General features: G+C 47.1%; 47 protein-coding genes, 4 pseudogenes and 1 CRISPR repeat array. Of the genes and pseudogenes, 12 read left to right on the top strand and 39 right to left on the bottom strand.

Going from position 1 to position 57,671, the window contains the following annotated elements; genetic code table 11:
* Nucleotides 1-360 precede the first annotated feature (360 nt).
* From HNP82_RS14245 to HNP82_RS14200, 11 genes and pseudogenes are all read right to left on the bottom strand, one after another.
* On the bottom strand, nt 361-558 hold the full coding sequence (locus tag HNP82_RS14245) for a helix-turn-helix domain-containing protein (protein ID WP_070087581.1): 198 nt from the start codon (nt 556-558) through the stop codon (nt 361-363).
* Nucleotides 551-973 carry an RNA polymerase sigma factor gene (locus HNP82_RS14240; RefSeq protein WP_070087582.1) on the bottom strand — a complete coding sequence of 141 codons (423 nt, stop codon included), beginning with the start codon at nt 971-973 and terminating at the stop codon, nt 551-553. Before HNP82_RS14240 ends, HNP82_RS14245 begins: the two co-directional genes overlap by 8 nt.
* Nucleotides 974-1,225: 252 nt before the next feature.
* Nucleotides 1,226-2,044 (bottom strand): TrmH family RNA methyltransferase, encoded by an 819-nt coding sequence (locus HNP82_RS14235; protein WP_070087583.1) that lies wholly within the window; start codon nt 2,042-2,044, stop codon nt 1,226-1,228.
* Between the two features lie 62 nt (nt 2,045-2,106).
* A pseudogene (locus HNP82_RS18690) lies at nt 2,107-2,420 on the bottom strand (sigma-70 family RNA polymerase sigma factor); the annotation flags it as partial.
* Nucleotides 2,421-2,623: 203 nt separating this feature from the next.
* Nucleotides 2,624-3,490, bottom strand: a complete 867-nt coding sequence (locus HNP82_RS14230) for an AraC family transcriptional regulator (RefSeq protein ID WP_070087584.1) — start codon at nt 3,488-3,490, stop codon at nt 2,624-2,626.
* Nucleotides 3,491-3,680: 190 nt separating this feature from the next.
* Complete coding sequence (gene tet, locus HNP82_RS14225) at nt 3,681-5,600, bottom strand: TetM/TetW/TetO/TetS family tetracycline resistance ribosomal protection protein (protein WP_070087585.1); 1,920 nt, start codon at nt 5,598-5,600, stop codon at nt 3,681-3,683.
* Between the two features lie 375 nt (nt 5,601-5,975).
* Nucleotides 5,976-6,116 (bottom strand): Maff2 family mobile element protein, encoded by a 141-nt coding sequence (locus tag HNP82_RS14220; protein WP_087272998.1) that lies wholly within the window; start codon nt 6,114-6,116, stop codon nt 5,976-5,978.
* A gap of 67 nt (nt 6,117-6,183) precedes the next feature.
* The gene (locus HNP82_RS14215) at nt 6,184-7,965 is read right to left on the bottom strand and encodes a VirD4-like conjugal transfer protein, CD1115 family (RefSeq protein ID WP_002604483.1); all 1,782 of its coding nucleotides are present in this window, start codon (nt 7,963-7,965) and stop codon (nt 6,184-6,186) included.
* On the bottom strand, nt 7,962-8,435 hold the full coding sequence (locus tag HNP82_RS14210; RefSeq protein ID WP_002604484.1) for a PcfB family protein: 474 nt from the start codon (nt 8,433-8,435) through the stop codon (nt 7,962-7,964). Before HNP82_RS14210 ends, HNP82_RS14215 begins: the two co-directional genes overlap by 4 nt.
* Nucleotides 8,436-8,471: 36 nt before the next feature.
* The gene (locus tag HNP82_RS14205) at nt 8,472-9,416 is read right to left on the bottom strand and encodes a DUF6017 domain-containing protein (RefSeq protein WP_002604485.1); all 945 of its coding nucleotides are present in this window, start codon (nt 9,414-9,416) and stop codon (nt 8,472-8,474) included.
* 128 nt (nt 9,417-9,544) lie between these two features.
* Nucleotides 9,545-9,763 carry a hypothetical protein gene (locus HNP82_RS14200; protein ID WP_002604486.1) on the bottom strand — a complete coding sequence of 73 codons (219 nt, stop codon included), beginning with the start codon at nt 9,761-9,763 and terminating at the stop codon, nt 9,545-9,547.
* A 213-nt stretch (nt 9,764-9,976) separates the two neighbouring features.
* Between HNP82_RS14200 and HNP82_RS14195 the strand changes: the two genes are divergently transcribed.
* Both HNP82_RS14195 and HNP82_RS18840 read left to right on the top strand, forming a co-directional pair.
* Nucleotides 9,977-10,438 carry a recombinase family protein gene (locus HNP82_RS14195; RefSeq protein WP_243164783.1) on the top strand — a complete coding sequence of 154 codons (462 nt, stop codon included), beginning with the start codon at nt 9,977-9,979 and terminating at the stop codon, nt 10,436-10,438.
* Nucleotides 10,419-10,553, top strand: coding sequence for a DUF4368 domain-containing protein (locus HNP82_RS18840; protein ID WP_408609664.1), 135 nt, complete (start codon nt 10,419-10,421; stop codon nt 10,551-10,553). Before HNP82_RS14195 ends, HNP82_RS18840 begins: the two co-directional genes overlap by 20 nt.
* Before the next feature lie 80 nt (nt 10,554-10,633).
* On the opposite strand, the gene HNP82_RS14190 is transcribed toward HNP82_RS18840, so the two are convergent.
* The 3 genes from HNP82_RS14190 to addB form a co-directional block, all read right to left on the bottom strand.
* Complete coding sequence (locus HNP82_RS14190) at nt 10,634-10,861, bottom strand: small, acid-soluble spore protein, alpha/beta type (RefSeq protein WP_330599627.1); 228 nt, start codon at nt 10,859-10,861, stop codon at nt 10,634-10,636.
* Between the two features lie 96 nt (nt 10,862-10,957).
* Complete coding sequence (gene addA / locus HNP82_RS14185) at nt 10,958-14,803, bottom strand: helicase-exonuclease AddAB subunit AddA (RefSeq protein ID WP_183775788.1); 3,846 nt, start codon at nt 14,801-14,803, stop codon at nt 10,958-10,960.
* Nucleotides 14,772-18,248: a helicase-exonuclease AddAB subunit AddB gene (gene addB, locus HNP82_RS14180; protein ID WP_207720631.1), complete on the bottom strand. Its 3,477-nt coding sequence runs from the start codon at nt 18,246-18,248 to the stop codon at nt 14,772-14,774. Before addB ends, addA begins: the two co-directional genes overlap by 32 nt.
* A gap of 73 nt (nt 18,249-18,321) precedes the next feature.
* On the opposite strand from addB, the gene HNP82_RS14175 reads away from it, so the two are divergent.
* Complete coding sequence (locus HNP82_RS14175; RefSeq protein ID WP_183775784.1) at nt 18,322-18,774, top strand: hypothetical protein; 453 nt, start codon at nt 18,322-18,324, stop codon at nt 18,772-18,774.
* A gap of 88 nt (nt 18,775-18,862) precedes the next feature.
* Here the strand turns inward: HNP82_RS14175 and HNP82_RS14170 are convergent, their stop codons facing one another.
* From HNP82_RS14170 to HNP82_RS14145, 6 genes are all read right to left on the bottom strand, one after another.
* Entirely contained in the window at nt 18,863-20,785 is a 1,923-nt protein-coding gene (locus tag HNP82_RS14170) for an NAD(+) synthase (protein ID WP_183775806.1), read from the bottom strand.
* Nucleotides 20,786-20,798: 13 nt separating this feature from the next.
* A complete protein-coding gene (gene dapB, locus HNP82_RS14165) occupies nt 20,799-21,560 on the bottom strand; it encodes a 4-hydroxy-tetrahydrodipicolinate reductase (protein ID WP_183775782.1) in 762 nt (253 codons plus the stop codon).
* Between the two features lie 79 nt (nt 21,561-21,639).
* Nucleotides 21,640-22,632, bottom strand: coding sequence for a hypothetical protein (locus HNP82_RS14160; RefSeq protein ID WP_183775780.1), 993 nt, complete (start codon nt 22,630-22,632; stop codon nt 21,640-21,642).
* Between the two features lie 342 nt (nt 22,633-22,974).
* Complete coding sequence (locus HNP82_RS14155) at nt 22,975-23,928, bottom strand: 4Fe-4S binding protein (RefSeq protein WP_183775778.1); 954 nt, start codon at nt 23,926-23,928, stop codon at nt 22,975-22,977.
* 14 nt (nt 23,929-23,942) lie between these two features.
* Complete coding sequence (locus tag HNP82_RS14150) at nt 23,943-25,577, bottom strand: FAD-dependent oxidoreductase (protein WP_183775776.1); 1,635 nt, start codon at nt 25,575-25,577, stop codon at nt 23,943-23,945.
* Between the two features lie 133 nt (nt 25,578-25,710).
* Nucleotides 25,711-26,379 (bottom strand): YigZ family protein, encoded by a 669-nt coding sequence (locus tag HNP82_RS14145; RefSeq protein ID WP_183775774.1) that lies wholly within the window; start codon nt 26,377-26,379, stop codon nt 25,711-25,713.
* 365 nt (nt 26,380-26,744) lie between these two features.
* Here HNP82_RS14145 and HNP82_RS14140 point away from each other — a divergent pair, with 365 nt between their 5' ends.
* Nucleotides 26,745-29,339: a transglycosylase domain-containing protein gene (locus tag HNP82_RS14140; protein ID WP_183775772.1), complete on the top strand. Its 2,595-nt coding sequence runs from the start codon at nt 26,745-26,747 to the stop codon at nt 29,337-29,339.
* A 135-nt stretch (nt 29,340-29,474) separates the two neighbouring features.
* On the opposite strand, the gene HNP82_RS14135 is transcribed toward HNP82_RS14140, so the two are convergent.
* The 4 genes from HNP82_RS14135 to HNP82_RS14120 form a co-directional block, all read right to left on the bottom strand.
* Nucleotides 29,475-29,831, bottom strand: a complete 357-nt coding sequence (locus tag HNP82_RS14135; protein WP_183775764.1) for a SpoVA/SpoVAEb family sporulation membrane protein — start codon at nt 29,829-29,831, stop codon at nt 29,475-29,477.
* Between the two features lie 126 nt (nt 29,832-29,957).
* Complete coding sequence (locus HNP82_RS14130) at nt 29,958-31,748, bottom strand: aminopeptidase P family protein (protein WP_183775762.1); 1,791 nt, start codon at nt 31,746-31,748, stop codon at nt 29,958-29,960.
* A 115-nt stretch (nt 31,749-31,863) separates the two neighbouring features.
* Entirely contained in the window at nt 31,864-32,538 is a 675-nt protein-coding gene (locus tag HNP82_RS14125; RefSeq protein WP_183775760.1) for a YczE/YyaS/YitT family protein, read from the bottom strand.
* 1 nt (nt 32,539) lies between these two features.
* Nucleotides 32,540-33,340, bottom strand: coding sequence for an AraC family transcriptional regulator (locus tag HNP82_RS14120; RefSeq protein WP_183775758.1), 801 nt, complete (start codon nt 33,338-33,340; stop codon nt 32,540-32,542).
* Between the two features lie 168 nt (nt 33,341-33,508).
* On the opposite strand from HNP82_RS14120, the gene HNP82_RS14115 reads away from it, so the two are divergent.
* The 5 genes from HNP82_RS14115 (at nt 33,509) to HNP82_RS14095 (ending at nt 42,486) form a co-directional block, all read left to right on the top strand.
* The gene (locus HNP82_RS14115) at nt 33,509-34,381 is read left to right on the top strand and encodes a sugar phosphate isomerase/epimerase family protein (protein ID WP_183775756.1); all 873 of its coding nucleotides are present in this window, start codon (nt 33,509-33,511) and stop codon (nt 34,379-34,381) included.
* A 12-nt stretch (nt 34,382-34,393) separates the two neighbouring features.
* Nucleotides 34,394-34,837 (top strand): C-glycoside deglycosidase beta subunit domain-containing protein, encoded by a 444-nt coding sequence (locus HNP82_RS14110; protein WP_183775754.1) that lies wholly within the window; start codon nt 34,394-34,396, stop codon nt 34,835-34,837.
* Nucleotides 34,838-35,506: 669 nt separating this feature from the next.
* Nucleotides 35,507-39,112 (top strand): AMP-binding protein, encoded by a 3,606-nt coding sequence (locus HNP82_RS14105; protein ID WP_183775752.1) that lies wholly within the window; start codon nt 35,507-35,509, stop codon nt 39,110-39,112.
* A 271-nt stretch (nt 39,113-39,383) separates the two neighbouring features.
* Nucleotides 39,384-39,878 (top strand): DUF2798 domain-containing protein, encoded by a 495-nt coding sequence (locus HNP82_RS14100; RefSeq protein WP_183775750.1) that lies wholly within the window; start codon nt 39,384-39,386, stop codon nt 39,876-39,878.
* A 130-nt stretch (nt 39,879-40,008) separates the two neighbouring features.
* Complete coding sequence (locus HNP82_RS14095; protein WP_183775748.1) at nt 40,009-42,486, top strand: excinuclease ABC subunit UvrA; 2,478 nt, start codon at nt 40,009-40,011, stop codon at nt 42,484-42,486.
* Between the two features lie 29 nt (nt 42,487-42,515).
* Here HNP82_RS14095 and HNP82_RS14090 read toward each other — a convergent pair whose 3' ends face one another.
* The 3 genes from HNP82_RS14090 to HNP82_RS14080 form a co-directional block, all read right to left on the bottom strand.
* Nucleotides 42,516-43,019, bottom strand: a complete 504-nt coding sequence (locus HNP82_RS14090) for an HD domain-containing protein (RefSeq protein WP_183775746.1) — start codon at nt 43,017-43,019, stop codon at nt 42,516-42,518.
* Between the two features lie 86 nt (nt 43,020-43,105).
* Nucleotides 43,106-43,636: a hypothetical protein gene (locus HNP82_RS14085; RefSeq protein ID WP_183775744.1), complete on the bottom strand. Its 531-nt coding sequence runs from the start codon at nt 43,634-43,636 to the stop codon at nt 43,106-43,108.
* Between the two features lie 65 nt (nt 43,637-43,701).
* Entirely contained in the window at nt 43,702-44,133 is a 432-nt protein-coding gene (locus tag HNP82_RS14080; protein WP_183775742.1) for a MarR family winged helix-turn-helix transcriptional regulator, read from the bottom strand.
* Between the two features lie 66 nt (nt 44,134-44,199).
* Here HNP82_RS14080 and HNP82_RS14075 point away from each other — a divergent pair, with 66 nt between their 5' ends.
* The gene (locus HNP82_RS14075) at nt 44,200-44,922 is read left to right on the top strand and encodes a MerR family DNA-binding protein (protein WP_330599630.1); all 723 of its coding nucleotides are present in this window, start codon (nt 44,200-44,202) and stop codon (nt 44,920-44,922) included.
* Nucleotides 44,923-45,065: 143 nt separating this feature from the next.
* Nucleotides 45,066-46,016: an aldo/keto reductase gene (locus tag HNP82_RS14070; RefSeq protein WP_243164782.1), complete on the top strand. Its 951-nt coding sequence runs from the start codon at nt 45,066-45,068 to the stop codon at nt 46,014-46,016.
* Between the two features lie 100 nt (nt 46,017-46,116).
* Here the strand turns inward: HNP82_RS14070 and mutM are convergent, their stop codons facing one another.
* The 10 genes and pseudogenes from mutM to HNP82_RS14025 form a co-directional block, all read right to left on the bottom strand.
* Nucleotides 46,117-46,944 (bottom strand): bifunctional DNA-formamidopyrimidine glycosylase/DNA-(apurinic or apyrimidinic site) lyase, encoded by an 828-nt coding sequence (gene mutM, locus HNP82_RS14065; protein WP_183775739.1) that lies wholly within the window; start codon nt 46,942-46,944, stop codon nt 46,117-46,119.
* 47 nt (nt 46,945-46,991) lie between these two features.
* Nucleotides 46,992-47,411 carry an arsenate reductase/protein-tyrosine-phosphatase family protein gene (locus HNP82_RS18900; RefSeq protein ID WP_330599628.1) on the bottom strand — a complete coding sequence of 140 codons (420 nt, stop codon included), beginning with the start codon at nt 47,409-47,411 and terminating at the stop codon, nt 46,992-46,994.
* A pseudogene (locus tag HNP82_RS18895) lies at nt 47,403-47,891 on the bottom strand (DUF5714 domain-containing protein); the annotation flags it as partial. The gene HNP82_RS18900 and the pseudogene HNP82_RS18895, both read right to left, overlap by 9 nt.
* A gap of 195 nt (nt 47,892-48,086) precedes the next feature.
* Nucleotides 48,087-48,311, bottom strand: a complete 225-nt coding sequence (locus tag HNP82_RS18890) for a GNAT family N-acetyltransferase (RefSeq protein ID WP_183775737.1) — start codon at nt 48,309-48,311, stop codon at nt 48,087-48,089.
* A 489-nt stretch (nt 48,312-48,800) separates the two neighbouring features.
* Nucleotides 48,801-48,995 (bottom strand): annotated as a pseudogene (locus tag HNP82_RS14050) (DUF3795 domain-containing protein); the annotation flags it as partial.
* A gap of 23 nt (nt 48,996-49,018) precedes the next feature.
* Nucleotides 49,019-49,426 carry an SRPBCC family protein gene (locus HNP82_RS14045; RefSeq protein ID WP_183775735.1) on the bottom strand — a complete coding sequence of 136 codons (408 nt, stop codon included), beginning with the start codon at nt 49,424-49,426 and terminating at the stop codon, nt 49,019-49,021.
* A gap of 18 nt (nt 49,427-49,444) precedes the next feature.
* A complete protein-coding gene (locus tag HNP82_RS14040) occupies nt 49,445-50,092 on the bottom strand; it encodes a flavin reductase family protein (RefSeq protein ID WP_183775733.1) in 648 nt (215 codons plus the stop codon).
* A gap of 278 nt (nt 50,093-50,370) precedes the next feature.
* Nucleotides 50,371-50,925: direct repeats of the CRISPR family, unit length 31 nt; unit sequence ATTTCAATCCACGCCCCCGCGAGGGGGCGAC.
* A 356-nt stretch (nt 50,926-51,281) separates the two neighbouring features.
* Nucleotides 51,282-51,449: a hypothetical protein gene (locus HNP82_RS14035; RefSeq protein ID WP_183775808.1), complete on the bottom strand. Its 168-nt coding sequence runs from the start codon at nt 51,447-51,449 to the stop codon at nt 51,282-51,284.
* A gap of 1 nt (nt 51,450) precedes the next feature.
* Nucleotides 51,451-52,860, bottom strand: coding sequence for an RNA-binding domain-containing protein (locus HNP82_RS14030; RefSeq protein WP_243164781.1), 1,410 nt, complete (start codon nt 52,858-52,860; stop codon nt 51,451-51,453).
* A gap of 110 nt (nt 52,861-52,970) precedes the next feature.
* On the bottom strand, nt 52,971-54,470 hold the full coding sequence (locus HNP82_RS14025; protein WP_456298371.1) for a recombinase family protein: 1,500 nt from the start codon (nt 54,468-54,470) through the stop codon (nt 52,971-52,973).
* Nucleotides 54,471-54,521: 51 nt separating this feature from the next.
* Here HNP82_RS14025 and HNP82_RS14020 point away from each other — a divergent pair.
* Nucleotides 54,522-54,914: pseudogene (locus tag HNP82_RS14020) on the top strand (IS66 family transposase); the annotation flags it as partial.
* Nucleotides 54,915-55,192: 278 nt separating this feature from the next.
* Here the strand turns inward: HNP82_RS14020 and HNP82_RS14015 are convergent.
* Both HNP82_RS14015 and HNP82_RS14010 read right to left on the bottom strand, forming a co-directional pair.
* Nucleotides 55,193-56,887, bottom strand: a complete 1,695-nt coding sequence (locus HNP82_RS14015) for a recombinase family protein (protein WP_183775727.1) — start codon at nt 56,885-56,887, stop codon at nt 55,193-55,195.
* On the bottom strand, nt 56,877-57,599 hold the full coding sequence (locus tag HNP82_RS14010) for a hypothetical protein (RefSeq protein WP_183775725.1): 723 nt from the start codon (nt 57,597-57,599) through the stop codon (nt 56,877-56,879). Before HNP82_RS14010 ends, HNP82_RS14015 begins: the two co-directional genes overlap by 11 nt.
* Nucleotides 57,600-57,671 lie beyond the last annotated feature (72 nt).

The following is a 57,671-nucleotide window of genomic DNA, read 5'->3' as shown; positions in this document are numbered from 1 at the left end:
GAGCGAACGGGGCGGGGCTTTCAGCCCGCTGTGCGCGGTCTTTTTTTTCTTTCGCCAAAGATACATTCAAAAGGCCGCCAGCTACCCGCTGTCCGGGGATTTTTCAAATTTTCTTTTGCCTTAGTAATCCGGGAAACAGGATTTTGGCAACCTACGGGGCAGAGAATTTTTCCTTTCACTCCCTACAACACTGCGTTTTGAAATTTGCCAAACGGAGCAGGCAGCTTTTTCTGGCTTCACCTACCTACTACGGGTGACTTTGCGATTTTGCCAAATGGACAACAAAAAAAGCAGCAAATCTTTTTCAGACTTACTGCTTTCACTGGCCGCTGGTGGGCGGCTGGTATTCAGTTTTGGGGCTTATCGGTCAAAGCGAAACTTGAATAGTGCGGAGATTAGCTGCTGCTTCACATATTCCTCAACCTCGGCGTTAACCTGACCGTGTACTTTGGAAAAGTAGCGGATATATCCGGCATAGTGGGAAAGGACGGTGTCGATTGCGTCCGGGTCGCCCTCATGGGCTTTGACGATTGTTTCATAGGGGAGAAGTTTACTCATGGTCTTTTCCCTCCATGAGCCGCCGTAGCCGCTGCAAGGCAAGCTGGATATGCCGCCCCGCTGTGCTGCGTGTCCGGCCAATATGTACGCCGATCACTCGCTGCGGCTGGCGCAGGAAATAGTAACGGAAAATCTCTTCCTGTGTCTGCTCCGGCAAGAGGGCAAGGGCGGCGGCAAGTTCCGCATGGTACAGAACGGCGGTCTGGCCGCAGGCGGTAAAAAGATATTCTTCAAGCTGCTCCGGTTCGGCAAGCTGGACAAACTTCTCATTCATCAGATAGTCAAGAGAAACTTCCCGTTCCCACCTCCGGCGCAGCTTTAAGATTATATCTATGGCTGCGTGACGAATGACAATCTTGCAAAAGGCATTGAATGTGTACTGGATATGCACTTTGTAGGCTTCATCTTCGGTCATGGAAATTCCCCCTCTCTGAATAATAGTGCGGGGCGGCAGCACTCCTTGCTGTCGCCCCTTGATTGCCTATCTGCAAAGGCGGGCGGGGCTGTCAACGGCGGCGCATATGCGCCGTTCATCTTGACTGTTGACTGGCTCGGCTGGCTTTGCCATTTGAGTGTAATTGCTTATTCTTTTTTTATTTGCAGACTTTTGAGGTAGAACGCCTGCTCCTCCCTTTTCTCTGGCTCACTCTCAAAAGGGTTATGCTGTCTAATTCATTCGTTGTCTTACTATTTCATACATCATTATAGATGCAGCACAACTGACATTGAAAGAACTGGCATAGGAATCTTCAGCCATAGGAATCGTACATAAAACATCACAATATTCCTTAAATGCCTTATTTAATCCCATGGTTTCATTTCCCATCATTAACATAACCGGGGTTTTCAAGTCCTCATGATAGATAGGCTTTTCGTGGTGGGCTGTTGTGCCTATGATCTTAAAGCCAGGGTATTTTATTCTAAGGCTTTCAACGAATTTATATAAATCCTCATTGTGAATGATTCGAATCACCGGAAGATTGAAAAAAGAACCCATCGCCGAAACAATTACATCAGGCTCATACAAATCAACCGCATGTCCAGTAATTATCAACATATCTACTCCCAACGCATCACATGAACGTATCATCGTACCTAAATTTCCTTTATTAGAGGGCCTGTCAAATAACACAATAAATGGATTGGAAGATAACGCAACATTTTCTAACCTGTCTTCCCTCATTTCAATAATAGCCAATAATTCAGAAGTTTCTTCTTTTCCACTTAATTCCTTTAGCAACTGTGCCGTAAGAGTATAATTGACTTCTGTTTTTACTGTTTCTATCATATGTTTTGCCCAGCCTGACAGATTATTCTTGTCATAAATAAAAGAAATAATCTTCCAGTTATTTTTAACCGCTTCATTTAAACTTCTTACGCCTTCAACAATAAATTGATTATATTTATATCTTTTATTTCGATTATGCTTCAATACTTCAAATCTCTGGTAATCATTATTTTTATTTAATATAGAAACAACTTTCATTTCAATACCTGCCTCATCATACTTTGGTTTTCGAATTTTTCACCCATTGTAAGCCCATTTTTGAAAAAATAAGGGAAAATGATTTCCCGGTTTTTCTGTGGCAGGGATAACAGGACGGCGGCAAGTTTTCCATTGGTGAGGATAACTGCCTGACCGCATATCGTTATAGGGTGTTCTTCATGGGGTGCTTCAAAATATTCGTCTGTTGTGCCTAAAGGGTAAAACTTTTCTTCTGTGAGGTATTCAAGGGATATTTCTTTTTGCCGCCGTCTGCTCCTGTCACGCCATGCGTTGATAGCCGCATAGTGTATGACGGTCTTGCAAAGCCATTGAACGTGTACATGATGTGTTCTTTGTATGCTTCTGTGCAAGGCATAGATGATTCCCCCTTTCTCCCACATAGGGCGTTGTATGGTTGACGGGTTTCATTTATAATATCAGAGGGCGGCAGCACCCCTTGCTGTCGCCCCTTGATTGCCTACCAGCAAAGGCGGGCGGGGCTGTCAACAGCGGCGCATATGCGCCGTTTATCTTGACTGCCCGCTGGCTCGGCTGGCTTTCCTATTTGAGTGTAATTGCTTATTCTTTTTTTGTTACTGGAATCCAAATTTCACTGTATGCGTAGTTGGGCTTTTTGTCGTCCATTTTTGTAAAAGAGAAAGAAAACGGCTCTGCCAGTTCATAATCTGCCGTCATAAACCATTCGGAGTAGATTCTTGCCATTGTATCCTGCAAAGTAAACGGGAAGATTCCTTCATTTGGAAAAACTGCCCACGTATGAGCTTTAACAGGAAATGTGTCCAGATTACTGCTAATGTCATTTTTAGTTGTTAAAACTCCAATTAAATGCGTTAATTCACCAGCTTCTTCAAGAAAGTTCGTATCTGATTCATAGGAAACATTTACAGTTTCATATGGCTCAATGTTTTGCAACCGGTGCATTTCTTCTTTCTGTTCCTGTGTTATGCTTTGTGCCAGTTCCAAAATAGCGTTGTTTACTCCCTCATATTGTAACGGCACTCGTTTACTTACACCTGCAAACGTAAAAGCAGGTTTTTCAACAATTTTATATTCCATTAAAGTTCCTCCCTTCATAGTTACAACAAATTGTAACTTTTGGCATGATTTACATTGTTTCAACTTTGCGACTTGTGACGGTAAGATACCGCTCCATTTTTTAAAGGCACGTGTAAATCCGTCTACGGATTGATACCCATATTGATAAGCGACATCTGTTACCTGCGCCCCCTGCAACAATTCTTTGTTAGCTTCTGAAAGTCGTCTGTTTTTTACATACTCATTCAGCGTCATATTGGTAAGCGCAAAAAATATTTTTCTAAAATGATAATCTGAAACATTTATATGCTCAGAAATCTTCTCAAGTAAAAACTCGTCCTCCAGGTGCGCTTCAATATAGTCCATCGCGTCATTCAATTTCTTTAACACATTGCCCCTCCTTCCGAATAAGAATATCACAATTTAGAAAGATATGCTCGACATTAGCATACAAAATTAGTCGGGTTATAAATAAAGGCCGTTTGCTCAATATAAGTTTACACAAAACCGACTTGAAAACAAAACTAACATAGACTCTCCTTATATTCAAAGATTTTTATCCGTGATAACGCACAAAATATTACGTTATTTTCTGAAACATATGCCGAACCTTATCTAAACGGCTGTTAGGACGGCGTGGCTGCAATACAGGCTCCCCGGAAATTTCTTGGTACCCTTTTAATTCGGTAAGGCAGACGCTTCTCCCATTTGTATAAAAATTTAAATCATTCCTATATTCGCCGATGCAGCGGGCGGGGATTTCTCCCGTAAAAATAACTTCATCATTTTTAAGCAAGGTTGATTCAATCACTGCACAATACTTCGGTGCGTCATTATAAGCCCGTGAAATATATTCCTGCGGTGCAAAAAGGGTAAAGGAAAGGTATGGTTCCAATAATTGTGTTCCTGCTCTTTTCAATGCCTGTTCTAACACGATAGGAGCAAGGGAACGAAAATCTGCGGGGGTACTAACTGGACTGTAATAAACTCCATAGTCAAAACAAATTTCACAATCTGTCACTTCCCAACCGTATAAGCCTTGCTCCATTCCATAACGCACCCCTTCCATAACGGCATTTTGAAAACTTTGGTTTAAATAGCCGAGAGATACTTTGCTTTTAAACCGGGTTCCACTTCCGGCAGGAAGTGGCGTTACAGTTAAGCCAATGGATGCCCAAAACGGATTCGGCGGCACTTCAATATGAATCGTGTAACTGGCTGTTTTTAATGGCCTTTCCAGATAAATGACCGTAGGTTCTTTCACATTTATGTTCACATGGTATCGCTCTACTAACAGAGAGCATACAACCTCTAACTGGACTTTTCCTAAAAAAGAAATGATGATTTCATGCGTTATCGTATCCACATAGTAATGCAACAGCGGATCTGTATCTGCAATTTCCGTCAGGGCATTCAGCAGGAGGTCTCTTTGTTCCTGATTTTGCGGCTCCACCGTCGTCCGAAGCAAAGGAATCGGATTTTTTTCCCATGCCTTGCGCGGCAAAAGTTCTACATTTCCGAGAGTATCATTCAGCTTCAGAGTGTCATTGGTCAAAATAACAATTTCTCCGCAACAGGCTGTGTCCGCCGGTATAATCTCTCCGTTTGACGGAATCCTCATTTCTGTGATTTTTAGTTTTTGATTTTGGGGCAGGAGAATCGTATCCCGTAAATGAAGTGTCCCGCTGTATAACCGCAAATAAACGAGCCGCTTTTTCTGGTCTGTGTACTCGATTTTAAAAACGCTTCCGCATAGCTCGGATTGATCGTTGTCCGCACCAGAAGTAAATGTTTCTGCAATCACTTCAATCAGCTTTTCAGTTCCGATATTGTTCTTTGCACTCCCATGATAAATAGGAAACAGGGAACCGTTTTGCATTCTTCTGCATTTCTCCCTCTGTAAATCTTGTATTTTCAAAGGTTCCCCCGCAATATATTTTTCCAAAAGTTCATCATTTCCAGCAATAATAGAATCCCATTTTTCTATATCCTCAATGTCTGTCAGAGACACTTCCGGAGTGAGCGAAACATCTTGCATAACCATGACATCATCAGAAAGTTTTTCTCTGATATTTTGATAAACGCTCTGTAAGTCAATGCCCTCCTGGTCTATCTTATTTACAAAAATAATCGTTGGGATTTTCATTTTCTGGAGCGCATGGAACAGTACCCGTGTTTGTGCCTGCACGCCGTCCTTTGCGGAAACTACTAAAATTGCTCCGTCAAGAACAGCAAGTGAGCGATATACTTCCGCCAAAAAGTCCATATGGCCGGGGGTATCGACAATATTGATCTTATAATTCTTCCAGCCGAAAGAAGTGACGGCCGTTTGAATGGTAATCCCACGCTGGCGTTCCAACAGCATGGTGTCTGTCCGCGTTGTTCCCTTATCTACACTCCCTAATTCCGGAACGGCTCCGCTGGTATAGAGCAGGCTTTCTGTCAAAGTCGTTTTTCCTGCGTCTACATGAGCAAGAATGCCGATATTGATTATTTTCATGTGTTTGTCCTCCATTCAGCCCCCAAAGGGCATAAAAATCCCCAGCAGCAAAATACTTTTACCGCTGGGGATATAGCGAATAGACATACACATACATACAACGCACTGCAAGCAGCGGTCGCTCTTTTGATATGTCAAATATATAAGGCAAAAGTATTCTTAAAAAGGGTACAAAAAACTAAGCCCCTTGCAAGGGACGGTTACAATTCTTTGTTCCCACTATTTGATTATAGTTAATTAAGAATACCTTGCCGCATATTTTTAACTCCTTACTTGGAATAGAAATATTATAGCATATCGGCATTGAAAAAGAAAGTCCTGAAACAAAATTTACGGAATAGTAGGCTGCTGTCTATCAATCTCTTGTGTGTTTCTTTATGACACATGAGCATTCGCGCCGGGGTTATCGTTGCCGTACCCCTCCATGAGGTTAATGCCGCCCCAAATGCCAAGTCCTGCGCCAAGCGCGATTACCAAAGTCTGCAATACGTCAACTGCGCTGTTGAAAAAATCCATATAAACCTCGCTTTCTGCCGCTAAAACGGCTCAAAAAATGTTGTTGGAAATAAAAATGCCGCCGTTTTTATTCGGCGGCTGCGTCCTCGTCGGACAAATCTATTTCGTATATGTCAAAGGGTTCGTCGGGCTTTACGATTGCCGGACGGGTGGACATATACCGTTCAACGTCAAAAGCGTTTTTCTTGTCGAAGTCGGAAAGGTATTTGTAGTTCGGGTGCTGCGTTATATCGTACTTATCGCTGAAAAAGGGGCGCACGCCGCGCAACTGCAAAATACATTTTCCTCCGTCCATAACTGCGATTTCGTCCTGTGTCATCAACTCCTTTCCCAATTTCTGATAATTGAGGCCATGAGAAACCTGCGTGCCGCGATTTTCGGAAGTGTTGAAACTGTCGATTGTTTCACGTCCCAAGTTCTCCGAAATATCCTTTGCATTTTTCCCGCGCCCTCCCAAAAACAAGGTGCTGTCGGCATTGTCAAGTATGATTTCTGCCGCGTCCTTGTAAATGGCTTTTAGCTGGCTCTGCGATTGCAGAATGATAGAAGCCGAGATTTCCCGGCTGCGGATTGTGGCAATCAATTTTTCAAACTGCGGGATTTGTCCAATGTTTGCAAACTCGTCTAACAGGCAGCGAACATGAACCGGCAGCTTGCCGCCGTATTCGTCGTCGGCCTTGTCGCACAAGAGATTAAATAACTGCGATTGCAGCATAGCGATAACAAAATTAAACGTGCTGTCCGTATCGCTCATAATCAAAAACAAAGCTGTTTTTCTGTCGCCTAACGTGTCAAGTTCTAATTCGTCGTAGGACATAAGATCGCGCAATTCCTTTATATCAAAAGGAGCGAGCCTCGCACCGCAAGAAATGAGGATTGATTTTGCGGTTTTGCCCGCCGCCAATTTATATTTTCGGTACTGCTTCACCGCGAAATGGTCGGGGTCGCGTTCTTCCAAGTCGGCAAACAGCAAATCGACGGGGCTTTGATATTCCTCGTCGTCCTCGCGGGCTTCGCTGGCGTTGATAAGTTCCAACAGGGTAATAAAGTTCATTTCCTCGGCGGGGGCTTCGTACCAGATGTAGCCCACCAACGCGCAATACAAAAGCCGTTCTGCCTTTACCCAAAAATCCTCCGCGCTTTTTTCTCCCTCACCTTTGGTATTCGCTATCAACGTATTTACCAGCTTCAAAATATCTTTCTCGCTGCGGATATACACAAAGGGGTTGTAGTGCATAGATTTTTTGAAGTTAATCGTATTCAGTACCTTAATGCGGTAGCCCGCCCGTTGCAGCAGCTTCCCGCACTCAATCAAAACCGTACCTTTCGGGTCGGTTAAGACGTAAGAGGAATGAAGCTGCATTAGATTAGGTTTGACAAAAAATCTTGTTTTTCCGCTGCCGCTGCCGCCGATCACGACGACGTTCTTATTTCTCGCGTACTTCGGCTGCTTCGGGCGGCTGTTCATGGTAAGCCGTTCCGTCTGCGTCAAAATGATGTTGTTTTGGAAATCCGGGTCTATGTAGGGCTTTATATCTTCGGCGTTTCCCCATCGGGCAGAGCCGTACTCCGCGCCCTTGCGGTATTTCTTCGCGTTTTTCCCTTTGACATAGACTATCAAGCGGATAATCACCGCACCGACAATGCCGACAAGCAAATCCAACGGGTAAACGCTCGGCAAGGCGTTTTCAAAGGCTGCGGAAAATCCTTGTGTGATATTCAGTATCTTTGCAGAAATATCCGCGCCGGGGGCAAGCCGCACCGCCTGTCCGACTTTATCAAAGAGATAGACAAAGAACACATAGGGGATATTCGGAAGTATCAGCTTTTTGTAGTTGATCTGCTTCATATCTCGCGCCCCCTGTCCATTTTCTTTACCTTGTCGCGGGCGGCGTTAAGCTGCTTCGCCTTGTCCTTTGCAGCGGCAAGGGCTTTGCGGATAGAGGGCTTTTTCTCCCGGTTCAGCTTCTTTGCGGAAAACTCTTGAAACGCTGCGGTCATAACGTCCGCGTCCCGGCCTTTGAAAAACACAAGGTAACGGGTCTGCTCGCCCTTAACCTTTTTTAGCGAAAAATCTATGTTGTATTTCTTCGCCGTACTCTCAAAGGCTTTAATATTGCTGTCGGTGATCTCGATGTTGGAAACACCCGCGTTCTGCTTCATAAGCTGCCGCATGGTCTGTTTCCCATGCGCGGGTTTGCTTTTCTGCTCCAAAAACTTTTGGATTGCTTTCTGTAACGCCTGTTCGGTAAGCCGCGCCGCGCCTTTTCCCACTTTGACGTATAGGGCAATCGTTTTTTGGGTTACTTCCTCCTGCAAGGTATCAACTCCTTTCCCGGTAAAGTGCGGCTATGCTCATTCGCCGCCGTATAAGTCGTGATTGACAAGGGCGGTATAGTAGCTGTCAATGGTACTCGGCGCGTTGAACAGCACCGCTTTTAGATACTGCTTGATGTTGCGCACTTTGGTTGTGTTCTCCCTCATGCAATCCAAAACAAACTCAATATGGCTGCTGTTCAGCTTCAAAAACTTGGATTTCACCAATTCGGCGGGGTAGTCGTCCCCGGCAATACGGATTGTCTTTCGGGCTGTGCAGACGGTTTCCAGCATAAGGTCAACAATCTCGTCCAAACGGTCTTTGTCAATTTTGCAGTTTTGAATGAGATGGTCGTATTCGATATTGTCCTTGATAATCTCCCTGTAAATCTCTACTGCGCTATTGCTTTTCGCTTCCGTTCTTTTCCTTTCCGGCGGCGTAGCCGCTTCGCCATGCGCAAAGGGCAAGGGGTTTAGGGAATGGAAAGGAATGGAATCGGTACTTGATAAATCAGTAATTGATTGTTCTTTACTTAATATATCTTTATTTAATTGCGTTGGATTTTCCAACGTAGGTTTTTCCTGCGTAGGTTTTTCCAACGTTGGATTATCCAATGTTGGATTTTCCAATGTAGGTAAATCCAATATAGGCGGCTGTCCGCCGCTGGTAGCTGCTTCCGGCTCTCGCGGCTGCGGCTGCTCGTATATGACGTAATCTGCGCCCCGCAAGCGTCCCTTTTCGTCGCGCTCCCGGCTGCGCACGATATATCCGGCTTTTTCGAGTTCCTTTACCGCTTCGCGGATTGCGTCGATCTTCTCCCGGTTGATATGGGATAAGCCCGCAAGGGTATAATCCCAATCTTCGGGCAGCGAAAGCATTTGCGACAACAAGCCCTTTGCCTTTAAGGACAATTCCTTGTTTCGCAAGTGGTGGTTGCTCATAACGGTATATCCCGTATTTCGCTCCACTCTGAAAACTGCCATATTTCCTCACTTCCTCTCTTGGTATGCGTGGACAATTAGAAAGCCGTTTTCGGCTGTTTTGGTATTGCAATATGCCCTTTGCCGTTTTCGCGTCTGCAAAGCCGCATGGCACAAGGGCTTTTGCCCGTCTATTTGTCCATGCTGGCGTGCGTTTTCCGCGTCCTTTTGCCGGGGCAATAGGGACACTCTTTGAAAACGCAAAACTCATATTTCCACCCGGGGCGGTAGAAACGGCAAGTGCCGCAATCTTCATCATCTCCGGCACAACCGGATTGATAGCGGTCAAATCCCGGCTTCTGCTGCATGAGCAATTCAAACGCCCGCTGCTTGCCCTTTGTGAAATACATTCCGGCTGCACCTCCTTTCCTGCGGGCATAAAAAAACGGCGTTACTTTCTCCCCCAAAGGGGTTAAGGTAACGCCGTTTGTGTGCGTATTCAGTTTTTAACACATTCCCTGTCTATCCGCTGTCCGCAAAACCATTGATTTTATTAGCTTTTTGCCGCTATCGCTATCACACCTCATTATTCGATAGACCCGGCTGGAATAAAATGATAGGGCTTGCGGAAGCGGGAAAGGTCAAAACGGTTATCGTCAAGGATATGTCCCGCATGGGGGCGCGACTATCTGAAAGTCGGCTATTACACCGAGAGTTTTTTTGCCGAGCGTGATATTCGCTATATTGCAATCAACGACGGTGTGGACAGCGACAAGGGCGACAACAATTTTACCCCATTTCGCAACCTGTTCAACGATTTTTATGCACGCGATACAAGCCGGAAGATCCGAGCGATACTTAACGCAAAGGCAAATGCCGGAGAACACATGGGGAAACAGCCTTACGGATATTTGAGGGACAAGGACAATCCGAAACAATGGGTTGTGGACGGAGAAGCCGCCGAAGTAGTCAAGAAGATATTTGCTCTTTGTGTGGACGGGAAAGGTCCTATGCAGATTGCAAGAATGCTGCAAAAGGAAAAAGTTTTGACAGTAAAATCCTACTATGCAAAATGCGCCGGATAAGTCCAGCGGCCACCGCCGACAGAAAGTGCAGATTATTTGGAACTTCATTGGGGAAGTTAATCTTCCTAACGACAGTCAAGTGATTGAACGGCAAAGAAAAGGCAGAACGGCATAGCAAAACGCTGTGCCGCCCTGCAATTACCTATTTACTTCCTTATCACTACTCAAGACATGGCAGATCGTCTTTTTTATTTTTCACAGACAATTGGAAATTTTTTCCTGATTTTTATCTTTATCCCGCATTCGCTTCTTTTTGGCCACCAGGCCGCCGATGCGCCCCGTCTCCTTAGCGGTAAGAGACTGCCAGCCATTTTTCATCACCTGGTCAAAAAAACCAAGCTCGGCGGCCACCTCATATTTAAGCAGCTCATCAGGGCCAAGTTTTGTCAGATCCACCTTCTTTTTTGTCTTCACCTTTGTCACCGGCATGACTTCCTTTCTTTAAAAGGCCCTTTTCACCCCAGGAGGGGCAGAGCCCTATTTTAAGCTATAGTCATAGTATATCCGGTTTGTTCCAGTTTAAACCCGTATCTCCCTGCCGATACTAAGGGCGTAAATAATCTTTTCTTTCACTTTCAGACCGGTAATCTGCTCCAGCGCTAATTCATAGTAATCCAACTGAGTCTTATATTTTTTTACAAGACTTTCCCCATCATCTGCCACATAATCGGTTTTGTAATCTACAAGAACCGCCTGACCATCCTCAATAAACCAGGCGTCGATGATCCCCTGGATCAGGATCGTATCGGAATCATCCCCCGTCAGGTCAGCGGCTGACGGGTCAATGACCGACGGCAAAACACCGATAACAAACTGTTTTTCCCGATAAAGACAATGATCTTTCTGGGCTTTTGCCATGCGCCGGGCAATGGAGGAGCGGGCAAAGTTATAAATGCCGGGAACATAGACAAGTTTTGCCCCCTCCGGGTCAACGCGCCCTTCGCTCAGAAGTTTTTCAATGAGCCGGTCAACATCTCTGACGCTGCCAATGGAGGCAATATCCATAGCTTCCAGGATCTTGTGGACCGTAGTTCCCCTAAGGGCCGCCCGGACCATCCGCTCCCGGACAGCAGTTGTGTTTCCGAAACCACCTTCCCCGCCCGGCGCCTCACCGTCCGCCGTCTCAGTGGGAAGGGCAGATACAGCGGCTTCGCCGGAAACAGCGGTTTGCGGCGTCTCCTGCCACAAATCCCACGCAGTTTCTTCATCTTCATCCAGGGGCATCTGGCCTATAGATTTCAGCTCGGACACTGTCATTTTTGTGTGAAGGGCAAGCCCGCCGGTGTAGGGATATACCCAGGATAAATACCGGCCCATAGCCTCATGCATCGGCTGTACATAGACCCGGTCACAGTCCCAGTGTTCAAACATTTCCCTTGTAAAATAGGCGTTGACACTCTCCGCCCCCAGGTGGTAAAAGATCTCGCCAAGGCCCATGATCCGCAGAACAAAGGGGGCCGGCGACTCATAATCCGGGTGAAAGATCGGACTTTTTTTTCTAAAAGACTCCAGGAGACTGTGACAGCACCGGTGACTGATTAGAGCGGCCATGATCCAGTCCAGATAGGACCGGGCGCCCTGGCGGCTTCGGAAGGAAAGGAGCGGCCGCCCCATATCGGCACCGCCGGACTGCCACCGCTCCACAGACTTTTCAAGATCCCGGACATAACCACACAGCACAAGTTTTTCCCTGGCCCGGGTCATAGCCACATAGAGAACCCTAAGCTCCTCCCCCAGATTTTCCAGAACAGTCTTTTTGGCCAGTATCTTTTTCTGTAAGGTGGGCGCTTTCAGCCGCAGATGGGTATCCACTACATCCGGCCCGAAACCAAGGTCGCTGTGGATAATAAGGGCGCTCCGGGCGTCCTGCTGATTAAAAGACTTGCCAAGGCCCGCCACAAATACTACCGGGTACTCCAGCCCTTTACTTTTGTGGATACTCATGATCCGCACCGTACTTGGGGCGGCGCCGGCCCCTGCCTCGCCGAAATCCACCTCGTACTGGCGCAGTCTGGCAATATACCGGGTGAAATTAAACAGTCCCCGGTAGCTTGTCTTTTCATAAGCCACCGCTTTTTCCACAAGCATATCCAGATTGGCCCGGCGCTTCTGCCCTCCGGGCATGGCACAGGCATAGGCATAATAACCGGTGTTGTCATAGACTTTCAGCAAAAGTTCGTGAACCGGAGTGTAAGCCGCCTCTGCCCTGAGACAGTTTAAAAGGTCCACAAATTTTTTCAGCTTGCCCAGGAGAGCTTCTAAATCCTTTGGGGCAAAATCCCCGAAAAATCCGGCCGTTTCCCCATGGGAGACAACAGACCTGCAGCAGTCGTAAAGACATGGGCGTTTTCTTTTATTCCCGCCGGACACAGAGGCGACCATGGCCATCTCCTCATCAGACAGACCCACTGTGGGAGATTTTAACACGGCGGCCATGGGAATATCCTGAAGAGGATTGTCAATAATGTTCAGCCATGAAAGAACTGTGCTAATTTCTATGGTAGAAAAAAATCCGGTCACTGTCTCCGCCTGAACCGGAATATTTTCTTCCCCCAGGATTTTTACAAAAGTATCGGCCCAGCCGGACATGGTTCGCAGTAAAATCACAATATCACCGTAACCTGCCGGGCGGAATTTCCCGGTGCCCTTATCGGTGACGTAAAGGGGATTATCCCCCTGAACCATTTCACGGATGCGTCGGGCCACAGCCAGAGCTTCAATTTCCCGCTCTGTCATTTCCTGGGTATCCCCCTCTTTTGGCCCAGGCCAGCCATCTTCCGGGATCACCAGCATCACTTCCTCATTTTTCCCGTAGTCCATCTCCTCTGTCTCCGGGATTGGAAAAACAGCGCCGGCATAAAGCGCCGCGTCATCGTCATATTCAATATCTCCCAAATCTTCCCCCATTAAATGGCGGAATATATAATTGACACAGTCAAGGACTGCCGGGCGGCTGCGAAAGTTTTTATGGAGACGGATACACTGGTATTTTTCTCCCATATGGGGATAATTTAAGTATTTCTCCATAAAAAGCTGAGGGCGGGCCAGACGGAATTTGTATATGCTCTGCTTTACATCCCCCACCATAAAGACATTGGGATGGCCTGACTGCTCCCTGGAAATGCTTGTGAGAATCGTCTCCTGGACCTGATTGCTGTCCTGATACTCGTCAATAAGAATTTCCTCATACTGGCGTGACAAATCCTGTGCCGCCTGGGTGGGCATCCATTCCCCCTTTTCTTCCCTGGTCAAAATCTTCAGAGCAAAATGCTCCAGATCCCCAAAATCCACCATATTTTTTTCTTCCTTAGCTGCCTGGTACTCTCTGGCAAAATCCTGGGTCAGGGTGACCAGCATCTCCATGTGGGGAAGCATACGCCTCAGGCTCTCTGCGCTTTTTTCACTATCCGCCCCAAAAAAGTCTTTTTTCAGATCGCTGAGGGTATCTTTCACAAAGGCCCGGATATTTTTCACCTGATTTTTCTTCTCCTCATCGGCGTCGGGCATTTTTTTCGACGACAGGCGGGCAAAAGACAGCGCGGAGAATCCATGATAATACTCGTCAAAACTTTGGCATTCCATCAACTGCCGGACAAGCTTTTGATCCTGGGCCAGTGCATCGCCGTAATATACCGGGCCGTCCGGCGCGCCGCACAAGGCCAGCCCCTCCTCTAAGGCTCGGTCAAGCTCACCGAGAATCTTTTTTATATAATCCATTAAAAATTCCACCGATGGCAGTTTTTCAAGATCCCGGCCATTTTCCACCAAAAAACTTTCCAGGCAGGAAGATAGCCACCCTTCCGGATCAGGGTAACTGCGTGAATACTCATAAACCTGAAGGATCAGCTCCTCAATGCCATGATCCATCTTTCCTTTAGCGAAACATTCCACAAACTGTAAAAATGCCTCGTCCTCTTTTTCATAGTAAGTCTCCATGAGGCGTTCCAGCACATCTCCCCGCATGAGTTTCAGCTCTGTCTCCTCGCCGATGCGGAAGGCCGGATCCAGGTCTATGTCATTAAAATGGGTTCGGATCACATAAAGGCAAAAGCTGTGGATGGTCATGATCTGGGCGCTGTGGATGGCCGCGATCTGCCGGGCCACGTGGACGTTATCTGGATCATTTTCAAGGCTTTGGGCCAGCCGCTCCTCCACCCGCTCTTTCATTTCCGCAGCCGCCGCGTTGGTAAAGGTAACCACAAGGAGCTGGTCAATGTCCAGGGGTCGTTCTTCATCGGTGAGCATGGCATAGATCCTCTCCACTAAGACAGCAGTTTTCCCTGAACCTGCCGCCGCAGACACTAAAATATTACAATTTCTTAAATAAATAGCTTCAGTCTGTTCCTTTGTCCACTGTGCAGCCATGATCATCCGCCTCCTTTCTCTCCTCATTCCAGCGGTGTATCGCCTCCCACGCCTCCCCGGCGCTCATATCATTAAAACGCCGGTAGGAAAAACCGTCAATTCCCTGGTCAAACTGGCAGACGCTCTGGAACAGACAGAAGGCGCAGGCATTTTTATCCCCACGCATATAAGGATTAATGTCAATCTTTCCGTCCAGAATATCCCGCCCAAGCTGCTTCACCTTTTTTTCCACATATCGCCCAAGTTCGTCAAACTGGCGGGATGTGGCTACAGAGGAGCGCTTAGACAGAGCGCCGGAGGATGTGTAGGATACGGGGATCACCGGGGAATCTTTTGTAAACTCTTTGTCAAACCTGCGGATAACCTCCGGGCTGCTGTTGATCAGGCCGTTGCTTTTCAGTTTCTGAAGGAGGCTTTCCTCCACCGCCTCTTTCAGCTCCTCGCCTTCAAGGTCTGAAAAATCATTATAATCCGCCATGGGATCGTCAATATTGTAATATAAAATTCCCGCCGGGATGATCTTCTTTCCCGGATACCGCTTCTCCTCCATGGCCCTGGCCGCGTTCATGTAAACGACAAGCTGGAGGGACAGCCCTTCATAGAGCTGGACAATGTCAAATTTATCATTTCCCGATTTGTAGTCTACGATTTTAACATAGACATTGTCCCCGGCAAAGCACAGGTCGATCCGGTCAATCGTCCCTTTTAATTTCATCACCCCGTCGCTGCCGATAAAAATATCGGTAAGCCCTTCCAGGGCGTCGCTGTCAAAGCGCAGCTCAAAAGCGTCAGGGAGGAAATCCCCCCGGCCAAGCTGCTGCTTGATGGCCCATGTCGTGCGCAGGACATAGCGCACAAGGCGGCGGATCTGATACTGGCTGCGCCGGTTTTCAAGGAGGGCCGTATGGTTAAAAAACCGGGCTGCCTCCACAGCGCAGCTCTCGCCCAGTTCTTCCCGCACCGGCTCCGGAACGTCCTTCCACGTATACCCCCGCTCTTTCAGCGCCGAGGCGAACATTTCCAGAGCCTGGTGTAAAATGATCCCCAGATCCGGCGTGCGTATCTTATGTTCCTGGCGGGGCGCCAGCCCCAGGCCATACTGGAGAAAATGGGCGTAGGCGCAGGCGGCGTAATTTTCCAGAGTGGTCACGCTGTTTTCCAGGGTGCTTCCGTATAAGGCCCGGACTGCCGCCTGGGAGAGCGGCCGGCAAATATAAGAATAAAAAGCAGCGTCCAGCATTTTTTTAACGTCATCGCCATAGTTTTTTGACCTGGAAAACCAGCTAAAAAGCTCCTTCCACTCATCTTTCGGGACCTCTGTTTTTATATTTCCAAAGCCGTCCGCCAACCGGAAAAATCCGTCTTTTTCGTGATCCACCCAGCTCTCCCACGATGAATCCTCATGGGAATCCACAGTTTCAAGCTTTGGAAAAATATTTTTGATACGGCGGATCAGGGACGATGGGCGCAGGGCTTTTCCCTCCCCATCCATCTGGGTAAAAGAAAGATACAGGCGGTCGCTGGCTCTGGAAAGGGCGGCGTAAATATAAAACTGCTCATAAAAACTGTTCTGCCGGGCAGTTGGCGCCAGCTCCACATTCATAGACGCCAGCACTTCTTTATCCCTGTCGCTTAATATGCCCCCGTCTTTGGCCGGCGCCGGGACGATTCCCTCGTTGACGCCTATGAAAAAGAGAACTTTGACCCGGCCAAGGCGGGTTCTCTGGATATCGCCCACTGTCACCTGGTCAATGCCGGGCGGGATCAGGCCGATCTTTTCCTCATTAAGGCCGGCCTCAAGAATCTGGGCATACTCCCGGACAGAGATAATCTCGTCCCCAAGGATATTTCCCATTTTGTCCAGAAGATCCATGACCGCATCCAATACCTGCCGGTATTCCCCGGCCATGGACAGATCTCCTTTTTCTTCAAAGCGTTCTGCATATTCCTGAAGTTTTTCCCCGATCTTCTCATGGGCAATCCACTGCTTTAAAGCATCTGTTCGGTCGGCCACTGTTGTCTCCTTATCTCTGAAAACCTCATAGACAGGCCACACATTTTCAAAAGCCTTTTCCCTGGCCTGGTTCACCGCCAGCATCATTCCCTCATCAAAGGTGTCAGGGCGCTTCATCCATGTCTCCTGCCAGGCTTTTGCGCCCCGCAGGCCAAAGGCCACCGCGTAATTTTCCAAAAGATCAATGTCATCTGCCGGCACCTCCGAAAATCCACACCGAAGATAGCAAAACACCCCTTCATAGGAAAATCCGCTGCAAAACATATCCAGCAGCGCCCTAAGGCACTCCACAAAACTGTTATCTAATATACTCCGCTTCATATCAATAAAGCAGGGGATATCCATCATGGAAAATGCCCGCTCTACAATATGCCTGTATCCGGACACATCGGCGCAGATCACCCCCATATCCCGGTAGCGGTAGCCCTTATCCCTGACAAGCCGTCGGATATGGCGGGCAATGTGTCTCGTCTCAGCGGCCAGGTCCTGGGCTGTATATAAAAACAAATGGTTTGGTTTTTCTCCGTAAATTTTAGCCCTTGGCCGGTAAATATTTTTCTCAAGATAGGCCAGATCCGGGCATCTTTTAAAACGTCCCTTTTCCCCGCCGATAAAAATGTCAGGCAAACGGTCGCAGTGGATCTTTTGGCACAGCTTTTCCAGTCGGTAAAGGGTGTCCTTTGTCAGATAAAACAGCTCATGGTTATTTTTTATACTGTAGGGATCTGCCTCCGGGTCGATAGTCAATGTCATCTGTACGTTCCGGCTGTATTTGAGCAATTCTTCCATAACCATATACTGGGCCGGCGTCAGCCCGTTAAAATTATCCAGATAGATCCGGCTTTCGCGGATCTGTTTTGAATCCCCGATATAAGGACATAATCTCACAAGGATCTCCTCCGCCGTAAGATAGTGGTCCTGTATATAATTTTTAAAACCCTGGTAGACTACCCAAAGATCTTTAAGTTTAGCTTTCAGCACACTTCCATCGGGGAGACTGCCGATACATGTCTCAAGCTGATCCAAAGATATATTATATTGTAGAAGCTCTGAGAGCATGGATTTTAATTCTCCGGAAAAACCGGCTTTGCGGACGCTCCCTGTAAACACGGATAGTTCCTGGCGCTTTGCCTCCAGCACTTTACGGATGACCATGCGCTTTCCCGTATCCATAAGGACCCGGCCGTTACTGACCCCCAGCTCCTCAAACACCCGAAACCCCAGGCGGGCAAAGCTTAAAATGTCAATGTTCATGACCCCGTGGGCCGGGTGCATAGCCACAATATTTTTCTGCGTCTCCATAGTATACTGCTCCGGGACAATGACAATAAATTTTTCCTGAGGGCAGGCTATGGCCTGGTCGATCAGTTGTTTGTACATGTAATAGGATTTTCCGCTGCCACTGCCGCCGATCACCAACTGTAAGCCCATTTTCATCACCTTTTACTCATATTTTTTTCAACCATTCATAGGATATACTAAACTATTGTTATGGAGGGTGCCCATGAAATCAAAAACGCATATTGTTGTGGTCCGTATGAAAGAGATCATCTATACCATCCTCTTTCTTGTGTTCGCCGTCATACTTATCCTTCTGCTGATCTTTATGTTTGGCGGAAATAATAAAAGCAGCGTTCTGCCTTCTGTAAATACATCCGCCACATATATTCCCGGCGTCTACACATCTTCCCTTGTGCTGAATAATAACGGTGTAGATGTGTGCGTCGCTGTGGACAGCGAACATATTAACGGTGCCTGGCTTGTCTGGCTTGAAGACTCTGTGGCTACCATGTATCCCCTTCTTGAGACATGTATGGCAGATATCCAGACACAGCTTTCCGGGAATGTTCCTCTGGAAGAGATCACATTTGACAGTTCCAGCCAGTATACCGGGCAGCTTCTCATTCAGGCGGTGGACCAGGCCCTTGACAAAGCCCAAAACACCTCCCCAACCTGAGCCGTGAATTTTCCTCCTGCTAAGACAGCAAAGGAAAGCATAATTACGGCTCTTGTCTGTGAACCGTAACTATGCTTTCCCAAAAGCTCTATATCTCCATTGACAGCCGTTCCAGATCTTTCTGCCACAAGGCAACGCTGGCGTCACTGGGCATCCGCCAGTCCCCTCTTGGCGAGAGGGCCACACTTCCCACTTTAGGCCCGTCGGGAAGGCAGGACCGCTTAAACTGCTGGGAGAAAAAACGCCAGTAAAACTTCTGCAGCCACTTAAATATGGTCTGAGGCTCATAACTTCCATCAAAAGCCTGGCAGGCCATCCAGTAGATCTTTGACGGCCGGAAGCCAAAACGCATGACATAGTACAGGAAGAAATCGTGGAGTTCATAAGGCCCCACCAAATCCTCAGTCCTCTGGGAGATCTCTCCATCCTTGGGAGGGATCAGCTCAGGGCTGACCGGCGTATCCAGCACATCCTGGAGGGTGTCTTTTAACACCTGATCTTTTGCCGTATCGGCAAAATAGCGGACGAGATGACGCACCAGAGTCTTTGGAACTGAGGCGTTGACGCCGTACATAGACATATGATCTCCATTGTATGTGGCCCAGCCCAGAGCCAGCTCCGACATATCCCCTGTGCCGATGACAAGCCCGCCCTTCTGGTTGGCAATATCCATCAGCACCTGAGTCCGCTCTCTGGCCTGACCATTTTCATAGGTCACATCGTGGACGGATTCATCCTGGCCGATATCTCGGAAATGAACCCGGACGGAATCCCGAATATCCACTTCCTTTAAAGTCGCCCCAAGGGTTTTCACAAGACGGCAGGCATTGTTGTATGTCCGGTCTGTGGTGCCAAAGCAGGGCATGGTCACGGCAATAATATGCTTCCGGTCCATGTCCAGCATATCGAAAGCTTTCACCATGACAAGGAGAGCCAGAGTTGAATCAAGCCCCCCGGAAATGCCGACGACGGCATGGCCGCAGTGGGTATGCTCCAGCCGCTTTTTAAGGCCCAGGGCCTGAATGGTCAATATCTCTTCGCACCGTTTCTCCCTCTCCCGCATATCTGACGGGACAAAAGGCGCGGGGTCAATGTAGCGCTCCAGATTTATGTCGGACACACCCAGTTCAAAATCCACGACAACATAATCTTCCTGGCCCTTTGTCTGGAAAGTAGTCATCCGCCGCCGCTCACAGGCAAGCTTTTCAATATCCAGATCCCCGTAAATGATCCCCGTCTCAAAACGATTGGATTCCCGCAGGATCTGTCCGTTTTCCGCAATCAGGTCATGTCCGCCAAAGACAAGGTCTGTGGTGGATTCCCCCTGGCCGGCGTCAGCATAAATGTAACCGCATACAAGGCGGGCGGACTGTCCGCTGACAAGATCTCTGCGGTAATTATCCTTCCCGGTGATCTCGTCGCTGGCCGACAGGTTAGCGATAACTGTGGCCCCGGCGCAGGCGTGGGAAATACTTGGCGGCGCAGGCACCCACAAATCCTCGCAGATCTCTATGGCAAAGACAAAATCTCGCATATTCACACAGGAAAATAAAAGCTGTGTGCCAAACCACGTCTCCTGCCCGCCAAAATAGATCTTCCGGGGTTTTTGCGGGCCGGGATTAAAATGGCGGGCCTCATAAAATTCCGAATAATTTGGTATATTCGTTTTGGGGACAAGGCCAAGCAACACACCTTTTTGTACTATCGCGGCCACATTGTAGAGCTTTTGTCCAATGGAAACAGGAAGGCCGGCAACAATGACCATATCTTCGTTTTTTGAAAAGCGAATCAGCTCTTCCAGAGCTGCCGCCGCACCGTCTAACAGGCTTCTCTGCAAAAACAGATCGCCGCATGTATATCCGGTGAGACAAAGCTCAGGGAACACAATAAGCTTGGCTCCCCGCTCGGCAGCCTGGCGGATATCATTTTCCATCTGCTCTTCATTGTATATACAATCCGCCACGCGGATTTTTGGCGTAGCGGCGGCAACCCGGATAAATCCATCCTTCATTAACATTTGCGAGTCACCCGATAACATCAGCCATAGTGTACAGTCCAGGCTTCTTGTCTTTAAGGAAGACAGCGGCTTCCATGGCCCCTTTCGCGAAAATAGCTTTGGAATAGGCGGTATGCCTGATCTCCACAACCTCATCGGTACCGCAGAACAGAACTTCGTGTTCACCTACAATATTTCCGCCTCGAACAGACTGAATGCCGATTTCTTTTGGGTCTCTCTTCTCCCGGGTGCTGCTCCGATCCAGTTTGTAAGTATACTCATGATTCAAGACTTCATTCATAGCATCGGCAATCGCCAGTGCAGTCCCGGATGGGGCGTCCAATTTCTGATTATGGTGCTTTTCCACAATCTCAATATCGTAGCCGCTGTGGGCAAGGATTTTTGCCGCCGCTGCCACAAGTTTAAATACAGTGTTGACTCCCAGAGACATATTGGCGGATTTAAGAACCGGGATAGTTTCAGACACTTCCCCCACCCTCTTTAACTGCGCCTCACTAAGACCTGTCGTACACAAAACTAAAGGCAGCTTTCTTTCAAGAGCGAAAGTTAAAAGGCCATCCACAGCTTTTGCCACGGAGAAATCTACAATTACATCCGCCTCCACCTGACAGTCTACCGGGTTCACAAAAACCGGATATTCATAAAGGCCCTTATCGGCAATATCCAGACCGGCAACAATCTCAACACTGTCGCTCTGGGCAGCCAATCTGCTGATGACCTGTCCCATGGCCCCATTGCAGCCATGCATAATTATCTTTGTCTTTGACATAAAACATCTCTCCTTTAATTCCATTTATCGTAACAGTTCACCCCGCCCTTTTTTAATGATTGAACTGTTGCCATTTATCTTACTTTCCTGCCCTAAGGCGGGCAGCTTCCAGCGGAGTATGTCCGCGGTAAATGATCATTCGCGAATGATTCAAAAGATTTTCAAGCAGTGCCTGAAATTCTCTGCGCTGACGCCGCGTGCGTCCGTAAACCCCGATATTTTTAAGCTGGTTCATAACAGAACCGATACAGCAGCCCACATGGAGGGTATTTTCCATCATAAAACAAACGTCTGCAGCCGTATCTTCGTCAGTCCACAACTGTTCCACCATATACTTATAAAGTTCCATCAAATAGCTGGTCACCGCTGGAAAACCCACCTGACACCACTCTTCCACCTGCTCCCTGCCGGGCAGATAGTAGGGAATATTACCCTGAAGTCTGAGAAGATCCTCATAACCTTTAGAGAAGGCTGTGTCAATAAAATAATTGTCCCGGTATATAAAATCACACCGGTACTTTTGTATGGTATCATAAACATGGACCACCTCAGCCCAGTCCGTCTTTTTCTTCTCATTGCGGTTAAACATCTTTACCACAGTCATTGGCGGCGTGACGCCGTACAAATAATTCGCAATATGGCTGTAATTTCCAATGAGACAGATCCTTTGGCGCTTCTCCTCAAAGGCTTCATCGTCAAAGCGGTCAAACAGCTCAAGAACTTCCCAGGGAATCCCGAAATCCAGGTTCTGGTTAAAGCCGGCATAACCGCCGATGATCAGATAAGAAAAAGCCTCAGGCTCAGCATCCTCCACAATACCATCGGTATCACGTGCCATCCGCACATATTCAATTTCGCTGTCATTCATACAGATAAAATAATTGTAGATTACCGGCATCGTTAAAATATACTGAGAAATTTTTTTAATCAGTTCTAGCTTATTTAAACGTGAAAAACCTGTAATCTCATGCTCCCTGCAAAGACTTTCCAGTTCTTTGCGGGTCAGTTCTCCCAAAATCTCCGTAAGACTTAGTCTATGTCCGTATTCATAGCCGCCGGATACTTCTGCCACTCTAAGCCACCTCCTTTAAACGGAGTTTGCATTTCTATCATAGCCTAATTAGTGCAATATTTCAATCTATTTTATTCCACAGTTCGGCCATCAAAAATAAAAAAGAATCCTGCTTCGCAGGATTCTCCGCCTGCGGCGGGTCGCATCCGGCGACATTTTCTTCTACGCCGCAGTGCGATCCTACGCGGAGCATTTTTTTATGTCATTGTCATAGCAAAGTTTCCTATGACATAAAAAAAACTCCGGCGCTTCCGGTTCTTTCCCGAAACAGAAAGACAAAACCGTCAGCGCCAGAGTAGGTGACTTTTAAATGCTATTTCGGATATCCCAGTCAGGCCCGGCTCAGCAGGTCGCCCCTCCGGTCAGGTGAAGCTGGGCGTCCAGGATCGCCTGTTTCCGCTCAAGAATATCGTCAGAAAGAAGCTGTTTTGCCACATCATCGAAACCAATGCGGTCAATGGTCTGAGAAAATCTCTCCCCGGTCTTTCCCTGCTCGCGGAAAAGAAGGATTGCCTTCTCGATGACAGACAAAGCCTCCTCTTTGTCCGTAAATACTTTTGGCAGAGACTTGCCTTGAGCCACTTTTTTGCCCCAGCGTCCGCCAATATAAATACGGTAGCCAGTCTGTCCGTCCTCAATGGCATCGAAACGGCACTTGCCTACGCAGCGCCCACAGTTATTGCACAGTTCCGGGTCAATCTCCAAAAGGCCGTCCGCGACCTTGGCCGCTCCCATGGGACATGCCGCCTCCACGGAACATTTCTTACATCCGTTGCAGCAGTCTTCGTCAAAATTGGGAATCCTCTGTCCGATAATGCCGATATCATTGAGATCCGGCTTTACACAGTTATTTGGACATCCGCCTACGGCGATCTTAAATTTGTGGGGGAGGCGCACTCCGGCATATCCCTCATAAAAACGGTGGTGGATCTCCTCAGACAGGGCGAAAGTATCAATAAGGCCGTACTGGCAAGTTGTCCCTTTACATGAAACCACAGGGCGCACTTTGGAGCCTGTACCGCCGGTCACAAGACCGGCTTTAGCTATGTACTGCTGAAATTCTTCAATCTTCTCATAGGGAATGCCCTGGACTTCCACTGTCAGACGGGTAGTAAATGTCACTACGCCGTTTCCGTAAAGTTTAGCTGCCTGGGCGATACATTCCATCTGCTCGGCGGATACTTTTCCATTGACCGTAATAATACGCCCGGAAAAATTATCTGTCCCTTTGTTGCTTAAAAAGCCCATGGCTTTTACACGCTTTTCATTATCCGCACTGACTGTCAATGTTGCCATAAATAAAATCCTCCTTATTCTTCTTCATCCTCAATAGTATTAAAGCTTGTGCCGCCCTCAAGGACACGGGCATTGGTATATCCGGAGGCTTTAAGCTGTACCTGACTCATATAAGCACGACGGCCTCTGGTACATACGAGAAGCAGCGGATTTTCTTTATCCAGCCCGTCATAGCCCGGTTTTACATCTTCAAGGCGGACATAAAGTGCCTTGTCAATGGAGGGGACTTTCCCAAGGTCTATGATCTGAAAACCTTTGGCTTTACCCGCCTCATACTCTGCCGGTGTTATGGAATCCATCCGGCCGCTCATTTTATTCTTTAACACATTGACAGCGGTTACAAGAGGATGGATGGCTGTGGAGAAAGGCGGCGCATAGGACAGATCCAGATCTTCCATATCCGCTACTTTCGCCTTCATGGACAGGGCCATAACCGCGATATCCACCACTTTGTCCACAGCTCCAGCGCCGATGACCTGAAGGCCAAGGAACTGGTCTGTAGTCTTATCAGCCACAAGTTTAATAATAAAATTGGAAGCTCCGGGATAATAGCTGGCTTTATCGTCCACCACACACAAAGCGGTGATCACATCATAACCCTGCTGCCGGGCGTCCGACTCGTTAAGGCCGGTGCGTCCCACATTAATTCCCGCCAGTCGAGCTACCGCCGTACCTAAAACTCCCGGATATTTGACCTGTTCCCCACAGATATTTCTCGCAGCGATGCGCCCCTCCATATTGGCGGAGGATCCCATAGGCGACCAGGCCGTCTTTCCGGTCAACCGGTTGGTCACGCTGGCGCAGTCGCCTACGGCGTAAATATTTTCATCGCTGGTTCTTAAATATTCATCGACCTTAACTGTGCCATTGGGCCACAGCTCAATGCCGCTGTCTTTGAGGAAACCGGTGTTTGGCCGGATTCCCGCAGATAAGATCACCATATCCGCCTTCATGGCTCTTCTTCCGGTTTTTACTTTTTCCACATGGCCTTCACCTAAAATGGCCTCAAGCTTTGTCCCTGTAAAAGTCATAATATCATGGTCAGCCAGCCAGTTTTCCACATAGGCTGCCATCTCCGTGTCAAAGCCTGGAAGGATCTGAGGCGCCATGTCGATTACGGAAACCATAACGTTTCTTGCCGCCAGATTTTCGGCCACTTCCAGGCCAATCAGACCGGCACCCACAACAACTGCCCGCTTTACGCTGCCGCAGTCTACCGCTTCACGGACAGCGATGGCATCCTGGGGCGTACGCATAAAATAAACGCCCTCAAGATCTGTTCCATCCACCGGTGGCTTTACAGGACTGGCGCCGGTGGCGATCACCAGTTTATCATAAGAATAAACACATTCTTCCTGGCTGGTCACACTTCTCGCCGTCACCTTTTTGGCCGCCCGGTCCACAGCTACCGCCTCCATCTGCGTCACCACGTCAACGCCTGTAAGATCAGAAAAGCTCTGGGGCGTATTCACGATGAGGGAAGCCTTATCGCGGATCACATTGCCCACATAATAGGGGAGACCGCATCCGGCATAAGAGACATCCCCGCTTTTTGTCACCAGGGTCACTTTCGCCTCCGGCATCTCCCTTTTTATTTTGGCCGCAGCCTTTGTCCCGGCGGCAACGCCGCCTAAAATCAAAACTTCCATACTCATTCCTCCTTCAAGCTTTGTACCAGATTTCTCCCTGTACTGTCTTTAGTATACCATTGTCAAGACTTTGTGGAAAGTTATTATTTCCAATACCTCCTATTAAAAAAGCCGATATTCTCAGGCAAAGCCTTTATTCTCTCTGGTTCTGCCAAAGATCTGTCAAAACGCCGTCCACAAATATGGCCGACGCCATGCCCTGATCCTCAATTTTCGCCTGTCCGGAAGTGGCCTGGGTCACTTTCTTAATAAAACCCTCCTTCAGTTCTCCGGGAACCATCCATGTCTCCTCCACCTGGCTGCCGTAGTTGCATTCCAGAGGAACAAGCTCCATATTTGTCCCGATATAGCGGATCTTTCCAAGGGCGGTGTAATCAGAAATAATCCGCAGTCTGGCACACGGCCTTTTCTCCCCGACCTGGCAATGTAAAAGCCCCTCGGATACCGCAGCGGAGTAGGCACGGACAAGCCCCCCTGTTCCCAGAAGTGTGCCGCCAAAATACCGGGTTACTACAGCCACAGCGTCGTGTACTTTAGCGCCCCTAAGTACATCCAGTATGGGCTTTCCCGCCGTCTGTGACGGTTCGCCGTCATCGGAACATCTGGAAATCTGGTTGTTATCCCCGATCACATAGGCATAACAATTGTGCCGGGCATCCCAGTATTTCTTCCGTATCCGCTCAATAAAAGTCTGGGCTTCCTCCTCCGTATGCGCCGGCCATATGGTGGCTATAAAACGGGATTTCTTTTCAGTGATTTCCCCGCTTCCGCCTTTATAAATAATCTTACATATTTCTTCCATTTATAATACAAACCTGCTTTCTTTTTCAAGTCCCACCCGCAGGACTTGGCGCGGGATTTTAGTCAGCGGCAGCCGATATCTTCCCTTGTCTGATAAATCTTTCGTTTATAGTGTATCATATCTGACCTCCCTGGGAAATGATTTATTGTATAAATTTATCCTTTATTTAGACACATTTATTTGCTATAATAGGGAGGAAAATGACCAGAGTCAAATACCCCGCAGCGAGCTGCGTGGTATTTGACTCTCGCGGCGTTCGCCAAATGGACGCGCGAGCGCGTCCGCTTGGCTCACTGCCCACGGAAATCACTAATCCTTCCAGATATGGCGGGATTTAGTTTTATCGGCAAAGGAGGAATCAATCATTGGATTATAGTAAATACGGCATATCAAAAAAGAAACAGAATTTGCGCTCCGGTGCCAGGAAAGCAGAAAAGAAAGTAGGCTTCACCGTATTCCGGGTGTTTATTATATGTTTCATTCTTGTGGCTGTCATTGGCGTATCCGCCGGCGTCGGAGGATTTCGGGGGATTATCGACAGTTCCCCTGAACTTGATCTGAGCGATATCGCCCCGAAAGGATTCAAGTCCTACATTTACAGTATTGACGGCACGCTCCAGCATGAAATTATCGGTACCAACTCCAACCGTGTTTATGTATCCATCGACCAGATCAACGAGAATGTCCAGAACGCTTTCATCGCCCTGGAAGACGAGCGTTTCCGCACCCACAACGGTATAGATCCGAGAGGTATCGTCCGCGCCTTTTTTGTAGGCATCGCCAACGGCGGTTCTTTCACAGAAGGCGCAAGTACGATTACCCAGCAGCTTTTAAAGCTGACGGTATTTTCCGGCGGTGCCGAGACGAACCAGCTTCTGCGTTTTCGCCGGAAATTCCAGGAACAGTACCTCGCCCTGGAGCTTGAAAAACAATTAAGCAAAGATGAGATACTGGAGGCTTACTTAAATATTATCAATCTTGGACGGAGCTGCTACGGCGTCGAGGCCGCCGCCAACTATTACTTTAACAAGCACGCTTCAGAGCTGAATGTCTCCGAGGCTGCAGTTCTGGCAAGTATTGCTCAGAGCCCGACCAACAATAATCCTGTAGATAACCCGAAAGTCAACAATACCCGGCGGGAAACAACCATTAATTATATGTATGAACAAGGCCTCATTGACGAGGCCACAAGGGATGAAGCGCTCGCTGACACAGACATTTACGATGTTATCGCTGAAAATGCTGCCGCCTATACTGCGGAGCAGGCGGAAGTTTATACCTTTTACGAGGAGGCCGCCATTGAGCAGGTCATCGAGGATCTTCAGACAAAGCTGGACTATACCGAAGAGGATGCCTATGATGAAGTCTACAGCGGGGGAATCATGATTTACCTGGCCCAGGATCCGGATATCCAGCAGGTGGTGGACGCGGCTTACGCCGATGATTCCAACTTCCCAAACACTGAGTATCTGCTGGAATATAACCTGTCCATTTATACCAATCCCGATGACCCTGATGATGACACAACGGTAGATTACCACACAGATAATCTTCTGGAATATACCGGCGGCGGCGAGTATGCTTTCTTCTCCTCAGAGGAAACGGCCATGGAAGCCATCCAGGGATTTAAGGATTCCCTGGGTATTGTAGAGGGAGAGACAAAGTACGTGGAAGATTACACACTCTCCCCACAGGTTCAGTCCTCTTTCGTTGTCATTGACCAGTCCAGCGGCTATGTAGTGGCTTTAAGCGGCGGCCGGGGCGAAAAAACAGCAAACTTTACCTTTAATCGTGCCACCGACGCTCTGCGCCAGCCAGGTTCCGTCTTTAAGATCGTCTCCACCTACGCCCCTGCCCTGGACGCCCAGGGTGATACCCTGGCCAGCACAAAGATTGATAAAAATGTTGAGATTAGATCCGGCGATATCGTCCATACTGTACAAAATGTTGATCACAGTCAGACGGGCACAAACATGACCTTCCGCAACGCCATTATCCAATCCAAAAACACGGTAGCTGTGCGGACGCTCCAGGAAGATGTAGGCACCGATCTTGCCCTGAAATATCTCACTGAGAATTTCCACTTTTCATCCATTGACATGGTCAATGACGCGGTGGACGTGCTGGCCATCGGCGGTATCACCAACGGTGTAAGCAACCTGGAACTGACAGCCGCCTTTGCCTCCATCGCCAACCAGGGACAGTATACCCGCCCAGTATTCTACTCCAAAGTTCTGGATTCCGAGGGCAACGTTCTGCTGGAAAACCCTGCAGACAACCCGGAGACATCCACAGCCATTAAGCCTACCACGGCCTATGAGCTGACCAGCGCCATGGAAGATGTTATCACCAATCCTGCCGGTACTGCTCACTATTATGTAAGAGTTCCCAACATGACCATCGCGGGAAAGACCGGTACAACAGATAATTACAAAGACACCTGGTTTGTAGGATATTCACCTTACTATACTGCCGGTATCTGGTTTGGCTACGACAACAATATTGACCCGACCAGCCGCCCCGGCTTCCAGCTTTATCAGCATGAAGTCCTGTGGGGAGAAATCATGACCCAGATTAATTCTGTAAAGAGCCTTGAAGACAAAGAGTTTGAACAGCCTGACGGCATTGTCCAGGCCACTGTATGTTCCAACACAGGACTTAAAGCCGGCTATGGATGCCCGGCAGTCACTGAGATCATGGCTGCGGACAAAGTTCCGTCTGAGACTTGTACCCAGTGTCAGACCATTGCCGTATGCACCGTATGCGGCGGCATCGCCACTGAAAACAGTCCGGGAACCCGGTGGTCAAGCTATATTCCGTCTTACACCTGTACCTGCCAGCCTCAGACCCAGGCCCCGGCAGTGACGGATGACGGTACGACCACAACAAACGGAGGCACAGGCGCCGCCGACGGTGCCGCCACTGTCACTCCCGACCCCACAGTCACAACAACACCTTAACAGAGTAAGTCAATTTGGACGCGCTGGCGCGCGTCCATTTGACTTACTCTCCTCAGAAAAAAGTATAAAAAGACCGGCCGCTGGAAAATCCGTTATTAAAATCGGACTTTCAGCGGCCGGTCTTTTTATGCCTGCTTATTTTTTTGTCTTAGGTTTAAAGATCAGAGCCGCCAGAAAGCCGGCCAGAAGGGTGGCGCTGATCCCAATGGCACAAGCGCTGAATCCACCTTTAAAGATCCCAAGAAAGCCTTCATTGTTGATGGCGTCCTTGACGCCCACCCATAGATTGTAGCCGAAACCGCACAGAGGCACGCTGGCCCCCGCCCCGGCAAAGTCAAGAAAGGGGGCGTAGATCCCTAAAGCTCCCAGCGCCACGCCCAGACATACAAGCAAAACCATGATTCTTCCTGGAAGCATACGAGTCTTTTCCATTAAAATCTGCACCAGGGCACAGATCAGTCCGCCAATGAGAAACGCTTTAACATAATCCATAGCAAAACCTCTTTTCATATACTGGATATCCGTTCCAGCCATTATCTTATTCATAGTAAACGACAAATATTTATGACGTTTCCTATAGGATATCCAGCCCGGACAAGAGTATGCATTTGGGGTATATTAGAGAGGACGGGTATATACTTTCAGCCACTCCCGCTCATCTTCGGTCAGGTAAGGTGAGATTGTTTCATAAACCATCTTGTGATAGCTGTTAAGCCGTTCCAGATCCACAGGGGTCATGTACTTAACGTCCACCACATCCAGGTCAATGGGTGCAAAGGTGATGGTCTGAAAATACATAAACTGTCCATAGGCATTTTTCTCCCCTTTGCGGCACACAAGTTCATTCTCAATACGGATGCCGTGACTGCCTTCGATATAGACTCCCGGTTCGTCGGTTGTCACCATGCCGGCCTCAAGAACCGCCCCGTCATCCCGTTCCGGGACATGTTTCCAGCGAAAGCCGTTGGGGGCTTCATGAACGTTGAGGAGATAACCTACACCGTGTCCGGTGCCGCACTGATAGTCAATATCCATATCCCACATAGGACCTCTGGCCAAAATGTCCAGATTAATGCCAATACAGCCATAGAGGAATCGGGCGTTGGCCAGGTTCAGCATACCTTTAAGCACAGCAGTATAATGTTTTTTAATCTCATCAGACACCGGACCAAGAGCCATGGTACGGGTAATATCTGTCGTTCCCTCAAAGTACTGTCCGCCGGAATCCACCAGAAGAAGTCCTTCTGGCTCAAGGCTGGCATTCTGTTCTCCACTGGCACTGTAATGCATCATGGCCGCATTTTCCTTATAGGCGCAGATTGTGTCAAAACTTAACTCAATAAAACCATCCTGGGCCCGGCGGCAATGCTCAAGATAATCGCTGGCCGAAATCTCCGTCATGGGGATACGTCCAATATTATTTTTCAGCCAGTACATAAATTTTGTGAAAGCTACGCCGTCTTTAATGTGGGCCTGGATCAGGTTGTTGATCTCTGTATCATTCTTCACCGCCTTCATAAGGAGGGTGGGATTCTCACAGTTGACCACCCGTACTTTTTTAGGAATACTCTTGAAAATCCTGTAATTGATCTTCTTTTTGTTGAGCATGACGCAGCTATTTTCATCCACAGATTGGAGCCATGAATAAATACCGTCATAGGGCATCAATGTTACGCCTGTTCCGGATAAATAATCTTTCATGGCGCCATCAAACTTGCTCTCATCGGCAAACAGCCACATCCCGTCCATAGAAATAACCCCGTAGGACAAAACTACCGGGTTACAGGGCACATCGTTTCCCCGGATGTTTAAAAGCCAGGCGATATCGTCCAGGGATGTCAGCACATGATAGTCCGCCTTTTTCTCGGCCATGGCCTTCCGGACACGTCCAAGTTTTGACAGGGCAGATTCACCGGCGTATTTTTCTTCCAGAATGTATGCCTTCTCATTAGATAAAGACGGTCTCTCCTCCCAGATCTCGCCCACAAGATCCATGTCGTAGATCACATGCCCGCCCCGGGCGGTCACATAATCTTCCAGTTCCTCTCCGGTCTGAGCCGGCATAACTCTCCCGTCAAAGCCGATATTTTCTCCATTTTTCAAAACAGATTTTAAATAATCTTCCATAAGCGGCACCCCTTCGCTGCCCTGGCGAAACAGTGTAATGGTGCTTCCCTCAAGCTGGCGCTCTGCCTGGATATAATATCGCCCATCTGTCCACAGTCCGGCCGTATCCCGGCCTACAAGAAGCACTCCCGCAGAGCCGGTAAAACCGGACATATATTTTCTGGCGCAAAAATAGTCACCCACATATTCAGATAAATGATAATCATTGGTGGGAATAATATAATAGTGGATATGATGTTCGCTCATTAAACCGCGAAGCTTTTCCAATCGCTGTGTGATCATCAGCAGTACCTCCTTATTTCTAAATTCCACAAAACGCCGTTAGCGCTTTGGAAATCCCAGTATGTATGCATGCTTATTTATTATACAAAAATCCATCTTCTTAGTAAAGGATAGATTAGTGGCCAGATAGAGCCGAAAATACTTTCTGGATATTGATTTTCTTAAAAAAGCTGTTGAAAAACCGTGCCACCAGCCCTACGCACAGAGCTGCGGCCACAGTTCCTTCCCGGACACCCTGGAGACTGTGGAGAAATATAAGTGATAAGATCACCGACAATACCACCAGGGTCACGTCAAAGGCAATCTTCATATTGGCAAAAGGCAGTTTAAACCGCCGGCATACCGCCAGAACAACACCCTCCCCGGCCAGCACAACTACATTGGCCGTCACCTCAAAACTGACGCCGATGCCAACAAGGAGAATTCCGGCAAGACAGACGATCCACTGCTGCCAGTAGGCCGTACAGGTGATCCCAGAAGTTGCCCACACTGCCAGGTCTGTCAGATATCCGAAAACAATGGCTACAGGGAGCTGAATCAACTGTATCCACTGGTAATCTTTTCCCAAAATAAAAATTTGAAGTAAAATAAAAAAAATATGCATTAGAATTGTCAGATTTCCCACAGTCAGCGGGGTGAACAGACTGACTACATAGGGCAGGCTGGATATAGGCGATGTCCCTAAACTGGCTTTAATGGAAAAAGCCACGCCAAAAGCCATGATGGCCAGACCGGCGCCAAGAAAAATGTACCGGATCAGCAATTCTCTCCCTGTTCGTTTCTCATTCATGTCATCTTCCTCCTGTCTTCTCATTCATACGGATCAGTTCATGGTCACAGGAAAACTGCTGTTCCATATAGGCCCTGGGACTCATCCCCTCTACCTTTTTGAAAATTCTTGAAAAATACAGAGCATCCTTAAATCCGCAAGAGGACGCGATGTCTTTGATACTCCTGCTGTTTGAATACTGGTTCATCAAAGACTTGGCATACTCAACCCGCATTTTCTGAAAATAATTTACCGGAGATTCCCCGGTAAAAGTGCGAAAAATCCGCCGGAAATAATCTTTGGCATATCCAGTCTTCGCAATAGCCGACGACAGGTCAAAGTCCGGATTATCCAGATTATTCTGCATCACTTCCATGATTCCTTCAAGACGCAGATCTTTTTTCTGGTTTTTCATGTAAAATAGTGTCAAAACCTGATAAAGGAGATCTCCGATCACATTAAGGACAGCCTTTTCATAGACGCTTTTTCCCTCATAATACCGCCGCGCCATTCTCATCAGGCCGTCTACAGTGCCCTCTTCATCGTCTCTCAGAATGCGAATCCCGCTTCTGCCGATAGGCCGGAAATTTTTAATAAACATACACACATCTGCAAAACCCTTCTCCGACTCCTTTTTATGCTCCGTGTAAGGCGGGATGACAGCAATATCTCCCGGTTCAAAAGTGTATCTCTGATCTTTTACGGTCATGATCCCTGAGCCCTGTTTATTATAAATAATCTCCCAGTAGCCGTGGATATGTTCCGGAAAAGACTTCATGACCCTGGCCATTCTGTCTGAACTGCCCACATGCATAACATCCATGAAATCTCACACTCCTGTTTCCCATCATCTTTTTATCTTTCCGATGCATAGTCTGTTTTATCCATATAATCATACCATTTTATGTATGGAAAATCCAGAACATATTCCTTAAACTATGACTATAGGATAGCTATTTTGTCAATAGCTGAGCAAAAGGAGGAGAAAATAATGTATCAATACCTGCGCAAAGGGCCAAAAAGGGGCATCTCTTTATACAGTTACTCTGCAGAATACGGCATGACAAAAAATCTTGAGGACTGTTTTGAAGATATGTATGACATGGGAGCCCATGGCCTTGAGATCCTTGCTAACACCCATATCGACGGATATCCTTACCCCACAGACCAGTGGGTAGATCAGTGGTTTGAGCTGCTGGATAAATATGAGATCGTCCCTGTGGAGTACGGCAACTGGATCGACTCCCATATTCTCGGTTTCAGGGAACTGACAACGGAAGAATCCTACGAAATGCTGGCAAGAGATATACGCCTGGCCGCCCGCCTTGGCTTCACTGTCATGCGGACGAAAATGCCGGTGATTAACGGCGATCTTGAGCCGGTAGAAAACTGGAGGGAGATCATTAAAATGGCACTGCCCCTGGCCGAGGAACACAACATCCGCATGTGCCCGGAGATCCACACCCCCAGCGTCCTCAACTCCAAAATGGTCAACGACTATGTGGAATTTATTGAGCAGACAGGCACTAAAAATTTCGGGTTAAATATTGATTTCAGTGTGTTCAGAAACCGCTACAGTGAAAATGAGCGCAAGCGCCCTGGCGTCCGCTGGAGCAACCCGGAGGAGCTGATTCCCCTGCTCCCCTACATTTACTGCTGTCACGCCAAATTCAACCATATGAGCGATGATTTTGAGGAGATGACCATCCCTTACAAAGAGATTGTTGATATTCTTGTAGATCACCAGTGGGACGGCTACCTTCTCAGCGAATACGAAGGGGCGGACAAATACGATCCCGGCTATGAAGTGGGTCAGACCCTGAGAAAACAGCACATTATGCTCAAACGCTATCTTGGAGATTAGGAGGGAGTTTTTATGCTTGAAAGACAAGTCATCCAGTCAGTTGGATTCAGAAATATTAAAGAAAATGGAAAAATCACCGGATTTCAGTTTAAAATACGTCTTCCCTATTACCGGGGCATCTTTTTGAGCCAACTCCGTCCTGGGACACTTTACGTGGACGGCGAAAAGGTTGACCGTGAGGATATTATATGGAACATTAACGGTCAGGATCATACCTTTGAGGAAATGAAGTCCAACATGGAAGACCACTGGGCCACCACCACCCCGGCCATTTTGAAAGTGCCAAAAGAAGGCGGCTTATCCCAGGGATACCACGACCTAACTTATGGATTCTGCTTTACATCATCCTATATGCCGCCGGCCATGCAAAACAACCTGGACCCGGATAAAGAAGCCTTTATTTTCATGCCGGAATTTGGCCATCACGTCAACAGCCGGCGTCTTATTATCGTGTAAAAGTGTAACGGTTCGAAGCGGTCTTTAGCGCGTCGGAACTTTTGGCAGCAGTTCGGTCATCAGGTATGGGCAAGATTATGCCTGCATATGGATCTTGTTGCGCTATTCCCAGTCAAATCCCCGCAGCAAGCTGACGTGACATGAAAATAGTTAGCGCAGCGTAAGCTGCGGGGTATTTGGTCTTCGCTCCGCTGCGGACAGTGCTAAACGTGTGCCACTGGCACACAGCATTCCTGGCGGCGTTCGCCAAATTGACGTGCGGGCGCGTCCGCTTGACTCAGCGCCCGCAGGAATAAATCAAACTGCTGCTTTTTTTATAAAATTCTCCTTTTTCCCGGAATCTTAAAATTTCTTCTCTCCCTTTTCCCTGGTGTCAATGCGAAAAATTACCATTTTTAGACCTTTAAAATATAGCAGATTGCATAGATATGTTTTTTCGACCGACGTTTTGTTTTTTTGTTTTATGTCAAAATATATAAAAATATGACTTTTATTTTAAATTGTATTTTTTGCAGATATTTGCTATATTATTCGCGTAACATAAATCTGCGGCGCAGGCTCATCCATATTCGACCAAAAGTCGAATGCATGGCTTCCCCCGCAAAATTGCAGCCATCCCTCTGGCGGATGAATAGCTGCAAAAGAAGAAGTTTTAAGAAGAGGATTGTTATGATTACTTACGAAAACACAAAAACCATTTATGATCTAGTTCAAAATGCCGGAAAGGAGTACGGTGACCGGGTCTTCATCCGCTACGAAGACAACGACGTGATCTATGACGTTACATACCGCCAGTTTGCCGATGAATGTAATGCCATTGCCGCATGGACAAAAGAGCAGGACGCTGCCGTGGGCCACAAAGTCCAGGTTGGCCTTATGGGAAGCAGCAGCCACCATTATCTTGCCGTGTTGCTGGGCGTCATGAGCAACGGAAACACCGTTGTACCTTTAGATATCCAGCTTAACATTGACAATTTTTCCGACTGTCTCAACCGTTCCGATGTGGACATTCTCTTTTACGACTGGGAGCATCATCCCCTTGTGGAAGGTACCAGGCAGCGCTGTCCCCGGATCAAATCTTACATATCTCTTCAGCACGGCAGGCATGTCCCCTGTTCAGACAATATTTTAAAAGAATTTGCCGGCCGTACCGTTACACCTCATGTTTCTGAAAATGACTGCGCGATGATCCTTTTTACCTCCGGAACTACCGGCAAAGGCAAGGGCGTCATGCTTTCCAACCGCAATCTCATTGACAATACATTCTGCACAGTAGATAAAAAACCCCAGACCAATGAAGTTTACTTAAATATTCTGCCTATCCACCACGTTTTTTGCATTAACAGCGACGTTTTAGCCGCCATGCGCCGCGGTATTCTTGTATGCCTGAACCGGGATATGAGCAAACTTGTGGAACACCTCCGTCTTTTTGAGCCCACATCATTCCGCGCCGTGCCTATGGTGGTCAAAGCCTTATATAACCGGTTGTGCCTGCTGAAAAAGCAAAATCCCGACCGTTCCATAGAAGATCTGAAAGGTGAAGTTTTTGGCCGCCGTCTCCACCGTATTGTATGCGGTGGCGGATATCTTACACCGGAACTGGCGAAAAATTATATGGATCTTGGCATTACCATCGCCCAGGGCTACGGTATGTCTGAATGCTCCCCCGTTATCTCCGCCCCGGACTGGGACCGCCCGGACAAAGTGGCCTCTGTGGGAAAAATCGTGGACCGCTGCCAGGTTCGCATTGTGGACGGAGAAATCCAGGTCAAGAGTCCTTCTGTAATGATGGGCTATTACAAAGATCCGGAAAATACAGCAAAGGCGATTACCGATGACGGCTGGCTGCGCACCGGGGACCTGGGCTATGTAGATGACGAAAACTTCCTCTATCTCACCGGGCGGAAGAAAAATCTGATCATTTTAAGCAACGGCGAAAATGTAGCGCCAGAAGAAATCGAGCGCATGTTTGAGGATGAAACCATTGTGGAAGATATCCTTGTCTTTGAGGAAAACGACACCATCACTGCGGAAATCTATCCTAATTTCAAATACGCGGAGGCCAACGACATTGAGGATATTGAAGGTGCTGTAGGCGAGAGCATCGCAAAAATCAACCAACAGCTCCCCACTTTTAAGCGGATCTTAAATTTCCGTGTCCGCAAAGATCCCTTTGAAAAGACAACGTCCCGCAAGATCATCCGCTCCAATTATTTCAGCCAGCGTCAGGCTGAGCGTGAAAATCTGTCCAGACTTATCCCTCCAAAAACTCCTATGCAGCAAAAAATTTTTGACTGCGCAGCCGGCGTTTTAGGCCACCAACAGTTTGGCATTGACACAGATTTTTATAAGGCCGGCATGGATTCCATGGGAAGCGTCCTTTTGCTGACAGAACTGTCGGAAAAACTGGATTTTTCCATTACCCTGGACGATCTTATGGCTCACGCTTCTGTGGAAAAACTGGAAGCCTACTATGAACAGACATTAAAGGAAGATAAAGTGGACTACTCTGTCCGCCCGGTTTACCCTCTCACCAACCTTCAGATTTACTTTGCCTATGTGATGCGGGGCAATACAACGGCCAATCTTCCGTCGCTGATCCATCTGGACGACAGCGTTGACCTTGTCCGCCTGCAAAAGGCCGTGGAAGACCTTTTCGACATCCATCCCGGCTTAAAATCCATTATCCAACTGGATGAGGGGGTTTATAAAAGCTTCCGTGACGATGGCAGAAAAATAAATATTCCCATCATTAAACAGAGCGATGAGGAATTTGATGAAACCCGTAAACATCTTCTCGTGCCATATATGTACGAAAAAGATGAGCCTCTCTATCACGCAGGCATTTACCAGACTGACAGCGCCAACTATCTTTTCCTGGATATCGCCCACATTGTCGGCGACGGCATGACATTAAAGATCCTCTTTGAAGATCTCAATGACCTCTACGCCGGCAAGCCGGTGGAGAAAGAACAGTATACTTTATACGAGTTTGTTCTGGACGAAAAGGCGCGGGAGGCCAAAGGCAAGCATGAACAGGATATCGCCTACTATCTGAAACTGACCAAAGATATGCATATCCGCAAGAGTATACTGACGCTGAGAAACTTCCATGATCTGGATCACGGCGAGAACGCTTCCCTGAGAGGCCGTTTTTCCATCAGCCCCAACCAGCTTGCCGCTTTTTGCCGGAAAAACAGAGTTTCGGAGAACGTTATGTTCCTCACTGCTTTCAATTACTGTATCAGTATTTTCAGCAATGAAAAGGACGCCGTCAGCACAAGTATCCACAGCGGACGGACCGACAGCCGCTGGACCCGCCTTGCCGGGCCGCTCTTTACAAGCTACCTGTTCCGATACACCAACGTGCCCCACGAGACCGTTCCCCAGCTTCTGTCAAAATCCGCCAGACAGATCATGGAGACTATGCGCTGCCACCTTTCAGCACTCCACGCCGATGAAATGTTCTTCCAGTATCAGGGCGACATTCTGAATCTGGATGAGATCGGCGGCGCTCCGGCCCACAGAGAGCCTATCCAGTTAGACGCCCTGCCATTCCATCTCCAGGTTATGTCCAACAAAAAAGGATTTTATTTCTATGAGCTGAGATACTGGAAAAACCGGTTTGATGAGCAGCAGTTAAAGATTTTCATGGAGTGTATGGACGTTATTATGGAAGCCATGCTCACAGAACCGTCTGTCCGCCGTCTGAAAAAACATCTTCCGGAACATCTTTTCCCGAAGCATTACTTTGTAGAAGCCGGCACAGTCAACGAGGCGGCAGGTTTTGAGATGATCCACGATGTTTCCGCCGACACATTGGTCAAAGCTTATGTTTTTGATGACACATGCCGCAAACAGCCTTTTAGCGCCTGGGGAAATCTTTATATCATGGATCACCCCACAAAAGACTGGACAGACAAAATCACCAACCCATACGGCCCAGGCATCCTCTATCAGACCGGCCTTAACGCCCGCATTCTGCCCGACGGCAGCCTGGATGTCCTTGAGGCATGCGGCCGCACAGTCATGACGGAAAACCTGACCGGAAGAACCTTCCTTGATCTTGGGAAGCTGGAACATGTCCTTGAGAACTACGAGGGCATTGACAGCGCCCAGGCCTACATCGGATGGAGTGAGAAACATCGTCCAATCCTCTGCGCCGACATTACCGGAAAGCAGGCGCCGGATATGAATCGCCTCAACGAATATTTGGCCGGCACATGCGAGCCCACCCTCATTCCCGGAAAGATCAACTTTTCAGCCAGTGTATAATCCAGGGCGCTCAGTTCATCATGAAGGGAACAGGCTGGACTTTATGCAAGCATAGACCATCCTGTTCCTTCATGATGGCTGAACTGTCTCAAAAACTTCTTGCCCCGTGAATAATTTTTTGCTATAATAGTTTCTGGTAAAAAACAGACATGACGCATGTCTTAAACACACAATAGAAATAAGTCTTCCAAGGCGTAGTCTATTTGTATAGACTGCGCCTTTTATCTGTTTTTCACGATTATATTAACATGATCACAAAGGAGGACTTTTTATGCCAAAGACAAAATTTCAGGAATTTATTTACGGAGTGCTTATGACCTTTTTTATGGTCATCGCCATGGAACTGTATAATGCGGGAGTGCGCTCAGGGACATTAACCTACAGCGCCTTTCCCTCCGCCTTTCTTGAAATGCGTTTTATGTTTCCCATCTGTTTCGTCATGGGATTTTTCTTTATTGACCGCCTTGCGCCAAAAATCGCCTTTAAAATGGCTGTCCCCGGCAAAGACAATCCGGTTTTAGTCACCACTGTGCGGGCCTGTGTCACTGTAGTTTTCATGTGCCCTATTATGAGCTTCTGGGCCACCATGATCTTTAAACAGCCTGGGATCAACTTTCTTCCCATATGGCTTCAGACTATCGCCTGCAACTTCCCTATGGCCCTATGCTGGCAGTTATTTTTCTGCGGCCCGCTGGTCCGGTTTTTATTTCGGCATATTTTCCCGTCCACGGCCAAGTCAAAAGCTCCGGCGCGGGCCGGCCTATGAGGCGTAAATCCGGCAGCGGCGCAGGCATGTCCGCCTGACGCTTTGCCAGCGGCAGTCATTGCCGGGATTGACATGTCATCCTCACAAACGTATACTCAATATAGTGTTTTCTCATGAAAGGATGACCTGTATGATCAATAACATTCTAATCCGGGGCGCCAGGGTCCATAATCTGAAAAATATTAATGTTGACGTCCCTTTGAATCAGATCGTCGGCATTGCCGGCGTCTCCGGTTCAGGCAAATCTTCTCTGGCTCTGGGCGTTCTCTACGCCGAAGGCTCCCGAAGGTATCTGGAAGCCCTCTCCACCTATACCCGGCGGCGGATGACTCAGGCCTCCAGGGCGCCGGTGGATGAAGTCCTGTATGTTCCCGCGGCTCTCGCCCTCCATCAGAGGCCGGGCGTCCCAGGGATACGGAGTACTTTCGGCACAGGTACTGAACTTCTCAACAATCTCAGGCTTATGTATTCCCGTCTTGCCAGCCATCGGTGCCCCAACGGCCACTATCTCTCCCCGTCTCTGGCAGTTGCCGCCGGACAGCCCCTGACCTGCCCGGTCTGCGGTGAAAAATTTTACCCCCCATCCGCCGAGGAACTTGCCTTTAACAGTCAGGGAGCCTGCCCCACCTGCGGCGGCACCGGCACTGTCCTTACTGTGGACCGCTCCACCCTTGTCCCAGATGAAACACTGTCCATCGACCAGGGTGCCGTCGCTCCATGGAACTCCCTCATGTGGTCTTTAATGACCGATGTCTGCAGGGCTATGGGTGTGCGCACAGATATTCCCTTTTATCAGCTTACAGATAAAGAGAAAGATATTGTCTACAATGGTCCGGCAGAAAAAAAGCATATTCTATATCAATCCAAAAAGACCAACCAGGCCGGTGAGCTGGATTTCACCTATTTTAACGCGGTTTATACTGTGGAAAACGCCCTGTCAAAAGTCAAAGATGAGAAAGGAATGAAAAGGGTTGAGAAATTTCTGAAGCATGATCAGTGCCCTGGCTGCGGCGGGACACGTCTGTCAAAAACTGCCAGAGCGCCAAAAATCAATGGAATCTCCTTAGACCAGGCATGTCAGATGACATTGGCTGAACTTGCCCTGTGGGTATCCCAGATCCCAAAGTCTATGCCAAAGCCTATGATCCCCATGGCTGAAAGTATCTGCGCTTCTTTTGACGGAGCTGCCCGCAGGCTTCTGGACCTTGGGCTTGGCTACCTGACTCTGGACCGGGCATCCTCCACCCTCTCCACAGGAGAGCGTCAGCGGATGCAGCTTGCCCGGTCCGTGCGCAACCGCACTACCGGCGTCCTCTATGTCCTGGACGAGCCTTCCATCGGTCTTCACCCATCGAATATTGAAGGTCTGGTCAATGTTATGAAAGATCTCATAGCTGACGGAAACTCTGTCATCCTGGTGGATCACGATACCCAGATCCTGTCAAAAGCTCAGTGGATCATTGAAATGGGGCCAGGGGCCGGAGCCAGCGGCGGTCAGGTGATCGCCCAGGGAACTCCCCAGGCTCTTGAAAAAGATCCTCAGTCCCAGATCGGCCCATTTCTCGGAAACGGCAGCGCTGACCCCATACGCCCACAGACTGACAGCTCTCACATGTTTGATCTGGGGAAAATCCATATATCCACAGGCCCGATCCACACTGTGAAACCCCTGGAAGCCGACCTGCCTAAAGGGCGGCTCATCGCCGTTACCGGCGTATCCGGATCCGGGAAAACAACGTTTATACTTGAAAGCCTTGTCCCTGCCCTGGAAGCGTCGATTCAGGGGCAGAAACTTCCCGAACATGTCCATTCCGTCAGCGCTCCCGGCATCGGCAGAGTCAAATTAATCGACGCTACCCCTATCGGTATTAATGTGCGCTCCACAGTGGCCACCTATGCCAACATCCATGATGAACTGCGCAAAATTTTTGCGAAAACCCCGGAGGCAAAAAAAGCCGGCTTCAAAGCCGGAGATTTTTCCTACAATACAGGGAAGCTTCGCTGCCCTGTCTGCGACGGCACCGGTCAGATCCGCCTGGACGTACAGTTTCTTCCCGATGTGGATATTCCCTGCCCCCAGTGCCGCGGTTCCAGATACAGCAAGGAGGCTGAAAAAATCCACTATGTCACAAAAGAGGGCGGCGCCTTTTCACTTCCTGAAATTATGGCCATGGACGTGGACAGCGCTTTAGAGGCTGCCAAAGACCTTAAACTTATCTGCCAGCGCCTTCAGGTCCTTCACGATCTTGGCCTGGGCTACCTCACATTAGGGGAGGAGACGCCGAGCCTTTCCGGGGGCGAAGCTCAGCGCCTGAAGCTGGCCAGCGAAATGGGCCGGGCCCAGTCGGACGCTGTCTTTGTTTTTGACGAACCTACCATCGGCCTTCATCCTTTGGATGTGCGCACCCTGCTCAATGTCTTTGAGACGCTCATCGCCAACGGAGCCACCGTTATAGTCATTGAACATGACCTTGATGTAATCCGCAGCGCCGATTATATTATTGACATGGGCCCCGGCGGTGGGGACGCCGGCGGCCGCATCGTGGCCATGGGAACCCCGGCAGATATTAAAGGCTGCGTGGAAAGCTGTACCGGAAAATATTTATAACTGCAAAAAAATTCTATTTTCCAGGGAGATTATATTCTTCCGCAGGCCTGTCTGCAATTTTCAAACATTTTCCGGCCAAGCTCTGTCTGAAACAAAGCTTCGGAGGCTTTGGCGGCCTCCCCTTCCAGACCGCCTTCATAGCCATTAACGATAATATCCGCCTCGATGAGTAATTGCAGTACGCGATCTCTTTCATGAGTATAATCGTGGTGTCTTTGGACAGCCACTGTCACCGGCGGGATAAAAGACGGCGGATATCCGGCCTCCATAAGGAACTTTTTTATAAGGTAAGGCGCCTCTTTCTGCTGATTTTCCTGGCAGGCATCCCCATGATAATGCTCCTTACAGTATTTAATGGGAATGTCGTGAAGGATGGCCGCCGCCTGTAAAATCTCCCGTTCTTCTTCCGGGAGTTCTTCGCTCTCCCCCAGCAGTTTTGCCAGGGCATAAACTTTTAGAATATGTTGTGTGCGCCGGGGATGCCCTTCCTCGTAAAGGAGGGCGTCCCTCAAAAGTTTCGCTTCACTGTTCATGATCTGTCATCCTTCCCCAGTCAAAGGGCTTTCCTCCATCAATATTTTTATTTGTTATATTCACAGATGCTCCTCTTTCCTCGTCACTATTCACAGTAACCTTGTCTCATATATTTTCTGTAAGCTTTAAATTCTTTCCTAAAACGGCGCCTGCGTTCTTTTTTATTCATATTTTGAATATCCTCTTTTTGGGGCAGATTTTCATGTCCCTGGGATAACTCATCAAGGATATGCCTTACCGCCGCGTCCCCCTGGAGTTTCTGCTTCTGGAGAATATATTTTGAATAAACGTTCCTTACATAAAGTCCACGCTTTTCCATATCATGTTTCGCGGATTTTAACGCCTTCAATTCCCTGCTTCCCCCGGTAACAAAGATCATATGACTTTCTCTCTTATCGGCAATAAGCCGCCATATAATGTGCAAAACAGAGTAGGGCACTTTTCCGTTTTCACTTTCAAATACAAGGCCAATCTGTCCGCCAGTTTTATAAATCAACTGTTCATTAACATACTCTGACGCCTTCTCACATTCTACATGGTCAAATTTTGCAAATTCCGCCGCGTAATCCCGGCAGCTCTTTTTTGTATCGTCATAAAATAATACTAAATCTTTCATATAGACACCTCCGCTATTATATATGAGAGGCCGCCTGAAATTATGCGGATGGGCGCCTCTCCTGTTTATAAAGCATTTTTCACATTTTGACTGACTTTTTTTACTACAGATATTAATACTTTCTGTTCTTCTTCTGTCACATTCTCAAAAATGATATCCTTGATATTCTGAAAAGTCTTTTTTAACTCTTTGATAATTTCCCCCGCTTTCTCTGAGAGATAGTTGTGGGTACACCTTCTATCCTCCTGGTCCTGTATCATCTGAATATATCCTTTTTTCTGAAGCCGGGTCAGAGACTGGGATATATGGCCTCTTGTAAACATATTCAACTGCATAATATCCGTTGATGTATTATGATCATCTGACTTATAAAGGAACAGCAAAATACGCATATCTATCTTCTGCAATCCATACTGCTGTTCAATAGGCCCCAGCTTTTTTTCCAACAAACGGCGAAACTGTGTCCCATATAAAAAGGACTCTAATGCATCATTCATTTTTTTCTCCCGAATATAGTTCAATTTTAAATTATTTATTTTTATAATATATCAGAATAATAAGCTATTGTCAAGGAAGGCCGTTGGCTCGGCCGGCTTTGCTATTACACCTACTCTCAAAGCCCCACCTTAGAAACCATTTTAATGCTGCGAGAATTAAATGTGTCGATTCCAGAAATCCAGACTTTTTTGTCAAACCGTTCTGCGGAGAATATGGAGCAGCTATTGCGGGAAAAAATTACCGAGTTAAATCACACGATTTCTAATTTGAAAAGTATTCAGCAAGCATTAGTAAGCCGTCATCAAGATATGTCAACAATCCTGAACATTGATCTAGCAAATATTTGTATCATAGAGCAGAAAAAATCTTATTTAGTCACTGTGCCGACTAATGCAAACGCAAGTGCTGAAACAGAAATTGAGAGCATGATTAACAAGGCAAAACAATACCAGTTACACCCTCTGCATGATGCCGCATACGGTTCCATGATTCCGGTCGAAAGTCTATACCAGGGAGATTTTCAAAACTATTCCGCTTTATACTTTGAACTTCCAACCTCTACATCAAAAAGAGGATTGCATACCAACCTCGCCGGAAAATATCTGAGGGCTTTCTGCAAAGGCAGTTGGGATAAGCTGCCGGGCAGATACAAAGAAATCCTTACTTATGCCAATAAGCAAGGATTCTCTTTGACAGGGTATTCTTATGAAACGGGTATCAACAAAACAGTCATTGACGATTTCAACGACTATATCACACAAATTGAAATACCAATCAAATCGGAATAATGTAGGCTGCTGTCTACCAAATTCTTGTGTGTTACTTTATAGCACATGAGTATTCTCCCCTGGCAGAAAAAGAAACGATCTGCCCGGAAGATTTGTGGGATAAACCGTTGATCGTTTCCCATCAAAAGGGGGATGATGTATATTTGAATCAATGGCTTCATCGGGAAGAGTCAGAACTGCATATTGTGGCCACCTACAACCTGCTTTTTAACGCTTCTCTGTTGGTGGATGAAGGACTTGGATACGCTCTGTGCTACGACAAGCTCATTAACACTAAAGGCAGCAATCTTTGTTTTCGTCCATTTTCCCCTCGCTTAGAGGCGCACGGGTTTATTGTCTGGAAAAATATCAGGTATGCCCTGCATGGAAATACCTGCATAAATGCGGTAATTACCGCAATAAAAAGCGGATACCGCCTGATTGACACTGCATCCTTCTACGGAAATGAGAGGGAAGTTGGCGAAGGCATCCGTAAATCCGGTGTGGCGCGGGAAAAAATCTTTGTGCAGACTAAGCTGTATCCGAACCAGTACAGCCAGGCCGCCAAAGCTATTGACGAGGCACTGAAAAAGCTGAATATTGACTATATTGACATGATGCTCCTGCACCATCCTGCATCAAACGATGCGGCGGCATATCAAGCCATCGAAAAAGCTATACAAAACGGCAAAGTGCGCACCGCTGGTATATCCTGTTACTACATCCAGGAGACAGATTTTTTCCTGCCAAAGGTTTCCGTAAAACCGGCTCTGATTCAAAATGAGATCCACCCCTACTATCAGGACAGCTCCGTGGTGGAACACATCCAGAATAAAGGGATTATCGTTCAGAGCTGGTATCCTCTGGGCGGACGAGGCTATACCAAAGCACTTCTGAATGATCCTGTACTGCAAAAGATCGCAGCAGCACACAGAAAATCTGTAGCTCAGGTGATCCTTCGCTGGAACCTGCAAAAAGGTGTGTGTGTTATCCCCGGCTCCAGCACCACGGAGCATATCCGGGAAAACATCTCGATTTTCGATTTTGCACTGACAAAACAGGAAATGGAAGGTATTTCCACTCTGAATAAAAACGAAAAACACGATTGGTACTAACAGGAAAACAATTCACCCCAGGCAATTTTGTCCGGGGTGTAGTTTTTAGAAGAATTTGCTATGTGAACAATCATCGCTATAATTATTAGCTTACCAATATTTAACTTTTCTGACAAGCCGGGCAGTACACGCTGCTCCTGCCGCCGATCACAATACGGCAGAGAGTTTCCCCGCAGACCGGGCAAGGTTCGCCGCCGTGTCCATAGACCTGTAAAAACGGCGTATTGCGGTAGTCCTGTCCCTTTGCCGCCAGATATTCCTCCGGCGTGGTTTTGTTCTTTTCGGCAAAAAATGCCAGCCGCTCTGGAATAAGCGAAGCAAGACGGCTCCATTCTTCAGTTGTCAGCGTATTGCCAGGCCGTGCCGGGTGAATGCGGGCTGCAAATAATATTTCATCGGAATAGATATTGCCAATCCCGGCAATCACACTCTGGTCAAGCAGGCATTCCTTGATAGCTTTCTTACGCTTTCCCAGGCGTGCGGCCAAGTATTCCCCAGAGAAACCAGGGGCAAAAGGTTCCACGCCCAGTTTTTCCATTCCACTATATGTATCTGCTTCTCCCAGCCTCAGCAGCCACAAACGCCCAAATCGGCGTGTATCGGAAAAACGCAGTTCCCTGCCGCCGGACAGATGGAACACAAGGTGGGTATGTTTTTCTTCCGGGTAATCTGCCGGCATCACCAGCAGGCAGCCGGTCATCCGCAAATGCAGGATGATCCGGTCGCCGCTTTCCATACAGAGAATCAGGAATTTCCCTCTGCGCTGTATTCCGGAAAATACCTGACCGTTAATTCTCCGGCAAAATTCATCAGCGGCAGGATGGGCGATCACTTCCGGACGGCTGACAGTGACCTGCTCAATGGCAAACCCTTGTATCTGCGGTTCTAGCACCCGCTTAATGGCTTCTATTTCCGGTAATTCAGGCATGGCTGTCACGACCTTTCTTTGCAGATTTTTCCTTTTCTTTTCCCGTATTACCACTCCATTTCTCTGAACTGCCGTATATTCTTTTCTATCTTTCGGATGACATCCAGGAAAAACCGGTCATTCTTTCCTGTTGGATCATCCAACCCCCAGTTGACTCTCTGCTTTCCGGGAATGTTGGGACATGCCACATTGCACCCCATAGACACATACAGATCCGCCTCCGGTATATCCTGGATCAATTTTGAATACTGATCTCTTTCCATGTCGATCCCATATTCCTGTTTCATCAGTCTCACCGCATCCCGATTGATCTGCGGCTTAGTTTCTGTTCCGGCAGAATAACAGTCACAAAAATCAGATAAATACTTCTTTCCCAGAGCTTCAGCAATCTGACTCCGGCAGGAATTATGGACACAGATAAAAGCAATCTTCTTTTTCTTTTTGCAGAACGGACACCGTGTCCCGATACACTGGTTATTCTGACCGCTGTAGGAACAGCAGATCCTGGGCTGCTCCATAGCGATCCTCAGTTTTTCTCTGACAAAATCAACCGCCTGAAGAATAGAAAGATAGGAATCCCTCTTGCAGCACCGGGGACCGCCGATTTCCCCAATGGCTCCCAGCGCCTTTGCCGTCATCTTATGGGACAGGCCAAAATTGTCCTTTCCCAGGGGGGTGGAACCCGTAACAATGGAGAGAAACATTCCTGTACTGATCCCGGCGCCGCAGGCGCCCCAGAATCCGCAGGCGCCTCCCGGCACCGACTTCCCCCTGCCGTTCATCTCCACCAGAGCCTTTCCCAGATCAATATCTCCGCCGGAATTTTTATAAGCTGTCAAAAGCGCCATCCCCACCATGACATGATGCTCCGGACCATGCATATGGCAGAAAGGCTGGGACATCATCTGGTTAAGGATGATCACCGGGTTTTTGGAAGTCTCCCCCATACATATCCCAATCAGACTGTCAATCCCCTGCATATGGCATTCATTGCATACATAATGGCCATTGACACAGCGGGTTTTACTTTTTTCCTTTTTATGGCACAGTTCGCACTCCATTTCAATATCTTCCTTCAGATATTCCAGGGGCGCTTTACAGATCAGACATTCTTCTTTCATTTATTCCACCACTATTTCGACTTATGCCGGAACCCTTTCTTTCATTCTTCTCCATTCTTCTTTCGTCTGGCAGGAAATATGTTCCGTCCGTAAAAGGCCCTCTATAGCGCGGTGAACATTTTCACTTGTATGAACAGACCATCCAGCTATAGGTTCCACATACGGATGGCTTGCATATCGGTATAAATCCTCTGCGTCACTCTCCTCCCATGGGGGGAGAATCAGTCTCTCTGTCTCCAAAATCATATCTTTATACCTCCCTGTCATTGGCATAACCTTATAAATGAAAATCCTCTCCCTAAATCTGTCTAAAGATGAAAATCATCCATAGCCGCTTCGCGGCTATTGTACCATGAGATTTAAATTCTGTCTATTGTTCCGTTCACAGAATCCTACATCTGAAACAGAACAGTAAAGTAATATTTCCGTGAGGTTCCCTGCGCGTTTGCCCAAACGCCTCACTCATCCGATACATCATCACTCCTTTCGTTTCCATACACAAAAAGCACCAATCCTTTCTGACTGATGCTCTTGGCAATATGAAATATCAGTATCATCTAACTCAACCGTTTAAGATTTATCACTATCTTTTGATAATCAATTGAGGAAAACTTTTCACCTGAAAGCAAATCGTTGACAGTAATATCTAACGTCTCACACAATGGCAGCATGAGAGAAATTTCCAGAAGTCCTTTTCCGCACTCCCATTTGGAAATCATTTTGCCGCTAATGGAAAGCGCATTTACGAATTTTACACATATGGTCATAAAATACTGTTTTTACTTCATCCGCACGACAGCCTTCACAATTAATATGTTCCGGTAAAATAGGCGCATTATTTAACTCTGCCCACAGCTTCGCTGTTTTCTCCCACAAAGCCTGATCATCATTAACGGCGGCTATGTACGCGTCGCATTTTTCGCAGTCCAATCCTCAGTATCCAATCATATCTTTCATAGGTTATTTTCCTCCAATGCTTTTCTTATGTCTGCAACAAACTGTGCCTGCTGCTTTTTCAGATATGACTTCACCAAAAGTTTCAGCAGCCATGTTTTCGCTTCCACACGCTCCGTAAAATCTATCTCTGTTTCATTTCCTTTATCCGTAAAAATACCGATCCAATGACCTGTCATATTGCTGTTTTCCATATCAAATTCCCAGCGTCTGTATGGCTCAACAAGCGTCACGGTAAATGCCGTAGAGTAGCCGTCCTTGGTATATTCGATGAAGTGCTTGTCGCTGATAACTTCTGTCTTACTCAGGCCGCTTCTCCAAGCTCCATAATTTTCAACATTCAAAACCAGCTCCCACACTTTGCGAAGCTCTCCAGGAATCAGTGCTTTTATATTTGAAGTTGCCATTTTAGCACCCTCCTCAAATCAGTCATATTTCTCAATATGCACTGTTGCAATCGCCGACTGATTCGGCTCTCCGGTAATAAGGTCTTGCGGCGCAGGCACAAGCAGCATAAATCCATCTTTACCATATCTCTGTTCATATCCTTGTGCATAGGATTCTTCAACAGAGATATGCTGTACCTGCCCGATTACCATAGATGTAATTCCCGCACCGCTTAAATCCCGTATTTCTTTCAAGGTACATTCCATAGTGAGAAACGCTTCGCTAATTGCAGGTGCGTGAATAGTTTTAGCATTGGAAACCGTAAAGCCTCCTGCCGCAAATTCATCGTCATTCATTTCATTTTGATGAATAGTCTTTACCAGCTTATCGTAGCAATTTATCGGAAGAAAATTGATACAAAAACATTTTTCCCTTTGGATATTAGCATAGGTGTGGGTATGCTGATATAAATTTCCCATCACAGCGAAAAAAGCAGTCTTATCTCCGTGGAAACAACTCCAGGAATGAAAGCAAACATTCGTTTTCCCGTTTTCTTTCCAAGTCGTGATAGCAAAAAGAACGTTCGGTATTCCTGCCGTTACCTCAAAATGAGAAAACAAATCAAATTCCTCCGGATATGCCGGTTTAAAATACTGCGGAAAATCCTTTCTAATCTCGATCTTCATACTGCACCTCCTAATTCATCAGGATCAAAGGTTATTATTGGTTGCGTTAATAATTTAGATTTATCATCCTTCTTCATCCTCAATTTTCCCCTCGAAAATTGAATATTTCCATCCATATGTTCCGGAAATCAATCTTCACCCTTGCTTACCATATTCGTTCAATTTAGCAGTATATCTGTCTAACTTAACATGAATATTAAGCAAAAGCTCTGTACTTAAATCCTCGGTTTCGTGAGTGGAGCGACGATCTATGAAGCGCTGGAAAATATAGGCCTGGAATTTCAATCCACGCTCCCGCGAGGGGGCGACCAAAATGGTCCATCCGTATTATATGTATCAGGTATTTCAATCCACGCCCCCGCGAGGGGGCGACGTAATACAAATAAAGCAGCCGTAATAGAACCAAATTTCAATCCACGCCCCCGCGAGGGGGCGACCGTCATTTCGTCCTGGGATAGATAGCGATTTCCGTATTTCAATCCACGCCCCCGCGAGGGGGCGACACAGTATCTTGTAGACTCAGGAGTGTTCGTAAATAATTTCAATCCACGCCCCCGCGAGGGGGCGACGATGTTGCCCGTGCTATACCACTTTTCATCGTTATATTTCAATCCACGCCCCCGCGAGGGGGCGACTAAAAAGTTCTTCGACAGTCATGTCGTTGTTTGCATTTCAATCCACGCCCCCGCGAGGGGGCGACCGCTCTTTTCGGATGGATTATGGCAGGATATTGACATTTCAATCCACGCCCCCGCGAGGGGGGCGACACACTCCTTGTTATTCCGTCCGCACATGGTACGTCATTTCAATCCACGCCCCCGCGAGGGGGCGACAGCAATTTCAGCCAAAAATCCTTTACTATTTTCAGCTAAAATTAACAATTTTTCAAATTATAAACATTATTTTACTTTTTATAATTTACTATTTTTTGTAAAATACACTTCATTTGTGCATTTTTTGTGGTGCGAATCCCCCGGCATTTTCATGTCTGCTTCCTGTTCGCCTCATACTTTATCCGCGTCCATACACTTCTGTCATAATATGAGTTTCTCGATAAATGGGCATACATTTCTGTGATAGTCTGCTCTTTATACGGTGTATTTAAAAAATGTGACATAGAAATTGCCATGCATCTTGCAAAAATATCATTCGACATACGAGGCCTCCAATCAAAAATATCCTACAGTCCTTACTCTCCGCAACTACCAAGTTCATCCATTTCCAATTCCACTTCAATATGTTTATCTGTTTTAAGTTTGGAAAGAAACACCACAGTCTCAACATGCCCCGAGACACCAGCATGAATGTCACCCGTATGAGGAAACATATCATTAAATTTGGTCGTCTGTGGAAACATATCAATCCTCATGAACTTTCCAGTATCCTGCCTTCCTGGATCCAACACGCTCTATATAGCCATATTTTTTCAGTACAGACAATCCCCTGTCGATTGTAGTCTTCCCCAAACCGAGCAGTTCCATCAGTCGCACCTTTGTAATGTTGGGATTATTTCTTATTTCAGCTAGGATACGCACTTGCGTTTGATTTAAGCCATACTCGCAGTTTTTATTACCCCCTTTATTGCCCTCTTTATTACCCACTCTATCGCCCATGACATTAATCCAGTTAAACGGAATCGTGACAACAATCGAATTCTCCCTGAATTCGTAGGCATTTCTTCCATAGCGCTGCGTGACGATTGGCACTCCTCTGCCTGTTTTCTCACTGATATGCAATTGAAGGAAAATCTCAGACAGCTTCTTGTTCACTGGGATTGACTCTCCAGCGAAAAAGCCTTCCAATGTCTGTCCTGGCGCAAGTGTACCACGTGAAAGAATTTCTATCCTGTCTGAAAAGACTGTAAACATAGGTTCGTTTCCTGATACCCATAAGTTATGAACAAAAGCATTGATCACAGCTTCACGGAATGCATCATTTTCGAACAGCGGAACTTCTTTTCTTTCCACAACACGATCCGTTTCATCCGCCTGAATAATATTTAGCACGTCCCCATAACGGAGTACCTCGTCCAGCGAATACAGCAGGCACTGGTTCCCGAATTCTCTCACAGAATACATATTATCGGCTTTGGTCTTTCCAGAAAAGATTGCTGCTCGTATCGGCATATGCGAATTGTCCGAGAGCAGCTGTGCCAACAAATTATACTTTCCATCCTCTGTATAAAAAGAAAAATTCTTCTTAAAGGTATCAATGTTCAATTTTATGCCTTTTGCCCCGTAGTAGATTAAAAGCTTTTCAAATGTCAGATCCTGGTATTCGGATGGTGTGTTCTCCAACGTCGGCAATCCATGCCGCAGAACATCAAACAAATATGCTTCCTTTTCCGGATACTTTCTCAAATTTTCTTTGCTTGAGCCAATACGAATATATCGTTCTCTTGCGTAGGAAACAGGAACTGTCTTTGCCGCTGGGATCATAAGCAGCACAACCCTTTTTCCTTCCATCTGCAGCTCCTTAAAATCAAAATTAATATCAGGGCTGCACTTTCTGCGCAGATAATGCTTCAGCGGCTCATGATTAATATCCTGGTCAAAATCGAAGCCTGTTCCGACAATTTCATGTGTCTTATCATTGATACCCCAGACAAAATATGCATACTTTTTCCCCTCAATCGCAGCGCTGTTAGCCAATGCTGATATATATTCACCCAGTTCATCTGCAGAAAACCAGTTTTCCTTAAACTCGAACCATTCTTTTTCTTTATCGTAAGAACGCAGTTCATTTACAACCTCTTCAAAAGTCATCATTTTTATCACCTCAAAATTTTAATACCCACTTTATTACCCACACGCATTATATCACATGTGGGTAATAAAGTGGGTATTAAATTTCAAATTTTCAGTTCTTTCTCTTACTGTCAGGAATCCACATCTACGCTCAATCCCGATTTGAATTCAACAACCAGTTTCTCATCGTACACCACAATTTTCTCAATGAGCCTCCTGACCAGAGCCTCTGAGTATTCTGTGACAGCTGTTGATTGCTCCTCCAGAAAGGAAGCGAGAGTATCGATACGCTCCTTCAGTTCCACGTTTCTCGCTGCAGCAGTCAATATCTCCTGACGTTTTCCCCTGAGTTCGATAATCGCATCCCCTATTTCATCAATTTTAGCCTGATCCTTTCCTGCACTCAGCAGCTCCTCCTGTTTTGCTTTGATCTCCAGGTCAACCTCCTCAAGCAGATTTCCCGTATCTTCGCATAGGACTGCACGGATGTTCTCCTGCAAAACCGGAATCACCATATCCCTTCTGGCCCAGGCATCGTTAACAGCTGTGACCACAGCATTCTGTAGATCCTCTTCGTGAATGGTTCGAGCCGGGCAATCAATTCCGCTGCTCTTTTTAAGAACCCGGCTTACGCAGCGCCAGACTGTAGATTTGCAGCCTCGGTTATTCCACTTGATTCTGCGGTAGATATCCCCGCAGTGTCCGCAGAAAACGATGCTGGATAAGGCATATCTGGAGCTGTAAATCCGCTTCTTTCCATCCTGCAGGATATTGGCTCTTCTGGAAATCTCTGCCTGTACCCGTAGAAACACATCCTTATCGATAATTCCTTCGTGGCTCCCTTCCACATAATATTGAGGCGCATATCCAGTGTTTGCCACCCGCTTCTTCTCCAGAGTGTTTACAGTGTAGGTCTTTTGCAGCAGTGCATCTCCGATATATTTTTCGTTGGTAAGGATCTGCTTAATGTTGGTTTCATACCACTTTGCATTGCCTGCCCCGTTGAGAATTCCATCCCTCTCCAATCCTCTTTTAATCTGAAGGAAGCTCCTTCCTTCCATATACTCAGCATAAATCCTCCGGACAATCATGGCCTCCTCCGGTACGATCACCAGCTTCCCACTCTCATCCTTTGTGTACCCAAGGAAACGATTATGATTCACCTGCACCTTTCCCTGCTGGTTTCTGAACTGAATCCCGAGTCTGACATTTGCAGACAAAGATTCTGATTCCTGCTGGGCCAAAGCCGCCATGATCGTCATAAGGACTTCTCCTTTGGCATCCAGGGTATTGATGTTCTCCTTTTCAAAAAACACTGCAATGTTTAAGCTTTTCAGTTCCCTTGTGTATTTCAGGCAATCCACGGTGTTTCTGGAGAACCGGCTGATCGACTTTGTAAGGATCATGTCGATTTTTCCTTTTCTGCAATCCTCGATCATACGATTAAAAGCTTCTCGCTTTGCCGTGTTGGTGGCAGAAATCCCGTCATCTGCATAAACCTCCACCAGTTCCCATTCCGGATTGCTCTTGATATAGGAAGTATAATGCTCCACCTGCATTTCATAGCTGGACTCCTGCTCTTCAAATTCTGTAGATACTCGGCAATAGGCCGCCACTCTTGTCTTCTGCACCTGTTTTGATGCCTTTTGCGTACCAACCATACGCTTTGCCGGTATTACCGTTACTGGTCATGGCTTGAAACAGTGAACCCAGCTGGCGGAAGCCGTCTGGCCAAAGCGGTGACCTATGCGAAAAACCAGAAGCCATATATGGAGAACTACTTGTTGGATGGGCGGTGCTCCATATCGAACAATATCGCAGAAAATATCGCCCGCCCCTATGCGGTAGGGCGGAAAAACTTCCTGTTCCATGATACTGTAAAAGGCGCCCGGGCCAGTTCCATCATTTACAGTTTAGTAGAAACTGCAAAACTCAACAATCTGAACATCTACGCATATCTGGAGACTGTACTGCTCTATATGCCGGACTACAAAAATGAGCCCGAAGGTATAGAAGAGCTGATGCCATGGTCTGACATGATACAGCAGAGATGCCGGATCAAATCGAAAAGTTGAAGTTGGAGTATTTTACTTCAACTATAGCGGAATACCTTGTGAAAAGATAGCCATTATTTTATTGAGCGCTTACTTTTTATCTGACAGCACTTCCCCCGTTACACTCACAAAAAAGCAGTCCTATAGCCACGTCCACGCAAAAAGCAACCCTATAGTCTCCACCTCTGTTTTCCCAGACTACATCTCTATTGTCAAAACAGCAAAAAAGGGATTCCGGCAGACTCCCTCGTTCAGGGCAATCTATCGGAATCCCTTGATTTTAGCCGTTTTCGTCCAACTTATTCCTGTTTTCTTGACAGCAGTACTACCGTCTCGACTGTTGTTTCATTGAGCAACCGAATTGCTCTACCCTCTTTACCATCATAATATATCGGGAACTTGAAGTCGATCTCATCTACGATGCGCTCGTTTGTCTTTTTGTCCGGATATATCGTTATACTTTCTATGAAGTTCTGGAAGAACTCCTTCTTTTCAAGGTCTGACATTTTGAAGTAGATATCGTCAAAGTGTTCTAAGACCTTGTAAAGTTCCTGTGCCGTCAGATGCTCTCCGTACACTGCATTGATTTTATCAGTTATATCCTGAATGGCATCCTCGACCTCGCTGATCTTATCATACAGGTTATCCAGCCTGTCCTGCATATCCTGATACTTTCGATCATAGTGCCTGTCGTTCACATCCAGAGCATCTAACATATCAGTCAGCTTTTTCTTTGCTCCAGATAGTTGTCTGAGCTGTCCTCGAAGCTTCTCTCTTTCGGTCTCTAGCTGGCTGACATCAACCTTCTGTCCCAGCTTATCCTGTATGAAGCCCATGAAGCTTTCATCATTGACCATATCGCTGATGACTGCTTCTATCTGATGATTCAGCTCATCCTGGTTCAGAGAAGGTTTGTAGTCGCAGAAATGATCATCATCAATTTTCTTTCTGTGAAGGCACCTGTAATAGAAATCATCCTTATACTCGCCGCTCTTCTTGTTCTTTCGTCTTCGGACGGTTCCTGCAAGGCCCGTCCCACAGATCGGACATTTGATAATACCCGAAAGGATATGCTCGTGGTCAAGGCTGTGAGTCTTGTTCCACTTTACCCCCATTTCTTTCCGCTTTGCCTGCGCGGCTTCCCACAACTCATCACTAATGATAGCATCGTGCTTGCCTTCAGCGATCAAAGGATTATCAACCTTTACCCTATGATACTGATCCCTGGTTCCCTTAACCTTTTCCGTTGTACTCTTACCGTAAGCAATCTTCCCGACATAGACCGGATTATCAAGGATTCGCGCCAGGAAGGTTCTGGTGAAATAATTGTTTTCCTGAGCCCGTGTTTTCTTCTTGGTATAGCCATGCTGATTCAGATAATTGCAGATGGAGTCCAACCCCATATCTTCATGAACATATTTCTGGAAGATGATCCTGACCACTTCTGCAGCCTCCGGATCAATTGTGATGGTGTCGTTCTCCTTATCAAGATTGTAACCAAATGGAGCTTGTCCGCCATTCCATTTTCCTTCACGAGCTTTCTGCTTTCGGCCTTCCATCGTCTGGACCAGAATATTCTCACGTTCGATCTCAGCTACAGCAGATAATACTGTGATTGTAAGCTTTCCGGAATCCTTCGATGAATCAATGCCATCCTCAACGCATATCAGATTAACGCCAAAGTCTTGAATATACTGAAGGGAATTCAACACATCTGCTGCGTTACGCCCGAAGCGGGACAGTTTGAATACCAGAATGTATTTTACCCCATCACGGTCATTCGCCACGTCCTGAAGCATCTGTGTAAACTCAGGCCGTCCGATTATACTCTTACCTGACTTACCTGCATCACAGTACTCTCTAACTATCTCCATGTGCTGAAAATCAGCGAACTTTGTAAGTCTTTCCTTTTGAGCTTCGAGACTGTACCCCTCAACCTGCATTGAGGTGGACACTCTCATATAAATATAGCATCTGTCTTTTTTAGCTTTCATTTGTCACTACCTCACTGTTTGGTATCATCTCTACAGAAGGATCCAGCATCCTATAATGCTTCAGGGCATCAATGATGATATGTTCCTTTGCAGCCGGGCACGTAGGTACATGCTTTTCAGGATCAGCAGCCATATTATAGTTGGCTCCCATATCTATTCCGTATTTCCGTTTGATCTGTGCAATGTACAGAGAAGAAACCTTAACGCCATTCGTTTCCAGAATATATTTCTTTAACTCTGCATAGGTCGCTTTGGCTTCTGCCTTAGTCAATGCCTGCTTTGTGCAGTCAAGCGTAAAGCAGATATCATCGTCTTTATCACCTTCCGGAGTAAGAATGTCCTCCCCGTATTCAGTGGAGAAACGGAACGATATGCTTTTCAGCATCTTGCCATCCTTACGTGTTTCCGGTAACACCTCTATATGATCAATAAACAACCTGTACATTTCACGACGCTCCTGGCAGCTCATATGATCATATAGCTTCGTGAAATGATTCAGCATTCGTTCTATATTCTCAGAGGCTTTGAATCCCTGCTTTAAGGATTCCAGCTTACGCATGATGGATCTGATCTTTCTTTCGATTTCCTCTATCTTATCATAGCCTTCATCAATCTCAGCCAGAATCTGATCATAGGTGACCTCATATCCATCAGCTATAATGTCTAACGCATCCAGCTGTTCTCCAAGCTGTTGTCCGGCACTTTCTACCAACCTTTTTTATCCCAAATCCTGCAAAATAAACGAACCCCCAGAGTAAAAGATTCTGACGGATTTTCCCGCACT

Origin of the sequence: Catenibacillus scindens, assembly GCF_014202115.1 — a bacterium.
GTDB classification, from domain to species: domain Bacteria; phylum Bacillota; class Clostridia; order Lachnospirales; family Lachnospiraceae; genus Catenibacillus; species Catenibacillus scindens.
The sequence above is the reverse complement of the archived record's forward strand: the minus strand, read 5'-3'. Positions and strand labels throughout refer to the sequence as shown.

Bases quoted from the DNA above. Each gene is read 5' to 3' on its own strand.
- HNP82_RS14245 (WP_070087581.1), bottom strand. From the start codon at position 558: ATGAGTAAACTTCTCCCCTATGAAACAATCGTCAAAGCCCATGAGGGC.
- HNP82_RS14240 (WP_070087582.1), bottom strand. From the start codon at position 973: ATGACCGAAGATGAAGCCTACAAAGTGCATATCCAGTACACATTCAAT.
- HNP82_RS14235 (WP_070087583.1), bottom strand. From the start codon at position 2,044: ATGAAAGTTGTTTCTATATTAAATAAAAATAATGATTACCAGAGATTT.
- tet (WP_070087585.1), bottom strand. From the start codon at position 5,600: ATGAAAATAATCAATATCGGCATTCTTGCTCATGTAGACGCAGGAAAA.
- HNP82_RS14220 (WP_087272998.1), bottom strand. From the start codon at position 6,116: ATGGATTTTTTCAACAGCGCAGTTGACGTATTGCAGACTTTGGTAATC.
- HNP82_RS14215 (WP_002604483.1), bottom strand. From the start codon at position 7,965: ATGAAGCAGATCAACTACAAAAAGCTGATACTTCCGAATATCCCCTAT.
- HNP82_RS14205 (WP_002604485.1), bottom strand. From the start codon at position 9,416: ATGGCAGTTTTCAGAGTGGAGCGAAATACGGGATATACCGTTATGAGC.
- HNP82_RS14200 (WP_002604486.1), bottom strand. From the start codon at position 9,763: ATGTATTTCACAAAGGGCAAGCAGCGGGCGTTTGAATTGCTCATGCAG.
- HNP82_RS18840 (WP_408609664.1), top strand. From the start codon at position 10,419: ATGCAAAATGCGCCGGATAAGTCCAGCGGCCACCGCCGACAGAAAGTG.
- addA (WP_183775788.1), bottom strand. From the start codon at position 14,803: ATGGCTGCACAGTGGACAAAGGAACAGACTGAAGCTATTTATTTAAGA.
- addB (WP_207720631.1), bottom strand. From the start codon at position 18,248: ATGGGCTTACAGTTGGTGATCGGCGGCAGTGGCAGCGGAAAATCCTAT.
- HNP82_RS14175 (WP_183775784.1), top strand. From the start codon at position 18,322: ATGAAATCAAAAACGCATATTGTTGTGGTCCGTATGAAAGAGATCATC.
- HNP82_RS14170 (WP_183775806.1), bottom strand. From the start codon at position 20,785: ATGAAGGATGGATTTATCCGGGTTGCCGCCGCTACGCCAAAAATCCGC.
- dapB (WP_183775782.1), bottom strand. From the start codon at position 21,560: ATGTCAAAGACAAAGATAATTATGCATGGCTGCAATGGGGCCATGGGA.
- HNP82_RS14155 (WP_183775778.1), bottom strand. From the start codon at position 23,928: ATGGCAACATTGACAGTCAGTGCGGATAATGAAAAGCGTGTAAAAGCC.
- HNP82_RS14150 (WP_183775776.1), bottom strand. From the start codon at position 25,577: ATGGAAGTTTTGATTTTAGGCGGCGTTGCCGCCGGGACAAAGGCTGCG.
- HNP82_RS14145 (WP_183775774.1), bottom strand. From the start codon at position 26,379: ATGGAAGAAATATGTAAGATTATTTATAAAGGCGGAAGCGGGGAAATC.
- HNP82_RS14135 (WP_183775764.1), bottom strand. From the start codon at position 29,831: ATGGATTATGTTAAAGCGTTTCTCATTGGCGGACTGATCTGTGCCCTG.
- HNP82_RS14130 (WP_183775762.1), bottom strand. From the start codon at position 31,748: ATGATCACACAGCGATTGGAAAAGCTTCGCGGTTTAATGAGCGAACAT.
- HNP82_RS14125 (WP_183775760.1), bottom strand. From the start codon at position 32,538: ATGAATGAGAAACGAACAGGGAGAGAATTGCTGATCCGGTACATTTTT.
- HNP82_RS14120 (WP_183775758.1), bottom strand. From the start codon at position 33,340: ATGGATGTTATGCATGTGGGCAGTTCAGACAGAATGGCCAGGGTCATG.
- HNP82_RS14115 (WP_183775756.1), top strand. From the start codon at position 33,509: ATGTATCAATACCTGCGCAAAGGGCCAAAAAGGGGCATCTCTTTATAC.
- HNP82_RS14110 (WP_183775754.1), top strand. From the start codon at position 34,394: ATGCTTGAAAGACAAGTCATCCAGTCAGTTGGATTCAGAAATATTAAA.
- HNP82_RS14105 (WP_183775752.1), top strand. From the start codon at position 35,507: ATGATTACTTACGAAAACACAAAAACCATTTATGATCTAGTTCAAAAT.
- HNP82_RS14100 (WP_183775750.1), top strand. From the start codon at position 39,384: ATGCCAAAGACAAAATTTCAGGAATTTATTTACGGAGTGCTTATGACC.
- HNP82_RS14095 (WP_183775748.1), top strand. From the start codon at position 40,009: ATGATCAATAACATTCTAATCCGGGGCGCCAGGGTCCATAATCTGAAA.
- HNP82_RS14090 (WP_183775746.1), bottom strand. From the start codon at position 43,019: ATGAACAGTGAAGCGAAACTTTTGAGGGACGCCCTCCTTTACGAGGAA.
- HNP82_RS14085 (WP_183775744.1), bottom strand. From the start codon at position 43,636: ATGAAAGATTTAGTATTATTTTATGACGATACAAAAAAGAGCTGCCGG.
- HNP82_RS14080 (WP_183775742.1), bottom strand. From the start codon at position 44,133: ATGAATGATGCATTAGAGTCCTTTTTATATGGGACACAGTTTCGCCGT.
- mutM (WP_183775739.1), bottom strand. From the start codon at position 46,944: ATGCCTGAATTACCGGAAATAGAAGCCATTAAGCGGGTGCTAGAACCG.
- HNP82_RS18890 (WP_183775737.1), bottom strand. From the start codon at position 48,311: ATGATTTTGGAGACAGAGAGACTGATTCTCCCCCCATGGGAGGAGAGT.
- HNP82_RS14045 (WP_183775735.1), bottom strand. From the start codon at position 49,426: ATGGCAACTTCAAATATAAAAGCACTGATTCCTGGAGAGCTTCGCAAA.
- HNP82_RS14040 (WP_183775733.1), bottom strand. From the start codon at position 50,092: ATGAAGATCGAGATTAGAAAGGATTTTCCGCAGTATTTTAAACCGGCA.
- HNP82_RS14035 (WP_183775808.1), bottom strand. From the start codon at position 51,449: ATGTTTCCACAGACGACCAAATTTAATGATATGTTTCCTCATACGGGT.
- HNP82_RS14030 (WP_243164781.1), bottom strand. From the start codon at position 52,860: ATGATGACTTTTGAAGAGGTTGTAAATGAACTGCGTTCTTACGATAAA.
- HNP82_RS14015 (WP_183775727.1), bottom strand. From the start codon at position 56,887: ATGAAAGCTAAAAAAGACAGATGCTATATTTATATGAGAGTGTCCACC.